Source organism: Bdellovibrionales bacterium, assembly GCA_018266295.1.
GTDB lineage: Bacteria > Bdellovibrionota > Bdellovibrionia > Bdellovibrionales > Bdellovibrionaceae > JACMRP01.
Genome location: JAFEAQ010000006.1, coordinates 113,493 through 171,163, shown reverse-complemented (window position 1 = coordinate 171,163; position 57,671 = coordinate 113,493). Strand labels below are relative to the sequence as shown.

Here is a 57,671-nt window from a genome sequence, read left to right as displayed (position 1 = left end):
AAACCGACCCGTGCGAACGATAAGTCTTAGCGTGAGTAAAGGCCCCCTCTGAATAAGGTCAACCTATAAGTTGACCCTATTCAGAGGGGGGCACTAAGAACATCTAAACTTACTTATTCCGTCACTTCCGCAGGGGCTTTGATTTATAATTCGTATGTTTTGATTTCTTCTCGGAGCTTTTAGCTTTTTTCTTAGGTCTTTAGAGAAACTCTGGAATTGCACTCTCCAGAGGCCGACGGGCTCGTGTTTTTTTGCGGTGTTGCTCTGGTTTCGAATGTTAAAAAGCACATGGTGTCATAGAAAGAATGGTCAAGCTTCGCGAAAAGCAGTAGTATTTCAGAATTCGGAGGTGTTCTATGAAACAACAATGCGACTTGGTCTGCGGCCTACCTGAAAACGATGCGGAATTAAAAAAAATGCTCACGCCTGAGCAGTATGCGATTGTTGCGAAGAATGGAACCGAACGTCCTTTTCAGAATGCATACTGGGATAATCACGAAGAAGGGCTCTACGTCGATGTTGTGTCGGGTGAACCCTTATTTGCCTCTGTTGATAAGTTTGATTCCGGTACTGGTTGGCCGAGCTTCACTCAGCCAGTAAAGCCGAATGTGGTGAAAGAACTCTCGGACTACAGTCACGGCATGACTCGAACGGAAGTACGTTCGCAGAAATCAAACTCGCACTTGGGTCACATTTTTGACGACGGCCCGGGTCCGACAGGTTTACGTTATTGTATTAACTCCGCCTCGTTGCGTTTTATTCCGGTGGAGAAACTTAAAGAAGAGGGCTACGAGGCTTATCTTCCAATGTTCAAAGACGGAGAATAAAAATGAAACAGTTTCTAGCAGTCTACATGGGCTCAGCAACAGACGACATCATGAAAAAGTGGATGGCGATGGACGAGAACACGCGCAAAGAAAAAGAGCGCGCAGGAATGCAGGCCTGGGGAAAATGGGTTGAAACCCATAAAAAGAGTATCGTCGTCGGTGGCGGTCCTTTGGGTAAAACCAAGAAAGCAGATCCAAGCGGCATCACAGATATCAAAAATCTGATGACGGGTTACACGGTTGTTCAAGCAGAAACTCACGAAGAAGCAGCCAAGATGTTCAAAGAGCATCCGCACTTTTCAATTTTCCCAGGAGCTTCTGTCGAGATCATGGAAGTGCTGCCGATCCCAGGCATGTAATTGAGAGTCGTTGAAATGAAACCGCCTGCCTCAAGCTGGCGGTTTTGTTCCCCTTCCTGAAGTGGAGCACAAAAGACAACAGATTCTTTTCTGTTCTACCCTGAACCGTTGACTCAAAACTCACCTCCTTGAGACGATTATTTTTCAAATAATTTATCCAAGGAGAGGATATGAAATCGTTCTTAGGCGTCGCTATTTTACTAGCAGCAACTTCAGTTTTTGCTTCTGATTTATCGATCAAAATGACAGGAAGTACATCTTATCTCATCAATGCAAGTGCGCAATCTTGTACGAACATTGTTGATGTCTATCAAAATCCCAGCGCACAAAGAGTTCTAGATATTGCGGCTTATTATATGAACTATCAAGGGGCCACTCTTGAATGGAACAATAAAACTGACACAGCAATTATTTCTCGTATGGATCTTGATTTTCCGGCATTGGGCTATCGCTGCACGATTGCAAGCGAAGAACTTCAGGCTCTCTTTTTTGACTTCACAAACAAAGCTAGTTGGGATGGCACTTTAGGGCCGGCATCTTACAGTAATTTGGCGACAGTGCGCGAGACAGGTTCTCTTTGCAGAATTCGGTGTGGCAGCGTTACAGTAAGCAATCCCAAAGATTCTTTCACCACTTCAGGCGAGATTACTGTCTACGGAATGCAAAGATCTTCTGGTGGCCAAGAAACACCTATTTCTGCAAAAGCTCCGCTGAACTTGATCTACCAGTAAAATCTGTTCAAGCTTCCAGCCACGTAATTATTCCCACAAAGCGGGGAGAGCAATCACTTCGACATCAAGCCCGTGAAAACGGGCTTTTATCTTTTTACCAACTACAGGGCAGATCAGATCCAGTCACTGTTCTAGTTTTATGAAGGGAGGCAACAGTTTGTTTATTCTAAATGGGACCGCCAATTGACAATTCGAACGCCGTTCGGGTCGACTCAGCAGTGCTCATCAACTTTCAAGGTAATACCGGAGCCTCGCAGTCGCGCGCTCAATATGGCACCAATGTCACGGGCAATACGGCGGCGGTTTCGCTTTTCATTCTGCGAGACATCCAAACAATCACCGGGAACACCGGAGCGCTCTGTATTAGTGCGCAGAATATTACGACCATCAATGGCTCGACCGGAACGCATCAGATTATCGCGATGAACATCGGAACTATCACTGGCAATACAGGGACGATGTATATTTACGGTGCAACGGTTAATAAGGCGCGTGCGAACACCGGAGATATATGTCTTTATAATGGTGCGAAAGTTTTAGATTACGATTCTTCGAACACGGGCCGCCTCAGAACCGACTGCCCGTAAAAAGTGAACTCCCGGCGTGTAGCCAGGAGTTCGGTTGCGGGTGTTTTGGTGTGTTCTAGCTTGAGGCTAGTGTGATTTGCTGTCGTACACGCAGGCTTGAATTTGGCCGGCATACACATTGGCCGCTTTGTAAGCCTTATCCATCACATAATGATCGTTGTTAATTGCTTCCTTCGGAAGGATCGAACCGCTTCCTGGAGGAACGCCATAGTTATCACAGAACACATACTCTGCATTGTACAATTCAATACCGAAGTATTTCTTGAACTCATCAGTGTATGGCGGCTTGTAGTACAAACCAGTGAAGATATACTTTCTGAACGCATCGCTGTTTGGATCAATCAATTTATTGATGACGTCCAATTGCGCAGCTGTTGGCGCTGTGTATGGATAAGCGTTGGCATCACAACGATCCATGTAAGAGATAATCGTTGCGCGGCTTGGAGCTCTGTAACTCGCAGGCACACTGTCACGCAGTGGGCAGCCGAGAGCCATGATCTTCGCTAAGTAACAAGCTTTCTGACTAAGACCCGCTTCAACACAGTCATCCTTCGCGACAGGCGTTGGAGTTGGCGTCGGAGGAACAGGTGTTGGAGTCGGCACAACCACAACTGGAGTTGGTGTTGGTGGCACCGGAGTTGGCGTTGCTGGTACTGGCGTAGGAGTCGCCGGTACTGGTGTTGCCGTTGGAGTCGGAACAACAACCACTGGAGTCGGTGTTGGAGGAACTGGTGTCGGCGTAGGGACAACCACAACCGGAGTTGGAGTTGCTACAGGAGTAGGAGCAGGAGTTGGGTCTACAACCGGAGTAGGATCTACAACTGGCGTTGGGTCTACTACTGGTGTTGGATCAACCACTGGAGCCGGCGTCGGCTCTTGTCCTGGAATCCAGCCATCTGCTGCTGGAGTTTCAGATTTAAGTACTTCGGAACCGTTTTGCATGAATCTCATGTTTGCATCACTGCAAGCACTTAAGAGATACACTGAACACGCAATCATTGTTGTCTTTGCAAAAATCGATTTCATAGAAGTCTCCGTTTTTGAGTTCAACCTTCTAAGAGGCAAAGTCTAGGCCAGGTGTTTTCGCAAAAAATCGAAACGAGTCTAGGTTTGCAAGTCGTGGGAACCTCGATGAAATCTCAATCGGAGAATTGGCGGAAATCTGTCCAAAGTTTTTCAATGCCAAAGATTCACGCAGAAAAATCCCGAAATTTTACGGGACCAAAGGAGCTCACCGCGATTCTTTCGGGAGCAACACGTGTTTCGGAAGAGGGGAAATCTAAAAACTTGTCGAAATTGTCAGCGAATGGGCCGCGGACACGCGCGGTGAATTTTCGGAATCTTTTTTGAACTGTCTAATCACTAATCGTTCAAAGCAAACAGTCCGTTCAGCCCCACCACTCGACGTGCGACCCAGCAGACAATAAATGTCGGCAAGAATGCTTCGAAACCAAAAAGTTCCCACGCCATCACGGCGCCGGTCCACGGAATATGTGAGGCCGAGGCGAAGACGCTGATGAGGCCTAAGCTCGCAGCGTACAGCGAGGGGAGTGCAAGCCAATAAGAAATCGTCGCCCCCAAGGTCGCCCCCACCGCCATCATCGGCGTGACTTCACCGCCCTTTAGGCCCGAAGCGGAAGAGAGAATCGTAAAGACGCTCTTCCAAGCAAAATCAAAAGTTTGAACTCCGCTGGTCATTGCCGCATCAATCAAGTTCACGCCAAGGCCGTTGTAGCGGATATCTTTCATCAGCAATGTCAGCAGCGCCACGATCACGCCGCCAATAGCAGGGCGAATCCACGCCACCGGAATACGACCGAAGACATGCTTTTCAAGATAATGCATTAAAACGATGAAAACCTTCGCACAGACTCCAAACGCGACACCCAAGCAAACCCACTTTGCTCCAAGCAGAAGGTCCCAGTGCAACGCCACGAAAACTGGATAGGCTTTGTGGTGTGCGCCCCAAGCCAGCGCCGTCCAATGGGCACCAAAAGAAGAAAGCACACAGAGAGGCAAATAGCGAAGTGTCCAACGACGAGTTGGTGTCACCTCCACCGCAAACAGGGCCCCTGCCCAGGGCACTCCGAAGACCGCGCCAAAACCAGCGGCAAGACCGCAGCGCACGTAAGCTTGACGGCTGAATTTCAAGTTCACGCGTTTTGCGAAAACATCGCGCCAGAATTCGCCAAGCGCTGCTCCGAACTGCACCGCCGTGCTTTCGCGGCCGGTGGCGGCGCCAAAAACCTGACTGAGAACCGTGAAACTAAAAATAAAAAAAGCTGTGATAAAAGGAATCAGGGCTTGTTTTTCTTCAACGCCGTGGAGGATTTTTTTCGTCGACGGAACTTTTTTGCCAAAGAACCAATAAGTCAGGCCAGTGACTAATCCAAGAATGGGTAAGATGAAAATCAAATAATCATGCTCAACGAAAAAGCGCGAAGCCAGTTCTAACAGATACAAAAAGAGCGCTGAGACGCTCCCGACCGTGAAAATCACAAAAATCAGGCTCAAAAGGCCAAACAGAATTGCCCACATAGGTTCTTCTGTTGTAGCCTTTGCTCAACAAACTTCAAGGAATTTGTATGCTGAAGTACTTCACAGGCTCATTTATCGCAACCGTCTTTGGACTCATTCTCGCTTCAGGGGTGGGCTACTATTATTCAGGCACCACTGCCGGGGCTTTGCAGGCACTTTTTATCGCGGCCGTTCTGGCGGTTCTCGAAATTTCTTTGTCGTTTGATAATGCCATCGTCAATGCAGTTGTTTTAAAAGAAATGACACCGATTTGGCGTCAGCGTTTCTTGACCTGGGGGATGCTCATCGCGGTGTTTGGCATGCGCTTGATATTCCCACTCGCGATTGTCGCGGTGGTTGCCAAGATAAACCCCTGGGAAGCTCTGATGATGGCGGCGTTCAAGCCGGATCAGTATGCTTCGCTCATGACCTCAGCGCATTTGGCAGTGGCGGCGTTTGGCGGAACCTTCTTGCTGATGGTGACACTGCGTTACTTCTACGATGAAACCAAAGACATCCACTGGATTGCGCCGATTGAAAAACCTCTCGCAGCTTTGGGTAAGATTGATGCCATTGAAATCGGTCTGACACTTCTGACGCTCATGATCCTTTCTAGCTTTATTGCCACAGACACTGAACAGCTGACTTTCATTCTTGCGGGGATGGGCGGCTTGATCACATACGTGGTGACGGATGGCATCGGTGGAGTCCTTGAGATGTCTCAGGAAAATATGAAAGACATGCACAAAGCGAGTGCTGGTATGTTCCTTTACCTTGAGGTCCTGGATGCTTCGTTTAGTTTTGACGGTGTGGTCGGGGCTTTCGCGATCACTCACAATCTGTTCATTATTATGATTGGTCTCAGTATCGGTGCGTTCTTCGTGCGATCGCTGACGATTCTTTTTGTGGAAAAAGAAACTCTTAGCAAGTTTCTTTACCTCGAGCATGGCGCGTTCTATGCGATCGGCTGTCTTGCGATGATTATGCTGATGGATCCGTTCCTGCATATTCCAGAATGGGTGACGGGTCTTTTGGGCGCGTTTGTTATCTTGATTGCTTTTTATTGGTCTGTGCGCTTTCCAGGAGCACCATCCCGAGTGCGGCACCAAGAATCAGCAGAGCCCCACAAGCCTGCCATCCATTAAGACGATCGCCCATTAAAACATAGGCAAAAAAGAAAGCATAAGGACTCTCAAGCAGAAACAGCATACTGGCTGTGGTGTCTGAGAGAACTTTTTGCGTTCGCACTTGAATATAGAATCCTAAGACACTGCAAGCGGCGGCCAAAATGAACAATCCCGCAAGTGATTGCGGATTCACCGGGCCGGTTTGAATTTTCGGCATCAAAAAAATCGCCGGCACAATGATCGCCAGCGACCACAAAGTTTGGAAGTTATTCACGCGAAAGGCGTTTTGAATGCGATGAGTGAAGCGGCCAATATAGATAATGTGTGCCGTTGCGCCAATGGCTGCCGCCAAAGTCCATAAGTCGCCAATATTAATATCTGAAACCAGTGTCTCAAACCGCGCATCCATCAGTAAGAAGGTTCCTGCGAGGGCGCAGGCGATGAGGATAAATCCAAAGAGCGGAAGTTTTTTCTTAAAGAACAGGGCGTTTGCCACCGGCACGAACACCACGTACAGAGTCGTAATGAATCCGCTCTTCGTTGCCGTGGTGTATTGCAAACCGATGGTTTGCATCAGCAAAAAAGTTCCTAGCAAGAGACCGGCAGGGATGGAGCCCTTGAAGTCGTCTTTCCATGGAGTTTTTTCTTTTTGGCGGATTTGCGAAATCAGGTAAATGATTTCGCCAATAACGAGGGCGCCCGTAAAGCGGCAGAGGAGAACACCTGCGGGATTCCAAGTAGTCAGTGCCCACTGGGTCGCGACAAAACCAAAACCCCACAGGGCACCGGCAAAGATCAGCTCAAATACGGCTTGGCGTTCTGTCGGCTGCCTGAGGCTCATGAATTAATCGAAAGCTTCTGTCCAGAGACGGGTCTTATCAAAACCATCGACCTCAAGAAGCTGGTGTTTTACTTCCTTAATCATGCCGCCATTGCCACAGAGATAGAAAGTTGTCGGAATTTCTTTGTAGTTATATTCTTTGATAAAGTGCTGAACGTAGCCTTTTTTGCCGGTCCAATGATCACTCGGACGACTCAGAACAAATTCATACTTAAAGTTCGGGAACTCCGCTGCGAGAGCATCGAGTTCCTCTTTAATGTAGATATCTTTCTCGGTACGAACACCGAAGAGCATGCGGTACTGAATGTGTGGGAAGATTTCTTTTTTTGAAACCAAGTAAGACAAGTGCTGAGACACGCCTGTGCCGGTATTCAGGAACACCACTTGATCTGTCGGCGGCTCTTGGAAGAAGACTTTTCCGAACGGGCCGGTGAATTTGAGGCTTTCTCCACCTTTCAATCCCCAGACGTATGTCGAAGCTAGACCATTTTCTACGAACTTAAAAAGCAGTCGGAAACCGTTCTTGACGCGCTCGTCAGAAGCAATGGAGTACGCGCGCAAAGCTGGCTTAGAGTCCGGGACCGGAACGTGAAGCATGACGAATTGACCTGCTCGATATTGAAAACTTTCAGGACTTTCGGTTCTCAAAACCAATTCACGCACGTTGTGGGTGTGATCAATGATTTTTTCGACCTTCATCGAATATACAGTTCTGGCTGCGGACATCTATTAACCTCGGCAAAATTAGAAGACTCAGACTGCCTTGAATAATTCAAAAAGTCTAGACAGTCCAATCATTTAACTTGTGGCAACACATATCCTTTATTACCATAAAAATGTGAATTTAATCGAGTGGTTAGAAGTATTCAGAACGACCTCAAAAAAAGCTTCCATCCGGAGGCTATTTTTACTGTTTCTTGTTTGCTTAACGACGCAAGCAGCTTACCCCCAAGACGAAGATGGAATCGTGGAAGACACTCCTGCAGAGGCGCCGATCTCGGCTCCTCAGGAGACGGCTCCTGTTGCTTCGCCAGCAACGGCCTCGCCGTCAACGAACGCTCCCCCATCTGCTCCGGTGGCGGCCCCAACTCCGGCTGTCGCAGCAACTCCGGGCGGAGCCGAAGATCTCGCAAGCCCGGCAGTGCAAGAGGCGCCGGAAGCTCCGGTCGCAACACCGACACCGAAGCCAAAAGTAGTTGAAGAAAGAAAGCTCGGCCAAAAAATGGTTTTGAAAACAGCTCGTACCGAAGAGTATTCAAAGCCTGTGTACTTCGAATCCATGGACAATCTTTTGCCGACAATGGAACTCGAGTACGACTTAAACGGCAACAGCCTTCGTGTCGGTGACACTGTTATTGATGATCAGTCTTTCTTCTTTGCGATGGTTCCGCTCTCGCGCTTCCATCCGAAAATGCAAAATGTCTTAGGCACCCGTGAGGCCCAGAAAATCGCTCTCGTTTTACGCTGGCCTGAAAATCTGCAACAGACGGGGAAGCTTGAAATCATCGCCCGCACCGGTGCGGTGTTGTGGAAGGACGAAATCACTCAAGCCAAACGCGACCAGTGGAAAACCACTTTAGACACTTGGAAAAAGGGTCTGAGTGATCGCGGTGTGAGGGGTAAATTACCTAAGACGAGCGTCTTTTCTACTCAGTACGGTATTATCGATGTTGCGGCTCAAGGGATTAAACCTTTTAGTGAGTCGTTCCGTTTCTGTTTAACTCAAGCAGAAGGCCGCGCGCAATCGCGCCTGTGCTCGCAACGTTATGTGATTCGCGGCTCGGGCAAACAGCTGTCGATGGCAAAAGTGAAAACCCCGGTTCCACCGCGCGTTCTTTTGCAGTCTCAGCCGGCTCCATTAAAGCAAAATGCTCCGGTTCCTCGTGATATGCCGACGGCGTTCTTCGCGGAACTTGCCAGCGGTGAAAGCTACGAATTCATTGCGACTCCGAACAAGCTCAACCTTATGGATTTGACTGACACCAAGAAGCCGGACCAAATCCGTATCGTCGCTTGGGGAACGCGTCCGACGATTCCTTCGGTGGTTTTAAACCCAGATGATTATTCTTCATTCACGCGGGCGATTGGTTTTCAGTCGACGATCGGGGATATGCGTAAGTTCTGGGAAGCGACCATTAGCTCTGAAGATCCCAAGCTCTACTTGCCGGGGCAGGGGGGCGGTCTCTTTACGCAGCGTTTTGAGCTGTCGGAAGTTCCGCGGGCCAACGCACGTCCTTATTTGCATGTCACGACTCCGATCGGAACTTATGTTGATGACGTGAAACTTTTTGGTAGGAAACTACCGGAAGTCAAAGTGACGAGCTTTGAAAACTCCATCGAAGTGGATGAAAAAGATCCGAGATATTTCCTGTGGCGCTTTAAGGCCGCGGACCGTGGTGAGATCAACCGCAGTTACTTGAGCATGGAGTATCAGGGCAAAGAGTACAAAGCGTTCTACGAGATCTACAAGGGCTTTCCGCGTGAGTTGAGTTTGCGCCTGTCAGGCTTGCTGTCATCTTCGGGAGAAGCTCTATTCTTGGGCGAGGCCGCTTACAATCAGTGGTTTGAAAACTTGATGGGGTGGACAAACTATTACGTCGGCCGCCAGCGCTGGGGTATCAGTGCCAAGTACTTTAAGTCTTTGACGAAGCTGACAGTGGATAAGACCAAGGGGATCAAAGCGGATTTGTCCGTTGCCAATGCGGACTTGAAATATCGATTCTCTCCAGGGATCTGGGGCCGGGACGAAACGGTTGGGGCGATGCTGGATTATCAATCCGTGGAGTTCGCGCAAATCAAGGCTCCAATGTTCGGGGTCGGCGCTTTCTGGGGCCGTTCAATGCCGAAAGTTTTCGATGACTTGATCAACTATATTCCACTGATGAGATACCAAAAGTGGGTGGATATGGAGTTCATCTTCTATCCGGTTTCATTGTCTTCGGATGTAAAATTGAATACGAACTTTGCGCTTAATTTCCACGGGAAAGTCCTGTGGACGAAACATTGGTTTGGCGAGGCCGGCTTCGGTTTGAAGCGCTACGCAATCATCGACCAAAAGCAGCAGCAGCAGGCGACACTGAATACTTTTTACGGAACCTTCGGGGTGGGCTTGAGCTTCTAGGCAAGTTTTGCTAGAAGCTCCCCATGTCTCTTCGCTTTGTTATTTTCTGTGCATTCTTACTGGTGGTTCTCACGGTGCTTAACACCGGCGGGATTGTCTTTTAGGCGTCAACTCCGCTTTAGAGTTGCGCAGACCTCTCGGTTTCTTCTTCAATGAAAAGAATTTCCCCTTTAAGGTGGGGGTCTTTTTTCTCCTTCAGCAGTTCGGCCTCTTCCCGGGTGAGGCCACTGGCTAAAATATCATATTCATTTCCTTGGGGCCACTGACTGTAATACCAAACCAAGCGGTACTTTTTGTCGGGAGTGGCGTTGGGCAGAGTTTCTTTGGTGACCATAATCTCGATCTTGGTTTCTTCTTTTTTGGAAGTAGCCGTGGCAACGGCACTCTGGATGTCCAGCGGATGCTCGGCTTGTTTTTGGTACATATTTCTGAGCTCTTCGAGTTTTTGTTCAAGCTCATCTTCTTGGAATTTATCTAAAGAAGTATAGAAAATGCGCCCGCCAAACCGAGCCAGATCTTTAAGAACAATATCAATTTCCGGGCCGCGCATTAGCATGAAGAGGGCTGAGGAGTTCGCCCTCATTTCTTTGCTGAGGTCTTTCATTTTATTATCATCGAGACCAAAATCTGTGAATTTACCAATCGCCGCGCCGAGCAGGGCTGCGGGGACCCCCAGGTAAGGCAGTAGCACAAACCATCCCAGGATCGTTCCCAGGGCGAGGCCTCCAAGTGCGCCGATGACATACAAATTGTTTTCTTGATGAAGATGAACGCGGCCATTGGCATCTTTCACGACGGCGCAGGCGTCGGTGAGCTCGATGGCTCCAGCGCGCGAAAGCTTTTCCAGAGCTTCCATTGCGGCATCAGCGGAATGTGGGTCAGGATAGAGGACCGCGAATAAGTCAGACATCGAAGCCTCCTATGGTTAGCTTCGATTATAAAACGAATTGTCATCGTCTCAGTGGATATTTTCTTCTTAAGGGGGAATGTCGTTAAAACTCGATAGGCTCTCAAATAACATTTTACTTAGAAATAATTTGAAAGACCCACTCTGAAAGCAAAACCTGTTGAGGTGATGCTCGAACTGCTGATGGTGATTTTTTGATAGTCATAGCCGAGGTCGCCGCGGATGGCTGTTGTGTTCGTAAGACCAAACCATTTGGCGCTGAACCCCGCAAAGAGGCCCAAGAGGTTGCCACCGCTGCCGCTTTTAGGTGAGTAGGTGCCGTAGGTTCCTTCGGCAGTGGCGGCATAGACAGTGGATTCGCCATTGCGGTTCGGGTTAAAGTTATAATCGAAAAAGCCGCCGGCGCCGACGCTGCTGTAGTGGAGCGCCTGATAATCCGAATCGACGCTTCTGTAGATGAGAAGCGGACCGGCCTCATAACTTCCGAGATTCCAGCCGAAGCGCGCCAGTAAATTCATGTCAGAGCTGCTCGAGCTGAGGCTCGCGCTGGCAGTGCCGCTATTGATGCTGGTTGTGTCTGTGCCTGAACGGAAGCCGAAGCTGCCGCCAATGATGTGATCACGAGTGCCGCTGACGCCGCTGGTGGAAGAGCTGCCGCCACCGAGAGAGTAGGTTCTGCCTTGCGAGAGGGTGCCGCCCGAGATTTCGATCACGGCTTTATTGCCTTTGACCTTTTGCACAGTAATTTGTTGGGCGAAGCCCATCGAAGACGTCAAAAGTGATGCCAATAAAACGGCTCTTTTCATGGGGACCTCCGTGGGCTGTCGAACTGAGTTCTGTTTAAAGTGTTTCAATCTGAGATTAGAATGTCAACAGACGTAAACAACGCCGCTCCTCCTTGGGAAATGCCTTAAGAAAACTCCTCAACAGGACGAAAAGAAAGTGTGGGGAGGGCCTCCTATGTCTTCGTCGTGGGGTGATGTTCCGAGCTGGGCTTATGATGCAGCTCAAGCGCTAATGCAATCTTTGAAAGTTGTTGATCCGGGCACGTATGCCCATTGCCTCCGCGTTGGCGAAATGGCGCGCAAACTTGCTCGCGATGCAGGCCTCAATGAGTATGAACAAAAGATGGCGGAATTCGCCGGGATCTTCCATGACATTGGTAAGATCGGTGTCGACCCGGAAATCATCGGCAAACCTGGCAAACTGGATCCCCGCGAACTCGATATCATGAAAAATCACCCTTGCATGAGTGAACAAATCGTTCGTCCTCTTGCAACTCACAGTTTCTTCCGTGAACTTCTCGCTCCGATCCGTGGTCACCACGAACGCATGGACGGCGAGGGCTACCCAGACAAACTCATTGGCGAAAAGATCAATGTGCTTTCTCGTGTCATTCTTGTTGTCGATACCTACGATGCGATGTCGCAGACTCGCGCTTATCGCAAAGGTCTTCCGGACGACATCGTTTATGCAGAATTAAAACGCTGCTCAGGAACGCAATTCGATCCGCAACTGGTGCGCATTTTCTTGCAGGCCCATCCAACGTGGAATGCCCTCGAGACGGACAAGGAAACATTCCATCACTTGATTAAAAAGATCGCTTAGGGTTCCAATCTTTCAGCGGAAAATAGCAAGGGTCTGGCGGAACGCCGGACCCTTTGTTTTTTAAAGCTCTTGTTCCAGAGTATCGACAGAGACTAAATCACAGAGGCTGCCTCGAGTCGAGTAGCCACCTTTTTGTGGTGTCATCATGAATTGGCAAGCATCATAGCCGCGCATTTTTAGCTCGGTGATCAGCATATGCAACGTACTTTCAGGCAGGCTTGGCTCGCGTGATAGAATCCAGCCGTACTTGCGATTCGGATGGCCGACAATCGCATAGCGATAGTTGGAATCAAGATAGGTAATCCAGTACTTACCACCGAAAGTGTAAAAGTAATTATCGCCGATATGAGCAAACGTGACCTTCAGTTTGGCGTTGGTTTCGGTGTCGACGACTTTAGCGCGGCCCTCGCTGGCAATCCGGCGATGATCTTCGGTTTCGCAGGAGTTGTAAACGCGCACGCGGTTTTTGCCGATGATTTCATACTCGGCCGTTGTGTCGGACACACATTTACGCTGAAAGTACTGGGGGATTGAGGCGATTTCGTACCATTTGCCGACGTAAAGGGTGAGGTCCACGTGGTCGACGGTGGTCAGAGGATCTGCAGAAGCAAAGCCACCACAAACAAGCAAAAATAGAAAAACAAGTTTTGATTTCAACATGAAAGCCCTCCTTCGCCTCGTTAAGGTATCAGGAGGATTTCGTAAATCGTTGACGATGGTGTATTACATCGAACAAAAGGTTCGTAGCGTTACATTTTGTTGGTAGATTCGAAAATCTTGTCAGCCGACTTCGCAACAAAGCCCTGATAGAGCTTGCCGTTACTCAAAGCATAACGTTTCGCGAATTCGTAGTAACATCCCGGAATATTGTGCGTACCATCACTAAATTTTACCGGAATTTCACTCGCCATCGTTGAGCTTTGCTCAAGGTAATCCGCTGGAGTGCCTTTCACTTCGCCGCCGGACTTGTTCAAAACAAAACCCTTTGCTGTGACAAACTTATTCAAAGTCAGGATGTCGTTAAATTTCTTCAAAGGATTGATGAACACTGTGAAGTGGTTCGGTCTAAAACCGTGCGCCGCAACCCACGAAGCGTATTCACTTTCCTTCGCCAGTTTCTCATAGAGCTCATAGCTCATATTCCAAGGACGGCCAGACAAAGTGAAAGTCTCAGAGTTCAAAACAGCATCCGGAATCTGATCCACCAGCTTGTTCACAGTCTCGCGAATGAACGGAGAGACTTTTTCAAGCTCGAGTTCACTGATGAAGATCTTTGGCAAAGTCTCGTCAGAGTGTTGCCAGTGACGTGCGTAGAGTTTCTTTTCAGTGAAGTGATACTCGTTGTCGGCCATTTTGTAGCCCATGGCTTCGAAGTGTTTCGCCATTTGACGGATGCCTAAACGCGGGTGATTGAAAGTGCGCAAAGCAATATGGTCGTTCAAAACCGTTTCGCCCTCAGCGACAAAAAGATCATGGATCTTCTTAGCGGCCGGGTTGAGTTCGCAATAGTCCTTCCACATCATGTCGAGAAGTTTTTGAATGGTCATGGAGGTCTCCTTTGAAAGCTGTGCCTGACTCTAGTTACTTGACTCTATAAGAGAAAACGCCCTTTAATCAAGTCATGTTGCCAGAGATACAACAAGTCGAAAAAATCATCCGTGAATTAGGGCCCTTAGTGCGATGGGAAATTTTGACCCATAGTGAAAAAGGGGAGTTGCGCCTTCCGATTCACAAACTGAGTTTTGGCAGCGAGGATCCTGCGGCACCCGTTGTTGGTCTCGTTGGCGGCATCCATGGTTTGGAGCGCATTGGCTCGCAAGTGTGCATCTCGCTTTTGCACTCGTTCTCGGAGCTTATCCTCTGGGATCAAAGCCTGCGCCATTCTCTGAAGAATCTGCGCATTTTCTTTATTCCCGTAGTGAACCCGATCGGGATTTCCCATCGCACTCGGAGCAATCCGAACGGCGTGGATCTGATGCGAAATGCGCCGGTTGAGGCGGATGCTCCACCACGACTTTTGGGTGGGCACAGGTATTCGTCACGATTGCCATGGTATCGGGGAGTCGAGGGCGCACCGATGGAGCCCGAAGCAGTAGCCCTCGTCGAGTCTGTGAAGCGCGAAGCTTTTCAGTCCAAACTTGCGATCACTATCGATTTCCACTCTGGCTTTGGTTTGCAGGATCAGATCTGGTTTCCGTACGCAAAAAGCAAGAAGCCTTACCCAGGTATTGGCGTTGCTCACGCGTTCAAAGAACTCTTCGACCGAACGTACCCAAACCACTTCTATCGTATAGAACCCCAGGCTTTGAACTATACGACCCACGGAGATTTGTGGGACTACCTCTACGACCAATACACAGAAAAAGGCCCGAAAGAGGGAGTCTACTTGCCTTTGTGTTTAGAGATGGGATCCTGGATGTGGGTGAAGAAAAATCCACTGCAACTCTTTAATCTGCAAGGCTATTTTAACCCGACGAAGTCGCATCGAATGAAGCGCACTCTCCGTCGACATAATACCTTTTTCGACTTCACCCTCAGAGCCGCACTCTCGCCCCAATCGTGGGCCTATCTCTCCGAGGAGCAGCGCCTGAAACACGAGTCCCTAGCGAACGACCTTTGGTATGCTTGAAAAATATGCAGGGACTGTGATGTTTTTTTTCACCGTGTCATACAAGAACCAATTGAGGGCTTCCGAACCCCTTAAGCGGTCGTTTACGGTTAAGAGGCGTTGACTGAATGGCTGAAATCCGATTTTCTTGCTCTCCTGTGACGATGCTGAAAAAGGCATCCCTTGAGGGGACCCAAAACCGAGCTCTTTTAGTGCTGACAGTATACCTGTTAGCTCTGATTTCTTTTGCTAAAGCCTCTGCGGCCGACAGCATTGTCCCCCTTCCCAAGCTGACCTCTGAAGTCCTTTTGAATGACAAACCAAACCACCGCGTTTACGGCCAGCTCCGCCTAGAGGGCATGAAGTACTTTACCGAGCTTCCGGATGCGCCGAATTTGACGTACAGCCAATTCCTCTCGGGGCAATTGAGCTACGTCGGTGAAACTGCGTGGCTTGAGAACGCAGCCGACTTTTCTGCCGGGACGTTCTTCTCGATGAACCAGTCGCACATTGTGGTGCATGAGCTGTACACTTCTCCGCGCACCGACGGCTACCGCTTCTACGTGGGCCGTAAGAAAAACACCTGGAGTGAAGCTGACCACGAATGGAACCTCGGCGTGTGGCAGCCGTACTTCGAGCTCGATGCTCTTCGTCCTGAGGAGCAGGGTCTGACAGGCGTGTTCTTCGACGTGAACCGCGAGAACTGGCAAGTGATGATCCTCGCAACGCCGATCTTTATTCCAAGTGTTGCCGCTGACGTGCGTGAAGAAAACGGCGGCCTTGTGGCGGACAGCCGCTGGTACCATGCGCCCAGCCGTGAAGCGGAATTGTTCAACAACAAACCGACTCCGATCATTTACCAATTGAGCATTCCTGAGACGGCAAAGCTCGCGGGACATGGTGGAACAGCGATGTTTACCCGCTTCGGGAACAAAGAAAAAGGTTTCTGGGTGGCGAGCAGTGCCGGTTACACGCCGGTGAATCAGTTGCTGTTAAAGCGGAATGTGAAATACCAAATGACCGACGACACGGGCGGCGTGATCGTGTCACCGGATGTGACTTATCACTCGGTGTTCTCCGCGGACATGGGTTACACGGTTGGAAACACGCGCGTCGTGGCTTCTTACATTCAGGACAACCCGCAAACGGTGATGCCTGAAACAGACTGGGCCATTCAGCAACTCAGCGGCATCCGCGCGTACTCCGCCGGCGTTGAGTGGACGATTCCGAAATTCTTCTCGCGCTCCATTCTCATGCAGCTTTCTTACCTACGCGTTGACGGGGGTAACATCCAGGATATTGGCAGTGATGGTAAACCGGATGATATCAACCTCTATGATCAGCGTTTGAAATTCACCAACGCGGCAAAGATCAAAGTTCAAGGGGAGCTAGCACGCTTCTACCGCCGCCCACTGGTCACGAAATTCAGCTATCTCTATGACAAAGATCAAAAAGGTTCCATGGTGAACACTGAGTTCTTGTTCTATCCAACGCAGGAGTGGGCTCTTGTGATGGGGGCGGACTTCCTCGGCACCGACGATGAGACCTTTAAGCCTTCAGGCTTCTTGAATCAGTACCGTGCAAACGACCGTGTCTACGGGGGTATGACGTATGTTTTCTAAAAAACACCTATGCTGGCTTTTGAGCTTCGTTCTTGTAACGACTTCGTGTGCTCCAAAGGTCGGCGAGGCTCCACCAGAGACCCAGCAGCAAAAACTCGGCGGCACCCAGTGCTTGTCCGGTCTTCAACCGGTGATCGAATCCTTCGTAGCGGGCACCGCTTCGGACGCCAATGTCTCGGCAGCTTGGGATTGTGCCTCGAATGCGATCGTAAAGTTTAAAAAGTACGTCTACGGCCGTAGTGCCGACCGCTTTGAAGCCACCGAGCTTGCGGACTTTTTACGGACCAATTTCCTCGAGGCCAACGCTCCGGCGATCACTCCAGAGCTTCGTAACGAAGCCATGAGAATCAAGCAGCTCTTCTTGGGCGGCAGCATTGATTACATCACACGGACAGAGCTTGATAAAATCATCGACATGCTCGGCGATCTTAAGAGCATCACTTTGCACTTAAACCCGTACATGAAATTGATCGCGCAGAAGTGGTCTGTGACCAGCTCTGCCAATGTTCAAGACGATATTCGCTACTTTGAAAAAGCCAGCGATGAGATCCAAAGTGCCGCGCGTGCTTTGGCGAACATGATCAAAGAAAACAATCAGTCTTACGAATTGGATCACTTTGTTATTTTCTTGCGTGAGTTCTCGAACTTCGCAGGTCAAGACTGGCCGGTGGCGAATCAAATCGAGCGCGGTATGCCGGTCATCAAAAAGGTGAAGAAAGCGATCTCTGGCGGCGATCCAAATTCGATCGGTCCGACAGAGTGGAAGAGCTTCGTCCTGCTCGGTGCTCGCGGTTACTTGCAGTATCTTCGTTATTACTACTTCATCAAATCTGCCTCTGAAACGGGTTCTGGCATCCGTTTGGGATATCTGGCTCGTTCTCTGGAAGACCTCTTAGGCGCTTTCCAGGATTTGCTGGATCAAAAACCGGTGGATGCTTCCTGTGGGGCTGCGAAGGTGTCTTGCATCTCAAAACAAGAGATCACGGACATCTTGATGACGTTTGCCGATGTCTGGAGTGACTTCCAGGTTTCTGAAAAACTCATCAGCGAAGCCATGAAAATCAAAAAAGTGATCTTCGGTGGAACTGACACCAACATCACAAGCCGCGACTTCGAACGCGGCAAAAACAAAGTAGCCAGCTTAAAAACCGTGGTTGAAAAGACGTTGCCCTATTACCAAGTCTACAGCACCGAATGGGACCGCTCGAACTTTGACTACAATACGGCTCAGAACTTCTTTAAGGAAGCGGCCAATAACCTGCAAAACAGCGCGGGCGATTTGGGGGCTTTGTTTGAAGACTCTTACAGTATCGATAACCTTGTCAGCTTGCTGACCGAGGTCGATCGCCTGTATCCAAGCGATGATCCTAAAAAGCATCCAGCACTCGATGTCCAGAAGTACATTCCGCTGGTGAAAGACATCAAGAATATCGTGTTCTCTGAGAACGATACGCTGATTAAGAAAGCTCAGTGGAGTGACTTCCTGAAGTTCTCTGCGCGTTTCTATAATTCGTACTTGTTTCACAACTACTTCGTGAAGCCCGAGCAGTACGGAAGCCCGCGCTTCTTAGACGCCTTCAAAAAGCTGTCAGATCAAGTTCTGACAGTGACTAAAGACGTTGTGCTGAAGAAAAAGAACCAGATCATTACAGCCGCCGAAGTGAACCTCATCGCGGCAAGACTCGTAGAACTCGATCTGATTCCGAAAGAGATCACGCCACAGTCTATCGATCAGATCGTGAAAGTGGTTTTGAATCGCATCCTGTGGCCGGCAGAGCTTCGTTTGAAAGGCTCTGTGCCGAACGGTATTACGCCGACAAGTATCGACAACGTTCGTGCCGAGCTTCAGATTTGGTACGAGACCGAAGCTTATTTATACTCGCTGACGGCGACGCCGATGAAGCCTACGGACTTGCAAGCTCAAGTGAGCAAAAAATTAAAAGACCCAAAGATCACGACTTACCTGAAAACAGGTTTGACGGAGATCTCAATGATGATCGCCGGCGATGTGGCTCAGCCGGTGGATAAAGACGGGCACTTGATCATCACGAATACTCTGAAGCTGACTTACAATAACCAGAGTGTCGCGCGTTTGAATCTGAACCGCATTCTGGGGCGCGTTCTTATTCGTGCGGCAACCACGAATGCCGGCCGTTTGCAACGCTATGAAGGCGTTGAGCAGCCAGAGGCGCAGGCGTTGTTTGATCAAGTCAAGCCAGCCGTCGTGGCGATGGGTCTTCTTGAAGAGAAAAACACCACGTTCATTGAGTCTCGCTTCCGCGAGGCGAATATTTTTACAGCTCACAGCAACGGGGATACATACGTCAATTTCCCCGAGGCAACAGACATCGTCGGGATGATTTTGTCTGGTATTGCAGTTAATAATTTGTTCCGCAAGGATGTTGAAGATACGTGCCTTTCTCCGGCGGGGAGAGCCGGCGAAGAGATCTTCGTCGCTGAGAAATGTATTCGCAGGGTCTACATTCAGCAGACGGCGACCTACCTGACAGCGACGCCGGAGTATGTGAAGTTCTTTAAGAAGCTCAGCCCGGACGATATGGATGATTTCTTGATGAATATTTTGAAAGCCGCTGGTCATGTGCCGAACGCTCAGAACACGGTGAAGTTGACGGATGCTGACCTTGCTCCTCACGTGATTCAGTACGTGGAAATGACGATGTCGAAGTACGACGCCGATCATGATGGCGTGATTAATTTGGCTGAGGCGAAGAATGCCTTCCCATCTTTTAAGGGCATCTTGAAAGAGCTCACGAAGGATCAGAAGTTGATCAAAGAAAAAGACCTCTTGGCATTGTTCACCTACATCTTGCACTACGGTCAGCCGCCGGGCGGGGTGAAGGACTTCTTGCTGAAATGGCTCCCATGGAAGAGTGATCAAAGCAAGTGGACGGTGGCCGCCGATCGTCAGGATCTTGCCGGTATTTTGGGTTACATCGCCGACCAAGTGGCGAAGGCCAAAGTGCAGAACAAGAACGCCAAAGCTTCTTTGATCACCGATGAAGAAGCAGGCTCAATCCGCCGCGACCCAGGCTTCCGCGAAGAACCGTAGTTAGGTGCCAGGCCCTGTTTCTGTAAACGGGGCGGCAGAATGAAAAAAAAGGAGACTCAAGGTCTCCTTTTTTTATGTCTTCATTTGTCAGCTAAAGCTTAGAAGCGGTTCTTCCACATCATCGACTCAACAGGGATTGCCTGCTTGTCGTTGTATTTTGCAGAGGGCTTGGAGTTGTAAGGATTGATGATGTCACCTTTGATCTCGAAATAAATCAACTGACCAATCGGCATTCCTGCGTAGACACGCACGGGTTTCTTAACTGAAATTTCGAGTGTCCAGAAGTTGCAGAAGCCAACATCGCCTTTACCGGCGGTGGCGTGGATGTCGATGCCAAGACGGCCGACACTGGATTTACCCTCCAAGAACGGAACGTGCTTGTGGGTTTCTGTGTATTCCTGAGTGACCCCTAAGTAGAAGTTTTCAGGAGTCAGGACAAAGCCTTCCTCAGGAATTTCAAAGAGTTCTATTTTGTTATGCTTCTTCGCGTCCAGCACGCTGTCTACATAGACACCGAGAGTTTTACCCAGGTGAACATCGTAAGAGTTCGTGCCTAGGCATTCACGAACATAAGGCTCAACTTTAATGAGCCCTGCGTTCATGCTCTCCAGAATCTGCTGGTCGGTCAGAATCATGGATTACTTAGTCTCTCTGTGAACAGTGTGACGTTGCAAATTTGGGTTGTACTTTTTCTTTTCCATACGACCTGGAGTTTTTTGTTTGTTCTTAGTCGTAGTGTAGCGAGAAACAGGCTTACCTTCAGCGCGAGCTTCAGTGCACTCAAGAGTAACGATGATTCTTCCAGACTTTTTTGCCATGATACTTCTCCGTAAATTAGTCACGCCCTTCAGGCGTCACTGTCTCAAATCGTGGGGCAGTGCGGCATGTTAAGATCGCAATACCCTTTCAAAGGGGCCCAAGGTAACAAAAGACCTTGTAAGATTCAACAGCCAAAATGATTATTTGCAGGTAAAAGTCCAACGAAGGAGACACCGGTGAACGCATTCATGCTTTTTGGAGTCCTTGTTATGAGCTTTCTGACGGTCCGAGCCCAGGAAATTCCTCTCCGAGACGGCAGCCAGCCGCAAACCTTCGTCAACCTCCAGCAGATAGCGTCCCAAGTTCGCCCAGGAACTATCATTGTTATGGGTGAAAATCACGGCTTTAAGACCGCCCAGCAGGGGCAAATTGAGCTGATGCAGGCTTTACGCATGCAGGGGCTGAAGGTTTCAACTGGCCTTGAGTTCTTCTATTATCCAGATCAGGACCTGGTGGACTCCTACCGTGCGGGGAGCCTTTCTGAAGCCGATTTTTTGCAAAAAATCCAATGGGGGAGCCCAGCCTACGACTTTTACCGCGATCAAGCTCTCTTTCCTCGTTATGAGATCGGCGAGCGCACCCTGGCACTCAATGCTCCTCGTTCGTTGACCGGCAGAATCTCCAAAGTGGGGATTGCAGGGCTGACTCCCGATGAGCTGCAACTCTTGCCACCGAATTTCCAGGTGGGGCGAGCGTCTTATAAGGAGCGCTTCCTTGCGATGATGCCTCATTTGCCGAGCCCGGAGGCCGGCGAGCGCTATTTTGAAGCGCAAAGCACTTGGGATGATACGATGGCGTGGAAAGCGGCGGAGTTTATTAAAGCTCATCCGGATCAAGTACTCGTCATTACGGTCGGTGATTTTCATGCAATGTACGGCGGCGGTTTGCCGGATCGTATTGCCTCTCGGACACAACAGAAACCTCTGGTGTTTTCTTATGTGAATGTTCGTGGGATGACGGCGGATGAAATAGAACAAGAGCTCGACCCATCCACAGTTTATGGTCCAAGAGCTGATTATATCTGGGTTACGGAAGAATAGCCTCCAACCAAGGTCGAGACGCTAAAGACCTGCTTGTGTAGCCCCGGGAAACTTTCTTACACTAAAAGAGTAATAAAGTTAGGAGCTTGCTATGTTCCCATTAGATACAAGAATCTTGGTCATAGATGACATGCCTTCGATCCGTGATTTGGTGAAGAACCAACTCAAGGGCATGGGCTTCAAAAACATTCAGGAAGCAAGCGATGGCGAAGAAGCACTTCGTATGCTGATTCAGCTGAATACGCCGAATAACAGCATTCAGTTGGTCATCTCTGACTGGAATATGCCTAACATGAAGGGTATCGATTTGCTGAAGCACGTTCGTGCACAAGCAGAGTGGGCGAATTTGCCCTTCGTGCTTTTGACGTCAGAAGCAGAGCGCGATCAGGTGACAGAGGCGGTGCTTGCCGGTGCCTCTCAGTACATCGTGAAGCCATTCTCTGCGAAGATCTTCGAAGATAAATTGAAGACGGCTTTCCAGAAGCACAATAAAGGTTAGTTTTGTTTTATTAAAAATAACTCTGAAAAAAGCCGCTGTCTAAGCGGCTTTTTTTGTTGGAGCCTTCGTCATGTAAGGCACTTCAACGATGAGTGTATTGCCTTTGCCGAGTTCGGATTCGACCCACACTCTACCTCCCAATGCGGTGGCTTCGTATTTGATCGCATCCATGCCGACGCCGCGGCCGGAAGTCTCGGTGACTTGTTCTTTGGTTGAGAACTGAGAGTCAAAGATATGCTGAATGACTTCTTGGTCGGATTCTTTATCCGTATTGATACCTTTACTTGCAAGCTTTGCGCGAATCTTGGCAGGATCCACACCACCACCATCATCACTGAGCGAAATTCGGAGCGTTGGAGTCGGGAGATCTTGGCGCGAGAACGCAACTATAATCTCGCCGCCTTCGGATTTGCCGAGCTTGTGGCGGACATCCGGAAGCTCAATGCCGTGGTCGACGGAGTTTCTAAACGCATGTACAAAAGTGGCAAACAGAGGTCCATAGATCTCGGGTACGACCGGAATCATGGCATTTTTAAACTCGATGTTGCGGATCATTTTGTTTTCTTTTTCGGCTACGCGGAAAGAGACTTCCTTGTAAGGCTCAAAGAAATTCTTAATCGGTTCAAAGAGCAGGTGAGCCAAAGCATTTTCTGCAATAGCTTTTGCCTGTGGAATTGTTTGCAGCTTATCCAGGAGCGTGTTGAGGTCGGTCACCGAAATTTCCAGGAGCCGTTCGCTTGAAAGAATGGATGCGCCAAGGATTTCCTTGGTCTCACTCAAGAAAGCGCCAAACTGCAATTCAACGGCTTGGCATTGGCTTTTGAGTTTATCGGCGTTTTCCTGGGTTTGTGATTCATTGTAGTTCGTCAAACGAGTCTCGGCATTGTGGCAGGCTTCAGCCACCGTATGCACTGAGAAGAGAGCTGCGCCGCCTTTGAGCGTGTGCAAAGAACGGAAGATCGCCTCGGGATCCCATTGAGGTTGCGGCTTGTTGATGGTGTTCTTAAGTTCCGTCAGCATCAATTGAGATTCACGGATAAAGCGGCCCATTTCGTTTTTGCTGCGGATCATGTTGATAATTAATTTCGCATGATGCTTTTCGTTTTCAGCCTGTTTGCGCGCCTCAACGAGAGAAGTAATATCTGAAGCCACAACCACGACGCCGTCAATTTGGTTCTCGGCATTGCGAAGCGGGAAGTACTCAAGCGAAATATTGCGGCCTTTGCTGTGCGGGAACTCCGCAGGGCCGAGGGGTGCCAGGTCTTCAAACGGCAGAAGCTCAGAGAAGCATGTCATCATCCACTTTTTGAAGCCGTCGACTTTGGCTTCGCCGAGTTTCAAAACATCCCAGATCATGCGACCAGCAGGTTGTGATTCCACCGTGTGCTCGCAGGCCTTCGAAGACACTTCTAAGCACAGACCATTTTTATCAAAGACGAAGAAGCCTTGGCTCAAGCTATCCAGCAACGCTTTCATCAAGCGGTTCAAGCTTGAAATCTGTTGCGTGCGTTCTTCGACCATTTTTTCGAGGTTTTTAGAGTATTGTTCAAGCTCGGCACGGGCTTTTTGCAAATCGAGGATCACATCTTCTTTTTGTTCAAGCTCGGCGCGGTATTTTTTCTGCAGGCGTTCTTCCAACGTCACGTCACGAACGAAGATGATCCAATGCTGGTCGCCTTGTTCGTTTTGAATTGGCTGAATAGTGACTTGCACTTTGCCTTTTTGGCCGCCTGGAGTTTCGAAGTTCACTTCTTTATAAGGTGTCGGGTCTTTGACATTCGTCAGATTGTCGAGACCGTCGATCACGTCGCTGAAAGTAAAAAGATCTTTGAACGGAATTCCGCGGCTGATTTTACGCACCGACATTTCGCAAATGATCGCAGCAGGCTCGTTGCAATAGACGACTTTACCCTCAGCGCTGAGGATGAATGTCGGTTCCAGCAGTGTATCAAATAACGGGTAGTGTGCCTTCATTAGAACCCGTCATTTCTTTGATGGATAAACATAAACTGCCTTGCGGACCAATCACTGTTGAGGCTCTCGTCTTGGTGAACCGCTCGGACGCGCCAATAAATCGCGCCATAAGGAATTTTCTCTTTCACCAGGAAGCGCGTTGAAGTCATCTCTTTAGAAATAACGACATTTGAGAAGTCCGCTTTTGTCGAGACTTCAAGAATATATTTCGTCGCATCCGGGACGGAACTCCACTCAAGCCAAATGAAAGGCTCCATGTCTTTTTGCAAGAAGATGGTGGTCTTATCGTAAGGCTCAATCAGGTCCGGTCCTTTGAGTGTGTGCTTAAAGACGTAGTCGACGGTTTGAACGTTTGAGAAGTCGCTCATGTCTTGGCTGGATTCGTTCATCGCTTTAACGCGAACGAAGTATTTGCCGGGTTCAGGCATGCTGATTGCGCCCTCGGTGGCAGGGACTTCGATCTGCGTCGGATTTGCGAACTCTTCAGACTTATCAATTTGAACGAGGTAAGTCTTGGCTTCTGGAATCGGTGACCAGGTCGCACGGGATTCTTTTGCAGGAGCTGTTGCGCGAACATCGTCATTCTTCACGAGGACAGACGGGATGGCGTTCAGCATCGGCGCATCGCCATAGACTTCGAGTGTACCGGTTTCACTGGCGTCACTGGATTGGCCAAGCGCAGTCTTTGTAAAGACGCGGAAATAGTATTTGCCTGGCTTATACTGAGTCCAAGCGACTTTTGTGTTGGGCGTTTCAGAAGCGGCGGCTCCGACAAATTTTGCGTTCTTTGCGATTTCCCAGCGATAATTTTTTGCGACATCAACACTTGTCCAAGCCACTTGTGGCGAGGTCGCCGCTGAAGGAGCACGGCCCTCGGCGAGTTTCGGCACCTGGAAACGAATGCGTTTTTCCACCAAGCGAGGAGCTGGCGGTTTTTCTTCATTTGCGACTTCGAAATTAAACGCATGAGTCTTCGACCATGGAGACGGGCGATTGTCCTTATCGATACCGCGGACGCGAGTATAGTAAGTGCCCTGAAACAGAGTCGGAGTCTCAACTGTTTTTTCTGCCAAAGTCTTTTCCGCGATGTTCTCAGTGAACTCAGCGGTTTTACTGAGCTGCCATTGATAGCGAAGGGGACGTTCATCCGCTGTCCAGACGACTTGAGTGCTGGCTTGCAGTCCTTCGCCTTTATCAAGGGCTTTGTTTTTCAAAGTCACTTTATCCTCAGGCGAAGTGATCGTCGGAGGTAACATATAACTGAGATAGAATTTTTGAACGGCCGAGGACGCAATGACTTTGCGGCGATCGTCGAGGCCTTTGACTCGCCAGAAGTAGTTGCCTTCTTTTAATGAGTCTTTAACTGCGAACTTCTGTTCAGTCGTTGTTCTGAGTGCCAGAACCTTTTTAAAGTCTTCAGTCTTTGCGATTTCGATTTGGTATTGATCCAAAGGACCTTTACCTTCCCAGGCAAATGGCAACGGCTGCTTATCTGCCGCGCGATACATGAGAGAGTCGTCTTTTGTCAGCAGAGTGATCTTGGCGTCGACTTGATTTTTCTCGGCACCTTTTTTAGAGATTTGCAGAGACTCGTTAGATTTCAAGTTCTGCTTGCCGGCCTTGCCGGAGATCTCTGCATTTCCGGAAAGGACTTTGACATCCAAGTTACCGGATTGTGAACGATTGATTTCGAACTTCGCGTCTTTACCTTCGATCGTGTACTCATCGTCGCCGGTTTTAACGTGAATTGTAGAGTTCCCGTTACCAACGAATTGACCAAAGCGCAGATCCAGCTGCATTTGACCGTTCTTTAGATTCAAATTCACCAGAGAGTTTTCTTGGATTTGGATGAGTGAGCCGTCGTTCAATTGAATTGCAGCTTGAGAACCATCCCCAGTGAAGATGCTGTCACGATTATAAATTTGATCTTTCTTATTTCCCGGAAGCCAAATGAAGTTGCCGCTATTTTTGCGGCGAACATCATTCGCGGACGTAGAGATAACACCGATCGCAGGTTCATTGTTGGTGTCAGGCGGGAAGAGGAGTGAATCGTCGTACAACAAATACGATAGCAATAAGAGGATCACAGCGGACCCGCTTAAAATCATTCTATCTGTTGTTGAAAACCTGTTAAATACACTCATCCACTAGTCATGTCGGCTACTTGCGCGAAAATATTTACGGACTTTTGACTAAGATCTAAAACCTAGACCTACACAGGGTGGTTTTGGTGGGGCATACTCATATTGGTGAAAAAGTCTGGCATATCAATAAGATATAAAATTCTGTTGTTACTGACGTTAATTCCGCTGTTAACGTTGTCTATCTATCTGTTTCTGGCCGTACAAATCTTCGAAAGTGACAAAGTTGCATACGTTTTTGACTCTTCAAGCAACGTTTCAGGAGCTATGGCTTCACAGGTCAAGGCACAACTGAACTCACTTCTGAATGAAGCTAAACCAATTTTTCAAGATTTTTTAACAAACGGTGAGTTTACCTCTCAGACAAATCTCATTTTCGCCAACGACTTTAGTCTAGAGTCCGTTGTCGCGTTCAAATACAATGTGGACGCAAAAAAGTATGAGAAAGCAAATCTCGTCGAAAAAACGGCGCGATCGACAGATGGAATTTTACTCGGTCTTGAGAAATTCTTGCCGGGATATTTCGCTGAGCTTGAGCAAACGGGTCGTATTGTTAAATCTCCGTACCACGATGATCGTTTATTTATCTTCGAAAAAGTCAAAGGTACGAATGAAAATCAGAATACTGTGTTCATGATGATCGCACGTCTTTCGGAAGTGGCTGAGATGTTCAAAGCTCAATCGTCGCAAAGACTCTTCTTGGCCTCTCAAGATGGCACAGTCTTGTTTGGTCCAGAAGGAACGGTAGGGACTCAGCTACAAACAAGCTTCCCGCTGCGTTTCTTGGATAATAAAGATAACAAAGTGGCTCAAGGGGCGGAAACAGTTAAAGACAGTAGTGGCACAGACTGGCTTGTTTCTTATTCGCGTGCCGGTTTCGGCGATCTTTTGGTGATCTCAACAGTTGAAAAGAAAAAAGCTTTGGGCGCTGTTGAAATCCTGATTCGCAAATCTTTGATCTTCTTCGGCATCCTGCTCGCAGCAACCGCGATCATCAGCTTGCTTGCATCGAGCACCATCACCAGCGCTTTGACATCATTGTTCCAGGCGACCAAGAAAGTTTCTGAAGGAGATTTCAATATCCGTGTTGATGTAAAGTCATCGGATGAAGTGGGTGCGCTAGCTGATAACTTTAATCTGATGGCAGCCGAAGTCTCACGTTTGCTCGATGAGACGGCACAAAAAGCGCGTATGGAATCCGAGCTGCAAACCGCGAAGACGGTGCAAGAGACACTGTTTCCGGAAACTGAAGCTAAAATGGGTCCTCTTTCGATTTCTGGTTTTTACGAGCCGGCGAGTGAGTGCGGCGGCGACTGGTGGCACTATTGTCAGGTCGGTAAGAAGATCTTCTTGTGGATTGGAGATGCGACGGGGCACGGAGCTCCGGCGGCGCTGATAACAAGTGCTGCGAAATCGGCTTCCACAATTATTGAGCGGTTGAATATCACTCCGGCGCAAGCGCTCGAGCTTCTGAATCGTTCCATTTATGATGTGTCTAAAGGACGTATCATGATGACATTCTTCTTGGCTTCTTTTGATCCTGAGACATCCGAATTGACCTATGCTAATGCGTCTCATGAAGCGCCATTCTTGATCAAAAAAGGTGGCAGTGCGCTGAAGAAAAAGGATTTAATTCCTTTGAATGAAGTGAATAATCCACGTTTGGGTCAAAATCGTGAGACAAAGTATAAGCAAACCACAGTCACACTAGAGCCCGAAGATATGGTATTCTTCTATACTGACGGTATCCCTGATATTCAAAATGGGGCAAAGATGAGTTGGGGAGAGCGGGAATTTATTAAAGCCCTGGTCAATGCCAACAAGGACTATCCTACGGCCAACGAATCTGTGGCACGTCTTGCTCAAATGATGCAGGACCATCGTCAAGGGCAAGCTCTCATTGATGACGTTACATTTTTTGTAGTCAAAAATGATCCGAGCGTTTAAATTTATAAGCTGTAGTATGTAGAGCAAGGAGTGCATCATGGGAAAATTTGATGTCCAAATGAATAAAGCGGGCGACAAACTCAATGTAGTTATGGGTGGGTCTATCGATGAGGATGCGGACTTTACTCAGCTGAGCCTTGCAGGTGCCGGTCAAATTGAAATTCAAATGGGAAATTTGAAGAGCATCAATTCTTGCGGCATTCGCGAGTGGATCAAGTGGATGAGTACGGCCCCTGCGGCGTCTATCACGTTTAACGAATGCCCTAAGGTGATCGTTGACCAAATCAACATGGTTGATGGCTTCTTGCCTGCCAATGCAAAAGTTCAATCTTTCTTCGTGCCTTATTACAATGACGAATCCGGCTCTGAAAAGAACGTCCTGTTTCGTCTTGGGACAGAGTTCACAGAAAACAGCGTGAATCCGCCGGCGACAGTCCAGGACGAGGAAGGTAATGCCATGGAAATGGATGTTATCGAATCTAAGTATTTCAAGTTTATCAAGAAGTAGTCGGGACCAGGACTTGTCTTAGGTCCTGTTTCCAGTTGCTCGCCAAAGTTTAAGGTCCAGTTCGGGCCTTAACTCCGTTAAATTCCAAGCATTTTCTGCCGAGAAGAAATCACGTGGAAGATGCAAAAGTAAAAATCTTAATCTTAGAAGATGACAGCACATTAGGGGAAGCTCTCAAAGAGGCCTTCTCGCGTGTTGGTCATGAGGTCTATTTGGTGACACAGCCAGATGAGGCCACGGAAGTTCTCAATAAAGAGAAGATTGATATGCTTTTCATCGACTGTCTTTTGCCGCAGATGATGGGCGTGGATTACGTCACAAAGATCCGCAAAGAGCTCGGCAATAAAGCGCGCTTTAAAACCGTTCTAATGAGCGGTATCTACTCTGATAAAGACTTTATTCAAGATGCAACAAAGAAAACTCAAGCTGTTGCATTCTTGAAAAAGCCGTTTGATTTGAATGAAGCCTTAAAGCTCGTCAAAGTCGACGAGGCCAATCGCAAAGAAGAAGCTTCGCCACGTAAAAACTTGTATCAAATTTTCGGCCGCACGATGGTTTCGACTCGCGAGAAGAGAAAACTCATCGAGTCTTTGGAAGAAGTCAGCGGCTTTGATTTGCCGTTTGTTTACAGCTTGCTGGTTGAAACTAAGAGCTCCGGGCATTTAAATATTTACGGCGCTGACGGCAATGTGTCGGGCGTTTCCTTCTCGAACGGTGTGATCGTCGGCGTTGATATTGAGGATAAGACGACTTATCTGGGCGAAATGTTGATCCAAAGCGGTTATGCGACTCCTGAAGATGTTCAGGAGGCTCTGAGTGACAAGAGCCCGCGCCGCCTTGGTCAGCGCATGATTCAAGCCAATAAGCTGAGCCCGCATGCGTTTGACTTGATTCTGACTGAACAGATGAATATCCGTTTGTCTCGCACCATCGTGGACCAAATGATCCGCATCAACTTTGCTTCAGTTGAAGTTGAGATGATCGAGCCAAGCATTGATTCCGACTCTCTGTCTTATTTCTTGCATGACTGGATTGCTTCAAAGCTGAGTGCGGCGTGGCTCAAATCTATGCATATGATGTGGGCGAGCTACCGTATTACGCGCAGCTCGACGTATCGTGAAGATCATCCGGCACTGAAAATGTCTTTGATCCAAAGCCTTGAAGGTTTCTTGGAAAACCTCGATCGTGGTGTGACTTTGATGGACCTTTTAGGACAGCCTGGTTATCACGAAGCGGCGGTTCATAAGGCGATTCATTTTTTGCTGACAAAAGGTCTGATTTCGTTCTCGAAATCTCAGGCCGTTGTGAATCCACAAGAGCAGTTAAAAGCTCTTCGTAAAATCTATGCTGATTTGCAGGGTAAAAATCATCTGCAAGTGGTGGAATACTTCGGTCTCGGTCAAGAGACCGTGGCAACTGTCAGCGGCATGGTCGATGAGTTCTTGCCGATGCTCGGTGAACAGCCGCGCGATCAAAAAGGTGAGGCTTACAGACTCTGGGGGCAAATCCGTACTCGCGTGACGGAAGCTTGTACCTCGTACCTCGATGCGGGCCAACGTCAGCAGTTTAAGCAATCGAATTTGAAATCAGAAGCTGAAAAGAAATTACGTGCGACTTCCTTGCTGGAAGAAGCAAAGAACGCTTTGCAGCTCAATCAGTACGCAAAAGCAGCCAACTTTATGACTCAAGTAATGGATTTGAATCCAAGCTTGCAGCAGGCCCATCTATACAACGCATGGGCGAAGGTTGGTATCTTGGATCCGCAAAAGAAAATCCAGCAGCTCAAAGATATTGAGTTCGAACTCATGCAGGTGCCGCCGGATGAAAAGTACGATGCCTTGTTCCCATTCGTGACGGGCCTGTTGCAAAAAGCGAAGGGCGATGTCAGTGGTGCACGCAAATCTTTCGAGAAGTGTTTGGCTTTGAACTCTTCCATGATTGTGGCGCGACGTGAGCTCAATCAATTGGCTTCTGCCGGCAAGCAGGAAGATCTTCTGAACATGGACCTTAAGAAGATGGTTTCCGGTTTCTTCAAAAAGAAATAGCCCCCCTTTGCATTCATATAAAATCTAAAGACAGGTTCCTGCATCCGTCTCATTTTGAGATCGGACCTGCTTGGCACTTCGGTTGCTTATTAGCTTGTATAAGAGTCCTTCTCCGTCATTAGCACTTGAGGTGCAGATGCCGGAGGTGGATGACATTTTTTGCTAACGACTGTTAATGAATTGAAAGAGGTTCCTTTGAAAACCTTGCTGTTAATACTTTTGGCTTTACCACTTTTCCAGAGCTTTGCCCAAGCTCAGGAAATCTGCGCCCAAGTATTTGAGCAGGATCATTCTATGGCCCGTAGATTTTTGAATCAGGAGCTCGATACAATTCAAACCCTCTTTGCCGACAGTAAGCATCTTTCTGATGACCAAAAACTCAAGCTTTTAATGAATGAAGAAGTCCGTAAGAACTTTTTTAGACTTCAAGGCCTTTCACAAATGGTGATGGCTCAGAATACAAAATTCTTCGCGAAAAAGACCTCGAACTTTAAAGATTGGCAGGGTGTCTTTGGTGATTATGACCTTGCGGTTTCTCTGCGAAAAGTTGCCGTCAAAATCGACGAGCCTGTTTTAGAGCCCTATTTCAGAGCAAAAGAGCTGCAGGCCAAAGAGGTTCTTTTGCAAACAATGAAAGAATCGGGCCTCTGGGAATCCCCAGAGCAAACCATTCGCCTGCTCAAGGCTGAACTCGATAAAAAAGGCCGCTGGAGCGAGGATAAAAAAGAGCGCAAGTTTCTGATCGAAAATCTTCGGGACCGGGCTGAGGAAGTTCAAAAAGGTATCAAAGCGGGTGCTTTCGATAGCCCTGATATTGAAAAAGGACTTCATAGACTGCGACGTCAATTGCGTTCTCTTCTTATTCAAGTCAACGCCCTTAAGGGGCTTGTCGAGTTGCAGCCAGAAACGGATTTGCCGACGGGTATTAACGGATGGTTTAACGAGCTCTTAGCGCAAAATCCCAAACTGATGAATTCGAAATACACAAAATCCAGTGAGATCCTGGTTGAGCAGCCGATCAAGGTGCCCCAGTATGAGTTTTCGATTATCAGTGAGCTTGCGGGAACTATTGGCGACTATAAAGATGTCGCTGAAACACAGATTTATTTTAAAGAAGCTCTTGAAAGTATCGGAGCGTCGCCTGTTTACATTCAACAGGTGCAAAGCAAGATTCAGAGACATTTCAAAATCGAGCCTTTCGATCATCAAGAGATGTCTCGCGGAATTCAAAATAGATTGGCTCAAACAAAACTGCTTAAGCATTACATCAAAGGTTTAAAAACGATGAATGAGCCTAAAAAGCTTTAGAGGATTTTATGCGTAAGGTATTGTCGTCATTTCTAACATTCGTAAGCATCCTTGGGTTTATGCCTTCTGCCGGCCTGGCGCATGGAATGTCTTGCGAAGACGCTTTTGGGACGATACCGGGTCTTATTCTCTCAACCGGAATATTCACCTACCAAGGAAATGAAAATCCGACGAACCAGGCCGAGGCCGTTTTAGGTCTTCTGAAGATGACAACGACCACTCTTGGGGAATCCTTTAGTAAGAAGCTCACCCTAGAAAAAGGAGAGCTATATCTAGGGCAGCCTCTGAAGTTCGGCTGGAGCTTAGAGTATGAATACGCTTCAGATAATCGCTCAATGTTTCCGGCCTTCAGGCTTGCTAAGATCAGTATCATCAAGCCGAACGGTGAAAAAAATGTCTTTGAGAAAAAGCCAACCTCACTAGATGGCCTTTCGTTGACTAAAACGCGCTACAGTCCCGAAGAGATGGGCATCAAAGATATCGGTAGCGAAAATCCATTTGATGGCGTTCAGCGTGTGGAAGCCCCTGTTGTGATCGAGGGAAAACTGCTCAAGGACTTCTTAAAGTTTGCGCCGCTTGCCCGTTATCTTAAAAAAGATGAAGTTAATTCTGCAGAGAGTATGAGAATGCTTTTCTTGAAAGCACTGGGCCGCTCGAATGCGGATTTCATGAAGGGCGTTATCAAGAAGCAAGCGTTCAAATATGTTCTGCTCGGTGTTGTTTTGTACGGTTACTACAGCGAGCAGGATCTCGTGAAGAGTTTATTACATCATAAAAACTCTGACTCCTGGAGCGCCATTAAAGAAAAAACAGACACGGCAGCGATGATGGATATTATCTCGAGATATCTGAGGATCGGGAAAAAATCCGTGGCAGCTCCACCGAGTGCGCCGGCGAAAATCGCAGGCAGCCAGGCATCTATGGATGAGACTTTCCAGTTGGTTGCTGGAGTTATGAAATCTGAGACCTCTGCCGGCGGAAAAGTGAAGATGTATGTATTAAATGAAAATGGCGCCAAGTCCGTGAGCTTAGAGCAGCTTCTGAGCGGAAAAGATATTTCAGCAAGTGGCGAGAGCGCACTTCTTGTTTCGCTTCCTTCAAGTCATCGGTTGATGTTGATTCAAGCTGGAGACGGCAAACAAGTCATCACCTATGGTTTGGATAACGTTACAAGTCCGAACGAGTACGGCGCGGTGAAATGGGCTATTGATCATACTGCGGAGTAGTTGTGAAAACCACTTTAGAAGCGGTAGTTCGCACCACCGCGAAGAATAAACTGCATTTTTGAAGTGCCTGGATCAAAACTGTACTGACTGACACCGAGGCCGTAACTCCAGCTCATGCGTTTATCCGTGTGATAGTAAGCTGTTCCAAGCAAATTCATGGCGCTCTTAAGTTTCACATCGCCACTCCCCATGCCGGTCAGGTAATCGAACTTAACATCATACCAATGCATATAGCGCTGATAGCGTTTCTGCGCTTTATCGCTATAGAACGCGCCCAAACCAAAGCCACTCACACTGATGCCGTTGCCTTGAATCACTTCATAAGGAATAGATAAACCCCAGGTTTTGTCTTGGAAGTGAAATCCGGGATTTGCACGCCATAAAAGCTCTAGATGAGTGATGTTCACATTGGCTTCGCCGTCTTTCTTGGTGAGCATCAGAGATTCTTTGAAATTAAGCCCCCAGTGCAGGCGCGACCAATTGGCGTCGCTCCCCATGAAGTTTTCCATCCACCAAGTAACAAATAAATCCCCATAAAATTGCGCAGCCGGTGTCCAGTAAGAAATAAAGCCGCCGGCTTCAAACGGAAAGTCACGATACACATCGTAAGCGGCGAGGTAAGAATTTTGCTCGTGACTGACGCGCAGGTAGTGGCGTGAGGTTTCGCCGGCAGGAATTTCCGTTAGGCGCCAGCGGAAGCGGTTGTCTTCAAGTTTATCAACTTTTTCATTCGGGGCATTGGAGCTCACAGATGTGCCGGCAACGTAAGTACCACGCAGAGTGAGTTCCGGTTTGTAAATACGATCGAAAGAGTTTTGCTCAACAAAAGGGCGTGCGGCATCGATAGGGACATCGCCTTTAATGTAGAACTCTTGGCGCATCGGAATGTTGCCTTCGCCCTTGAGGTACAAAATCGGGCGTTCGGCGTCGATATTGAATTGCCACTCGTCATCGGAAATGCGTTTTACTTTATCTTCGTTGACGGGTTCAGTTCCTGAAGCGGTGATCACGAGTTCTTTTTTGTCGGGAGTCAAAACCACGTCTTTGAAATCCACCGGCTTCATGCGGGTTTCAACTTCCAGCACGGCTCCCGATTGAGTCATCGCGCGGAAACCAATATTTTCGCTGTCATTATTCAGGAAGATGCTGCCTTGATTGCCGACACTCTTACCGTTGATTTCCACAAACGGCGTGCGCTTACCTTGGGAGCGAGCTCGAACCGTCATGCGATTGTCTTTAGTCGTCAGATATAATTCTTTTGAGCAAAGATAAATGCGCGTGTCCTGATTAGTCCGTGAAATACAGAAGTTCATGAACGGAAAGTACTTCATGTCTTCAATCAGTGCCGGATTCAGCTGATCTACGATCAGCTCTGCAAGCTGGGTGCGCAGCGCCTTGTCTTCGGCCTTTTCCGCTTCATTGTTTTCGCGATTGACGAGTTTAATTGTTTTACGATTGAAGTTCGTGGTCCAAACCGCTTTTCCGGTATTGTCTTTTAGCAAAAGAGAACCTTCTTTCAAAAGACCAGCAGGCCAAATGAAACGCGCGCGGTATTTTCCCGGAAAGTTCACAGACGGAGCAATTTGAAAACCAAATGTCGTACCGTCAATGACGATGTCACCGATTTTGATATGATCTTCATCCACGAGGTTGTATTCAAACCGCTGCGGAAGAACTTGAATATTGTTTTTGTCAGCCTGGAAAAAGAGAGGGATGGAGTCGGCTGCATGGGCCGTTGTTACGGCGGCCCCGAATGCCATTGTCGAAAAAAGAAATCGAAGTGCTCTCATATGAGATCATTGTGACCGACGGGAGCCCCCCGATGCAAACAATTATCTCGAATTATTCGAAAGTTTTGCGAATCTGTTCGACACTTTCGCCATTCATAATTGCTTGGATCACTCCATGAGCTGCGGCCATTTTCGAAAGGAAGTCTTTTCGTTGATTAATGCGGATACGGCGTGGGTGTTGCGCCCAAGCATCCAAAATTCTTTGGTTCAGGGCAATCGCCTCCGTCGGCGACTCAGTGCGAATGGGATTCATGCTATCGTAATTCTCAGTCGCCGCCGTGTCCAAGTGTACCACCCAATCGTAACGTGCGTATTCTCGCTCGGGAGTAGATTGAATCAACTCGAAAAAACTTTGAGGATCTTCGGGCCAGTATGCCAATGCGTCCATCGAGCCGCGGTCGCAGACCATGAGTTTTGGTTTGTGCTCCACGAAAATCAGGTCTTCGAGTTCTTTTTGAGTATAGTAAATCGCTTTTTGTCCGTGAATAAGGCCGTTGCGAGATTTAATGCGCGGAAATCCGCCACGATAAAGAATACTAGCTGATTCTGGCACGACCGAAACGGTTTTTCCCATTTCTTTTTGAAGTGCTTCAATCAAAGTGGTTTTTCCGCCAGATGGGCCACCGGTAACGGCGATCTTGATCGTATTCATTGAGTTCCCCAAGTATTCAGACTGCTAGAACCAATATCGCAGTTTGAACAGAGTTTTGGCAAGCCAATGGAACCAAAGGGAGCCTTTCTCGTAATATTTAGGCTCGAGGGGCTGAGAAGCTTGAATATCTTTCGCAAATTGCTGAGTGATGTTGCTTAGACTTTCAGCATCCGTGATGACGGCTTCGACCTCTAGGTCGTGTAAAATACTTCGATGATTAAGGTTGAAGGAGCCGATGGTGCTCCAGTCATCAATAACCATGTATTTAGCGTGTAGAACCCGCTTTTGGTATTCGTAAAGTTTTACTCCCTCTTTTTGCAGCTTGTGTGGGAGTTCATAAGCCGCCCATTTCACTAGCGGGACATCGCTTGGTCCCGGGATAATTATTTTTACATCCACGCCTCGTTTGGCAGCCTTCGCAAGAGCTCGCAGAACGGCTCGCTTTGGCAAGAAGTAAGCTGTGACAACATAGACGCGGGTTTTGGCGTGAAGAATGCGGCGGCAAAGATCTTTATAAAGGTGTCGGCGGATTTTATCGTTCACATTCAAACGCAGCATTTCGTGACCGCGCAGGACGAGGGTGATTTTCTCGCGTAGAAAAGCCATGTGGGTCGGTGAGAGTGGAGTTTTTCGCGCAAAGGCCCACGCGATATCAAATGCCGCAATGAGGCTTTCAATCGCTTCGCCTTTGATTTTAACGGCGGAGTCGCGCCAGGCTTGAACACCTACCATTTTTTCAAAATGAACCCGGGTCATATTGAAGCTGCCGACAAAAGCAATTTCGCCGTCGATCACAACGGTTTTTCGATGGTTGCGACGATTCGCGCGGCGGAAAAATCCCGGAGTTTTTGAAAACAGCTCTTGAGGCAATCGAGCCAGCCAATGCAAAAAGCTCGGCAGTGGATGATAAATGCGAAAATGCACACCTTCGCGAACACAGCGTTTTTGTAGAGCATCCAAATAGAATAAACTGCCGACGCCATCGGCCAGTAAACGCACTTCGCAACCACGTAAGACGGCGAGCTGAAGCTCTTTCAGGAGAATATCGGTCAAGGCATCGATTTCAAAAATATAGAACTCCAGCGTGATCGTCTTTTCTGCGCGCCGGATGCTGGAGATTAATTCAGTAAAGAACTCATCACCGCTATGAAAAATTTGAATTTGTTCCCAAGTCTTAGTCATGATGCAACGTTGAATCATATTTTGGTCGACATCGCTAAAAAGTCGAGTTCATAATATTTTCTATGCAAAATATCGCTCTGCGTTTGATCGCTTTTTCGCTCTTATTTTCTGTCGCTACGACGGTTTCTGTAAATGCTTTAGCCGCTGATGACGGTAAAGTGGTGATCGGTTATTTCTCTACCGAGAAACAAGAAGATTTTGAAAAGAAAATCACGCCTGTGTTTGATTCCTTCAAGGGAAGCTGTAAAAACTGTGAGTTAGTGAATTTGACTCCTTATGACGATAAGGGGAACTATTCTGAGAAAGATCTTTTAGAGAAAGTTAAAAATCCTCCGCCAGAGGTGTCTTTCTACTTCTTTTCGTGGAACAAAAAGGCCAGTGATCAAACAAAAGACTTGATTCAAATCCTTGGTGAAAAGGTTGATAGCGGAAAGCTCGTGATTGCGCCGACAGGGCATGCGGCAGAAGGTGAGCCCGGACTTGCATTAAGTCGCACGGTGATGGGGCAGGCGAAAGATGTGATCATTATCGGTGAGATTATCGGCAATGAGCGCATGATGCCACAAAGCTATTTTGGTCCTGAGATGCTAACAGCCATCAAGGCTCCAAAAGAATATCAAGGTCAGGGATACAGCCCGCTGTATTTTGCAACCCGTTTGGCAGCGGTTTGGAACAAGCGCAAGCCGACGGAATGGTTACAGCACTTCAAAACAAAGAAAATCAAAAGCCGCAAAATCATGCTCGATGAGAACGACCTCCTGGGTCGCTAGGAATTTCTTAAAATGTTTGTTTCGGTCTTCGCTCGCCCAGTCGCGGAATTCGCGATGGCCGTCCGTCCTTGGGAACGGGGCCAGACGACCATCGTGGTCGTCTGGGAATGAACTCCAAATACAAGTACTTAATTCGAAGTTTTGATTGGAGGGAGTCTTCCGCAATAAAGCGCGATCCGCTCTTCGCAGAAGAGGGGCTTAAGTGAAATGGTATATTATACGATTAGGTCGTCTATTATACCATTTCACTGAAACGCTCTTTAAGTCTAACGAGAACCCCTAAGAACAACTCGTCTATAAGACGACCCGGTCGTATAATAGACGATTCGCAGGGAACGATCTTCGTATCAAAGTACAAAACAAGATCGAAGAGTGTCCCAAGGTACAGAAACCTGACGGCCCGGACGGCCGGCAGGAAGCGGGGTGAGCTTCGCTGCTCTTCGAGTCGGGGCAGGCGCCCCGATTATCAGGATGCAGAAAGAAGTGCGGAGCCACCACCAAAATCCCGAGCAGCTTACCGTCCCGGAAACAACTCCACCCGGTCGCGATGCCGCGCCGGTACTTTCTCGCGCAGAATTTTCAGCGCTTCGTCCCACGTATAGCGGCTCGAGGTGTGAATTAGAACAATCTTTTCACTCTTAATTTCGTCCAAGTGAGGCAGGATCTCGTCGAGGTGTGTGTGTCCCCATTGGCGAGCCTGCTCGATGGGTTTGCGGTCATCGAGGTAAGTGGCCTCCATCATCAAGATCCGCGATTCTCGGACCCAGGGGCGGCTTTCTAGAAACTCAATCTGCGTGTCGCCGGTAAAGCTCACGATGGGTGTGTGGATCGTTTCATTCAGAATGTGGCCTTCGTGCTTGAGTTTCACGAGTTCCTGCTGGTCGAGGCCGTGATACTTTTTTGCAAGCTTCTTGGTGGTCTCAAACAGTGTATAGCCAAAGGACTCCACCCGGTGCAGGGTCGGGAAGGCTTTCACAAAGAATGGCCCCTTCACCGGAATTTCGGAATCGGTCTCGACAGGGTGGAACTCGTACTTGTACTCATGCTTTTCGATCTCTTGCCAGGTCTTCATGATGCGATCCATGGGCTCCACCAGGCTTGGTGGCATGTAAAACTTCGGCGCATCCTGGCGGTTCATCGCTTTCTGCGAGATGATGTAAGGAATCCCAGCCGCATGATCTAGATGGCCGTGACTTATAAAGTATTGCTTGAGGTTTAAAAGATAGGGATAGCCCTGAGCCACATCGAAAGAAAGTGAGAGCTCAGGCATTGAAATGGCAGTGCGGATGCCCGAGAGGGAAACTCCCCTCAGGTGAATTCCGTCGTAGCTGTAGTCCGCACCGTTCGTTAATCCCATCAGTGAATACAGCGTGCCACAAGATCGTGGCCGATCCAAGCCACAGGGACCTGAGGTTTCCACGAATCATGTAACATAACATAGCCGCAGGATTTAAATACAACTTCGCTGAGTTCAAAAGTGATGAGCTTTTTTTCGTCCTTGTGGAGGGCGATGAGGTCATCCGAAGCTTTCAACATAATCTCAAGCTGTTGCTTGCTGCTGTGTTGAGGCCATTTCGCAAAGACACAATGCTCTTTGATTTCAGGGCGATTGAAGTAAGTGTCGGCGATATGGATGATGTCATCGAGGCTCGAGCCATCTTTCAAAAGAGCTTTGCAGTCGGCGATGATTTTTTGTCCAGCGGCATTGTTTTTACACTCTTTTTCAATAGCTTCCGTCAGAGGGTAAAGTGATACTTCAACTCCTTGGAAGATCGAACTTGAGTTCGTGAGGATCTCTGGGCAGTTGTAAACGCAGACATTGATGCCTTTTGCGTGAGCATCGGTTGCGATCTTTTCAAGATCCAATTTCGCCCAGCCTTGAATGTAAGGGGTGTAGGTTTGCCAGCGGTATTCGCCGTCGATCATGATTTCAGTGCCATGATAACCGTAGGCCGTGTAGGCCACGCGGCCACCTTTGCCTTCGACTTTTTGGCGAAGAGGTGCTGAAAGTTCAAGCAAGTGACGCAAAGTTTCTGCTGTGACTTCGCGGAAATTCATTGCGCAGAATTTGCCGATGTCGGAGCTCCACAAAGTCTCAGATGCCAAATAACGGTCGCCGGTGCCTTTGCAAGTACGGTTCATCAAAGGCATCACGATTTTAGTGCGCGGAACGCCACCAGCCATCAAGTGAGCAAAGAGAACATTCGCTCCAGCAGGGATGTGGGCTTCGAGCTCATGCATGAATGTTTCGACGTTTTTACGAAAACGAGCGATTGCTTTTTGGCGACTGTCTTCCAGTGAAGCAAAGTTTACTTTCGCACTTTCCCAATCAGAAAGTTTGATCTCCTTCAGTTGATCAATCGGCGCGTGGCCCTCGGAATCCGGCTCGAGATCAAAACCGGCCTCAAGCGGAACATTGATGAATGGCTTTGGAATATTTGCGGACTCTTCCGCTGTCAGAGGGCGAAGTTTGCCGTCTTCACGGCGGCCCACGGTGGCGCGGACAATGGTCATACCACGGGCTTCTGCTTCTTCAACGAGACCGTTGGCATAACCACGCTGAAAAAGTTCACCGAAAAGGACGAGGACATCGCCTTTTTTGTAGGGACTGAGTTCAGGTTTTTTCTTTAAAAATGCAGCCGAGTTCATGAATGTGCTCTCCGTCAAAAATAAACCTCAGTTTTCCCTTAGACGGGCGGAAAGGGTCAAGTGACAATACAGCAATCTTGACTCATTAAGTAATAATTGGTGGTATCAAAGGATGCGAATTGTCTCGATGGTACCCTCTTGGACTGAAACATTATTGCGCGCAGGAATCCCTGTGGTGGGAAGAACACGTTTCTGTATTCACCCGGCTGACAAAGTAAAAAATATTCCTGTTGTCGGTGGCACCAAAGAGGCCAACTGGGAAATGATTCATGACCTCAAGCCGGATCTGATTCTGATGGATCAAGAGGAAAATCCTCTCGAGATGGCGGAGGAAAGTCCGTTCCCAATTCTGGCGACAAATGTTCATTCTTTGGCAACACTCCAATTTGAACTTCAGCGCCTCGGGACAGAGTTTAAAAATCAGCAGCTCATCACGTGGTCGCTGCAGTTGCAGGCCATCATCGACAAAGGCCCTTTGCACTGGAGCGAAGAAAATATTCCAGGCTTAATTGAGTGGGTGATTTCGCCGATGCGCCCCGGGCCGCGCCCCGTTTTGTATGTGATCTGGAAAAAGCCGTGGATGGCGATTAGCCGTGATACTTATATTGGCTCTGTCCTCGCACAATTGGGCGCGCAGGTTGTTGAGTTCCCAGAAGAAAAATATCCCGTCATCGAGATCCAGGATTTCCAAGAAGCTCTCGTGTTGTTTTCTTCGGAACCATATCCGTTTCATAAAAAGATCGAAGACCTCCGCAGCGACGGCCTTGCCGGGGCCATCGTCGACGGAGAGTCCTATTCATGGTTTGGGATTCGCAGTCTTGAGTTTTTACGTAAGTGCTACGGACACTGAGATAGCGCACTCAGCTTTATGCTTAGTGCGTGTCGTTGTAGCTGCCGGGAATATTGGCGTGTCCTGAGTTAAACAGCTTATCCAAGTTTGCATTGATCGTTTTATGATCATCCGTTTCGCGGGTTGCCGACTGAGGTGTTTTGATTTCACCTTTCATAAAATACATCAAGCGCTGGAATTCTTTTTCGCCGCGAAGGGCGATGAAGAAGTTACGATTTCTATCGTCACCGTTATCCTGGTCCTGTGCACTCGTCGTTTCTTGATTTAAAATATAATAATTTTCTTCACGCGTTTTTGGCGTTGTGCTGTCGACGCCCGTGCAGATCATCAAACCACGAGTTGCCACTTCCAGTTTTTGATCAGGCTTTAAACGTGGGCTTAATGCGGATTCAAAGAGACCGTCTTTCATGAAAAGCTTCGGATTCACTTTGACGATGGCGCATTCTTGATAACGTTTAAAGTTCAACTCGAAGACGTTTTGCTTCAGCAAAAGCGTGATGTTGGTATTTACGGAAGTGCTGTTTGCTGTCGCTTCCGCGTTCGCATCCGACTGTGAGATCGCATAGCTGCCGCTCATGCCGATGGTGAAGATATCAGCGAATTTCTGTGACAAACCCATATTGAAAGTCAAAGTCTTCGTTCTGTAGTTCGAGTGTGTTTGTGACTTCGTTAAAGTGATGTTGTTACCAATGGTCACACCGGCGTTGTAGCCTTTTTTATACTTATAACCACCGAGCTCTTTTACGAAAATGCGTTTTTCAACCGTAAAGATCAGCTCCGGCTTGCCGGCGCGAGTGCCGCAGTTGATCAGGGCATGGTTGCCATAGAAGTCCCAGAGGTCTTTAGCGATAAAGCTGCGGAACCAATAAGAGCAAAGGCCTTTTGTTAGTTCGCGGTCGAGTTTGCCGGTGGTGATGAGTTGATTCATCGACGCCTGCATTTTTTGGTCATCCATTTGAGTCGGGCGGCCACTTAGGATTGTGCGCAGGTCTTCGTAGGATTTTGGATTGTTCACGAGAACCGCTTTCAGGCCGTTGTCTTTCACAAATGCATTCATGTCAGACTGCTTGAGCTGATTTTGCACGCGCTCCGCTTCCACTTTTTTACCGTAGTTGATGTATTCTCGCACGAGGGACTTACGAACAGATTCTACCTTTGGCAGATCCGCCATCGTCATGTATTGGTTCACAAGGCTGGCGTTCAAAGACGTCAGGTCCTGAGCGTCTTTTTCCATGTTGATATTTGTTGCGGCACCAAAGGTGCGATTATAAAGGCCAGTGCTTGAATCAATAATGTCATCCAAAGAACTGACTTTGTCTTTCACGGTGACGTTACCGTCTTTATCGACGGTCACTTTGTCTTCTTTTACTGGATCCAACTCGAGTAAAAGAGTATTGCGGTTGCCAAGGGCTTTGAGGTCAGCCGTTTTAAACTCGATATCTGTTTTGATATCACCGTCAATGGAAGTCACGAGCTTCTCGAAAGAAGCAACGTAGGATTTCTGGTTGTAGTAGTCGCGGTTTTTAATCAAGGCGCCTTTTAAGAGATAAACTCCTGGACGAAGCTTCTGCGCATTTTCCATGCGGCCTTTTGCCATATCGCTAAAGATGCTGACAACGGCGTCGACTTTAAAGCGCACTTTCTTTTTCGCGATCATGTTGAGCTGATGATCGATTTCATAGTTCAAAGACTGCGTCGTAAAGTTGAAAGAGCGCAGGGTTAATGTTGATGGAAGGACATTTTCCTTCTTGCAATCTGTCAGGAGCTGTTCTTGCGCGTCCACATAGCGAAGGTCGCGGGCGAATGTGCCCCAGGATTCCCACGGGTTGATGGCGATATCAATACGTTGTTTCAGAGCAAGTTCTTTGTTTTCGATTTCGATGAAGCCCTTCATGAATTTCTGGCACTCGTAGTATTTGAACGTCAGAGTGTCGTCCCAGTTAATGCACGAAGAATTGTCCGTCGTGATTTTGACACTCTTTGCAGCGTCGCCTTCGCTTTGGCGGAAGCCCGTCACGTTGAATGTAAAACCACGGGTGGTTTTTTGCTCAAGACCGTTGCGGAGGCAGGCCTTGACGTTATAGACAATTTCACGCTCAGACGTCGTCTCTTTACCGACGCGAACGTATTTGAACTCTAGCGGCATGATCTCAATGCGTGGCTTGATATACGCATCCGGATGCTGAGCGAGGCGCTCAGAAAGTTTCGCATTCACGAAGTTGGCGATCTGGAAGTTTTTAGTGTCGGTGACCACCGCCATCAGCTTCAGCATGCCAGAGCCTTTGAGTTGATCATATTCGCCGATGCTGTACACGCCTTGGAAGTTTCCGATGTTGGCAGGATCATCAACAGATGTTAGATCCAAGGCCAAAATCAATTGGCCGCGAGTTGGAATAACCGGCAGGCTCATCGGGACTTTAATGAACAGGCTTTTACCGCGAATCGCCGCGGTTTGAACTTCAGATTCGCCGATGGCAACACGGACTTCTTTGTTGTTTTCAGTCAAAGAGTGCAAAAGATAGACTTTGGCTTTGAAAGTTCCTTGGTTGAAATCGCGTAAAGTCTTTTCACCACTGAGAGTAGACACCATCAGCTGGGGGGTGATCGCCAGATCAAAGTTCAAATTCACAGACTCAGGTGTGAACTTTTGCTCTGTGCTTTGCATACGGATATCGTTCACCCAAAGGTTGTTTTTGGCAGCGGGGTTTTCTTTTTCGCCGCGAGCAGCTGACGGGTCTTTATTGTCTATCAGATCAGCGCCTTGGAGAGCGGCTTTAACGTCTTCTTTATCGCTTACAAGAGTTGCCGGGCGGTGTTCTTCGATATTTACGACCGCGGCTGAGTTGTCATTTTCATTCCAAGGATTAATGGCAAACTCCGCCGTGCGCGTGCCTCTGTGCAGGCCGGTGGCTGTGATTTTGCGGCTCCACTCGAGATATCTCGGAGTTGAAGAGAAGTTAAATGGAACTTCCTCGCTCCAGTTCAAGCAGCCTTTTTCATCCGTTTTAAGCTCTTTGTTGATCTCTTCAACGCGGAACGGGTGGCCGATCAAAGCCTTCGATTGAGCACGGTCTTTCAAACACACAGTAAAGTTAAATGTCTTGCTCTGTGGGAGGGCCGAGCCTTTGTCCACGGTGGCCTTCAAGGCGTCACCTTTGACTTCCGAAATAAAGAAAGTTGCGACACCTTGTTTGTTGGTTTCTTCAGAATCCGTGCGTGACTGAGGCGCCGGAATATTACAGGCAGCCAGAGTTAGCAGGCTTAAGCTCAAAAGTGATTTCAACAACAGCTTAGATGTTTGCATAAGCGGTCTCCAGGATGAGCATCAGGCTTTTTTCGCGGCTTTGAGTCGGATTCAAGAAAATCACTTCGGCTTCCGTGTAACGGGCGCCGAGTCTGAAATTATAACGTTTAAAGTTCATGAAGGATTCATAGCTATAACCAACGCGGTTGGTATTATAGAACTTATTGCTGTTAAAAAACGCGACGGCGGCATCCGGTTCAATACGGAAGCTCGTCAGTTTCATCTCAAGGCTCTTACGGCCGATGAAGTAGAACTCAGACCCGATGGACGCTGCATAGGCACGACTTAATTCCGCACGGGCTTTGTTATTTTGCAAATAAGACGCATCAGCCAGCACATCCCAGCCGCGCATCACAGGTGTGCGCAAAGAGGTCAGGGCTTCCACGCCTTGATATTCATAGACGAACTTAGATTCAGCCTCGGTCAAAGAAATCACCGTGTTGCCGCGGAAGCCGCTCTCTGTTGCAACCGTTGATGGCAAATTATCATAGCTAAAAGTACCGAGACGCGTGCGCCAGTGGCCCAGCGAAGCTTCGTAGTTCAGCGCCAGTGAAGCACTTAAAAAACGCGGCGTGGACTCAACACCGGTGGTGTTCGTACTCAGCGAGCTGGAGGTTGGAATGGCTTGTTCTGCTGTGACGAGCGTCTGGAAATTGCCGATTTTAAAGACCTGCACATCGGCGCGAACCGCCGGAAAGGCCTGATCGCCGACAAGAAGTTCTGAGTGAACTTTTGTCTGATTCAGTGCGCCCGCAGAAAGATCTGAACCCTGCAGGAACTGCCAGTGGGCAGCGGCCTCTTTCAAGTAAAGACCGCTTTCATTTTTGCGAGTGCCGTCGATGGTTTGATAGCTGCCGTTTTCAAAACGAATCAATGGATCTAAAGCGAAGTAGAGGTCGGGAAGCAGGTGGTATTTTGAGCGAGCCTCAAGGCCCACGCCTACGTATTTGCTGGAGGACTGCGAATCCTGCGCATCGACGCCCGAAAGGGCCATGCGCCAAGAAGCTTCCAGCGGACTTGCGGCAAAAGACAGAGAGGCGCCGATCAGGTGGAACACACCTAATAACAAAACAAAGCGCAATGGAGTCAGCTTCAGCTTTTTCATAGCATCCTTCTCTGAACCTCTAATGTTCAAAGACCGTGCTATGCCGGCGGCGCCTAAGTGTGCGTCAGGACGAGGCCTTTATGCTCGCTAGAAAGGCAGGGTGACGTTTTGGGCTGTACAGTTCTTAGGGAACGGGACAGTCAGAGCATCTGTCTCATTTTGAGACTAGAAATTTACGCCGAGACCCAAGGTCCCGTAGAAGGTGTTAAGGGTGGCGCCCTGTTCAGTAGTTTGTTGAAGGAAGTAGTACTTCTTTATGCCGAAGCCGGCTTCGCCGTAGAACCGCGGAGTCCATAGAATTTTGCCGTGGAAGTTAATGGCGTAGTCATCGCCGAGTTTGTAGTTGGAATCCACCGATGTACTGTACTTGACGATGTCGAGATCAACCCATTTTGGATAACGGAAGATCTTGAGAGTGTTAAAGATGTCGTCGAAAAATTTTGGCATCGAGCGGGCCCAGAAAATTCCGTAACCGAGTTTTGGAACTTTGTAGTCGCCATAAGACAGGTTTTCATAAGAAATGAGAGCTCCCCAGCTTTCGTCTCTTTCCCAGAGGCCTGGAGTAAAACGGTACTTGAGGTCGACGATGGTGGATTGGATTTTTACGTCTTCGACAGTGCCGTCGTCAGCCGTGGCGGGGATGGTTGACAGCAAACTCACGTACTTCGCACTGAGGCCCCAGCGCTGGCGTGACAGGTAATAATTGTCCCAGCCTGCAATCGAGTTGAACCAATATCCCAAATGTACTTCGGCCATGCCCGCTGTTTTTCCGCCACTCGCAGCGAGGCCTGTCAGACGTAAGCTCGCTTCGCCGGCGTAACCGCGATAGATATCCAAATAGGACTTGTATTCGTATTTTTCATCCTTTGTCGCAAGATAACTGCGGTTCCATTTTTCTTTTTGTGGATTGAGTGTCGTCCACGTCTCCGGCTCTTTTTTGCCGTTGCGAGTGATCTTGAGGTTGTCTTCGCTAGAGTAGGTGACATTCAGGTTTCGTTCGTCGGCATAAGGGCGGAGGTTTTCCGCTGGCAGGTGCTCAATGGCAATATCGTACTGGAAAAATCCACCGGCCACTCCCGGCAAGAAAATGCTTTTGTCGACGGATTTGCTTGAAGCTTTCCAAAGCTTGTTTTTCGGATCAAGTGGATCTTTGCTTTGAAGGGCTTCGGATTTAATAAAGACAGGAGCCGGATTTTCGCCGACGATCTGCTCGGTACTCATGTCGTAGACTTTCAAAGCCGGAACCGTGCTTGTGAATTCTACGAGGGCGCCAGATTTCAGCTGTGCAAAGAAGCTGACGGGCTTTTCAGCCTCCACAGCGATGCGGCCTGCGAGAGCTTGTTCTTTGTTTTCAAATTTTACTGTGGGACTAACACCTTTGGCTTTATGTTCAATTTGCATTTCAATTTGCGTTCCCACGGTTTTCATCGTGTAGAAGGGCGTGCAGATTCTGACCGAAGCTTCCGGAGAAAGAGCATTTTGCAAACAAAATTTATAAGCTTCGTTGATCTTAAGCTCAGGACCGGGTTCGCTCTTTGAGCGGAAGAAGGCATAGGTCTTTTTCAAAAGATTGTTGTTTTCAATGTCGGTATCGCTCTTGCCTTGCTTGTGAAGCTGCTCTTTGACTTGCACGATCTTCTCATGCCAGCCTTGAATTTCCGCCTCGCCGAGCTGTTTGCTCCAGACCGAGTTTCCGTTCGCGTCGGTGACGTCGAGTTTACCATAGGGCAGGATTTCACTCGGCCAATCGAAGAAGAGCACCATGTCCTCTTGATTGTAGAACGCCATCTTCGAGCCTTCGGCATCGAGTTTCTGACGGGAGGTCAGGTTAATAGAAAAGAAGTCCTCTTTGAGATTCAGTGGGCCCCATTTCAAAGTATCTTTTGAGCTAAGGTCGTACTGAATGACAGGATCACGGAGTTTGACCCCGTTGTTGACAACATCAAACCAGAGAGGTTTTTTGAAGTGGCCCTCCTGAGCAAATGCGGTAGAGGCGGTCAGTAAAAATCCGGCTATATACGCTAAGGCTTTGTGCTCCATAGTGTTTTTATCGGAGCTTCCGTGGCCAGCTAAAGCGAATACGAATATAAGTTGCAAATGGCCCAAACAAACTAAGGACTAGTGAGCTTTTTGGACACACCAATTTACAACACTCTGACTCGAATGCAGATAGGGTGAAAGTTCTTTTTGCAAAGCCTGAGGAAAAACGGCGCGGCTCAAAATGAGAAGAGAAAGCGTTGCTGCGCATGTTTCGGAATCAAGCACTTCCGTCACTGCTGGATGTCCACCGACTGATTTATTTTTAAAAACCAGCGCCTCGCGATTGTTGTGATGATAGGGACCAACAAGGACCGGAAGGCCTGCGGCGAGGGGCTCCATCACGCTGTGCACTTGCTTACGGAACGATCCGCCGACAAAAGCGACACTGCCCCACGTATAGACCTCGGCAAGGATGCCCACCTGGTCAACAATCAGGACGTCTTCACTCTTCCATTGGCTGGCTGTTGAGTACTTGCAGTAGGTAAGGCTCAGATCTTTCAGCTGGCGTTCTAAATCCTGCATATGACTTTCATGAATCTCATGCGGGGCGAGAATCATTTTGCAGTTTTTCTTAATCGTCGCAAAAGCCGGCAGAACAACTTTTTCATCTTCAGGCCAAGTAGAGCCTGCAACAAAAACCGGGCTGCCCACCGTCGGGCGAAGCTCGTTCTTGATCGCTTTTGGGTGTTGCAGACGATAGAAAACCTGATCAAAGCGGGTGTCGCCATGAACATGAACGGGCACTTGCAGTTTAAGTTTCTCGAGCTGTTGGACGTCGTCGAGGGACACGCAGTGAACTTCAGACAACTGATTCAGAGCCCATTCGGTGATTTTTGCCGAAGCCCCACGAAGACGGGAGCTATTTTCCGCAAAGGTCGCGGCAAAAAGAAGGCTTGGAATATTTTTTTCCCGACAGACTGTCGCCATCACGGGCCACACATCTGTGCGGGCGATGAGCCATGCGCGCGGTTGCCACTTTTCAACAAATTCTGCGCAGTCACCGTGGAAATCCCAAGGCAGGCTTCCCCAGGCATCAACATCGGCGAGGCTCTTGATGATCTTTTTCGCAGACGGGGAAGAGAAGGTCACAATCACCGGGATATTTGGAAACTTATTTTTAAGTTCACGGATCACCGGGCGAGCATACTCAATTTCACCGCTCGCGGCGTGGATCCAAAACGGGCGGTGCGCAGCGATCCACTCCGCCGTTTTATTTTTCACTTCGAAAAAATGATTGTTTTTGTCGATCACCATCTGCTTGGCTTTTTTTCCTAAGAGTGGGCGGAGGATCTGTAAAATCCCAAAGGCGAGGGGGTAAAGAAAAAAGCGATATAACGCCGGCATCATCAGAGGCTCACTCCCAGCTTGCTGCGAACTTCGGTCGCAACCTGAGCTGGAGTAATATCGACGAGGCATTGATGATAGATTTGATTTACACAGGGTCCCTGGCCATGTTTGCTGCACGGGCGGCAAGGCAGATTTAGTTCCATGATCTTTGTGCTCGGGCGCGAAGGAAAGCCAAACGGAGCCGGGCCCATCAACGCGATGGACGGCTTACCGAGCTGCTCGCCCACATGTAAGAGTCCTGTATCGTTCGCAACCAGTACCTGAGATTTTTTAACCAGGGCCGCACTCACAGTCAGTGGCGCTTTGCCGGCTGTATTCAGCGTACGCTCTGGAGCGACGTTAAGAAGTTCTTCGATAAAGCGGTCTTCAGGGCCGCCGAGAAGGACAAAATTCAAATCTGGCATCAGCTGAATCAGCTGCTTAAAGTGCGAAACCGGCCAACGCTTTAGGAAGTAAGCCGCTGACGGGGCGAGGGCGACATACTTTTTATCTTTCCACTCACCCAAAAGGGCATCGGCTTTTTCAAGATCTGTCGGATCGATAAAAATCTGCGGAGCCGGCGGCAAGGATTTTTCAATCCCCCACGGAGCCAGTGGCTCGAGCAGATCACGCTGTCCAGAAAACGGCATCTCGTAAGTATTTTTATGCAGCTTAAACAGCAAGAATCTTTTCCAGCGCTTTTGTGAACGGCGGATAAACTTTGTTGAGCGGAGCAAGCCCAGACGCCAGTAAACCATGCGCGAACGCAGGTTGTTGTGGGCATCGTAAATATGGCTGAAGTGCAGAGTGCTCATGGTTTTTAACAAAGCAAACAGTCCCTTGAGACCTGTCTTGCGATCGTACTCCCAGATTTGATCGATGGCCGGATGATGGCGCAAGAGCGGCGCCATATCCTTGCGCGTGATCCAATGAACTTCAGCCTCCGGATAGGCTTTTTTTATAGCCGACGGAATGCTGAGACTCTGAGTCACATCACCAAATGCGGAGAAGCGAATGATTAAAAAACGGGCTTTTTCTGCCATGTTGGGACTCTAGCAAAGATCCTTGGCGGTGGCAAAAGCCTTGCGCCAAAAAACGTCGCCTGTCCAATATTTGACACCTCAAAAAGGGAGGGTTGGCCCTCGCCCCCAGTTTTCCGGGCATAGGATTTGATGAATAAGGCCCTGGCAGGAGAATTCATGCTGAATTGGAACGTATTATCGAAAGCCATTACCTTTATCCTGGGACTGACCCTTTTCAGTGGTCAGGCTATGGCGCAATTGCGTTCTGATTTCCGCCTGTTCTCGGACTCTTTTATTAGTCCGTCTTTTGAAGCCAATCAAAAATCTAATTATCAATTCGTGGGCTTAGGCTTAAAAAGTTCGCCGTTTACCGATGATATGGTGAAGATGGATATCGAGGGCGCGGTGGCTTTCGGTGCACCGTTATTAAATTATTTAAATATTACAGAAATTTATTTCCAAACAAAACCGTCTGAGAACGAAAAGCTCGTTATCGGCCGCAAGCTGATGAACTGGAATGAGCTCGATCGCCGTTGGAACTTCGGTTTGTGGCAGCCGCTTTTTCAATGGAACCCTCTGAGTCCGCAACAACAAGGTCTTTCAGGTCTCTTCTGGCAGGCCGACCGCGAGTTTTACTCTGTGACGATGTTTGCGTCGCCGCTCTTCATTCCTAATCAAGGGCCGACGTTTGAGATTTCTAACGGTACTTTCGTGCGCGGCAATCCGTGGTTCCGTCGTCCGCCGGAGTCTGTGCGTATTTTCCAAGAAGTCACGGATGTCGATTACAACTTCGAGCGCCCGGATGAAACCCAAGTCGTTTTCCAGACAAGCTATGGTGCGAAGCTGACTTTCGGGAATCCTGATGAGGCGCTGGCGCAGATGTCTTATATGTATAAGCCCTCCAATGAGTTGGCGCTTGGCTACAGCGGTTTGCTGGACACAAGCAAGCTCCGCGGTGTTGTGGATTTGAAGCCGCAGGTTTTCTTCCATTCGTTGAGTGGTCTGGATCTGTCTCATAAAATAGGCTACTTCCGCTATGGAATCAGCGGTGTTTATGATCGTCCACAAAAAGATCTCGAGTTTGATGAAAAGTGGACTCATCCTGAGTTTCAAGATGCGACCCTCGTGAGCCCTTTTGTCGAGCTGATTTTTAAATCAACGACGATCTCGTTACAAAGTATCAATATCTATGGTGGCGAAGTGCGCGAGGTCGGAGATATGGCCAGTGCCGACCGTGCGCCATTAACAATGCGCTATCCTTTCCAGCAGGCGGTGAAGATCTCTATGGATAACCGCTTCTTGCTCAAGAGCAACCGCCGCCTCACATCGCACGCAAGCTATACCATGAGCACGCAGAATGACTTTGAATATATTCAGTGGATGCTGAACTATCGCTTTAGTTCTCTGTGGAGTGGCTTCAGCGAGCTTGAGCTCGTTCGTGCGGGCGAGTTGACAGCGCAAAATCAGAATGAAATCGCCCAGTATAGAAACCTAGACCGGTTCATGGTGGGAGCTGCTTATGTTTTCTAAAAACACGCTCCTATCTTTCAGTCTGCTTTTGGCCGTCACCCTGACTGGAGCGGTGTCATGCACTAATTTCCTCGATGAAAAACGCGAAACTCCGCAGACGATTGAAATGTCCAATGCGCGTTTTGCCTGTTTGCAGGCTCTGCCTGAAGAAATCAATAAGTTCCTTCAAGGAACGGTGAGTGACAGCGATATTCATAGTGGTTTTGATTGTGCCAAAGATGCCTTGGTATATTTTAAAAGTAAAACCAAGGGAACTTATCCAGACGCCTATACAATGGAAGACCTGCGTAATTTCTTTGGTAAGTACTTCCTTAAAAAGAATAACGTGAGCTCCGAGTTTGGCGGTGAGCTGTTTAAATTAAAACAAGTCCTGCTCGGTGGGTCCGATAAATACATTACAAAGACCGAAATCCAGCGCTTGGTTGAGCTTTTAGATGTGGTTCGCGATCAGGCTAAAAAAGTGGCGCCGTATATGCCGACTCTTTTGGCTGCGAATAAACAGCCAACGTGGATTCAGGTGGATAATGCGACTGATTTGTTCGCCGATGGCATCTGGCAGATCTTTAAGCAAGTCGATGTCGTGAACTCAAACTATGCCTTTGATGATCTTAAGAAGTTCATGGATGGCCTTGAAAAGTTCATCAATGCGGCGGAGCCCTTCTATTTGACTGAGAAACTCAGCAGCAACTTTGCTCTGGTCGAAGCGGCGAAGAACGTTTTGATCGGGGACCGCAATAATCTCAGTGACATTCACGACTGGCACGTGGCTTTAAACACGGTCATGGGTGTTTACCGCGAAGCTCTTCGTTACGTCTATTTTATTAAGACCGACGATCCGACAAAACAGCTCCCGCTTGATCTCATCAAGCAGAAGCAAGTTAGCTCGCTTGAGAGAGAAAAAGCCATGGTGCTTGTCTTAAAAGACGCGCTGGATCTGCTTGAAAAGAGTTTGCCAGTTCAGCGTGACGGCGCAATTTCTTTTGCAAGCATCGACAGTCTTTTAGATATTATGGGAAGCCGCGGTTTTATTCCGATGGGTCTCAGTTCTGCTGCGATTAAAGAAACTTATAAAAAAATTATTTTAAGAATGCTGGATCCTCAGCGCCGAGGGGACTCGCGCGGTCTCTTGGGGCTTGAACGCAACCACATCGTGGCCCTCCGACACGAAGTTAAGATTTTTCAGCTCCATCAGGAATTTATTGATGGCCTGAAGTTCGATGCTCAAAACACCATCAGTTTTGCTGAAATCGATGCTGCTTTAAAAGATTTTAACGCGGACAAAACTATTGCTGATAATTATTCCGTTGAAAGCTTGGAACAAGAAGCTCTTCGCGAGGCTTGGAGTGAAGGCACGGGACTTCTCATTCGTAAATTCCCGGTGTTCTTCAATCAAGACGGCCGCCAAGTTGTTATGGGAAGCCCGAGTCTGTATCGTCAGACATGGGGTTCGCTCACTCGTTGGAACGTGATGCGTGCTTTGAGCCGCGCCATGCTTTTGGGATACGGCAATACTCACAATCCGGTTCTTTCGCAGGAAACCATCATCGAGTCTGGGCTTGAACAGTGGTACACGGACTTCAATCAGCTCGGTGTTGAACTAAAAGCGTTCGACCCGCGCAGTAAGAACTCCGGAGCCCGCAGCTTTAAAGAAGCCAACTTCTTTACATCGGGCGGTAACGGTAACAACGTGATGGATGCGAACGAGACTTTTGATTTTGTCAGTCTTTTGATCTCCGGAGGAATGTCTTCGGCCGAGTCTATTCGTCAGGATCTGCTAAAAACATGCGCGCTCAAAGAGCTGGACATCTTTGGCTATCCTTGGATGGACGAGGCGTGCTTTAGCCGTGTTCTGCGCCAAAACTTCCCAAGGTATTTTAACAACCTTCCGGGGATGGTTCTTGAAGTCATGCATATGAAAGACGATCAGTGGAAAGCCTTCTATGGCAACTTGATGGCGTCAGCTCGGGTATCCGCAGCCAATGGTGGCAAAGTCGAGACCGCCGATCTCCGTACGGCGGTTATGATCTTGCATTACACTGAAAGTCTCATGAGCGTTTATGATGAAAACCATGATGGTAAGTTGAATAAGGAAGAACTCAAAAAAGCCGCTCCGCGCTTCTTGGAATTTATGAAAAACGAGTCGCCGATCAAGGCCGACTTTATGGTGACGGACTTCTTCTTATTCCTCGTCTATAAAGGCAAGAAGCCGACAATCGGTGAATACACTTTATTCCAAGCGCAGAAGGCTTTTGGTAGCCTTGATGATGTTGGCCGTGATAAGATTCTCCAAGTTTTCAATGTTTTGAAGAATCAGGCGGCCACGAAGTGATTTGGGGATACATCATTTTAGCGTACTTAAGTCTCTTTGCTTTAGGGATTAGCGATAATATTCGTGGTCCTTTATTTCCCGAGATTATTCAGGCCTTTCACGTTAGCGATACAAAGGGTGCAGTCTACTACGCGATCAGTTCTTTCTGCGGTTTCCTCGGGAGCCTCTTTGTGCGTGTATTGTTCCTACGTTGGAGTCGCGTTCGCACTTTGCAGTTTTCACTCTTGTTAATGGCAGTGGGCCTTGTCGGTATGGGCTCTGTTCAAGATTTTGGCTGGATGCTTTTTTTCGCCGCAATCTTTGGAGCCAGCCTCGGGATCGTCGGCGTCGTTCAGAATGTGCTTGTCAGTGTGGGATCGTTGCCGAATAAGCGTCAGCAGATGCTCGCAGGACTGCATTCGAATTATGGTCTAGCGTCGGTTTTAGCTCCTCTCGTGGTGGCAGTTTTTAGCTCCTGGCTCGGCTCATGGCGCTATGTTTTCTATGTCGTGGCTATTGTGCCTGTGGCATTGCTCGCGGGCTCTTTTTTGTGGCGTGATCGTGGGACGGCGGACCGCAAATCCTCGGTCTCTGCGCTGACTCCGCCGGTGCCACAAACCCGCAAAGATCACTTTGGGCAGATTTATCTGGCGGTGACTTTGGCGTTTTATGTTTTAGCAGAAATCATGGTGTCGTCGCGTTTGCCGCTCTTTGTGCGCCGTGAGCTGGGAATGGATCTTCAGCAGTCGAGCTATTACTTAACTGGTTTTTTCTTTTTCCTGCTGGCGGGCCGGTTGTTGTTTACGTTTGTGCATTTTAAATGGCCGCTTCGCCAGATGCTCGGCTTCTTTTTGTTGAGCTCAATGCTTTCTTGTGCGGTAGGCCTGCAGGGCTTTCCATTCTTCCTGGCACTTTCCGGGCTGTTTATGGCTCCCTTCTATCCGCTCGCAGTCTTGTACACGGCTGGCCACTACGAAAAGAACATGGACTCGGCGGTTTCATACAGCATGGCGATACAGTCATTTTTTACTGTGTGCATGCACGGTCTTGTGGGATATTTGACGGATCGCTACGGAATTAGTATGGCTTTATGGGTGGGGCCAATGGCTCTGGCGATTTCTTTTGCGATGCTTATTAGCTTTGAGAAGGTTTTTAAAAAGACGGCATGAAGTACATTGTGTGTTTAATCCTGAGTTTTTTTTCGTTGCAGGCCTTGGCTTTAGATAAAAGCCTGGCTTTCGACAACGATTGGGCGCGGGGTTATGTACAGTCTATTGATACAGCAACGACCCTCACGGTGCTAACGGCTTATTCAGAATTCAAAGTCGGCGAGATCCTCGTCGTGCAAAGCCGTGACACCTCTCAAGGCATTATTGGTTTTGTGCAGGTCGAAAGTGTGATGACGGAAGGGGACGGGCAGTTTCATCTGCGCACGCGCCTTATTCGACATTCAAAGTTTGCGATGATCCAGCTCGGCGATGTTCTCTATCGCATGGACTTTAATACCTTCCATCAAGAATACCGAGGCACGACGGAGTTGATTATGAAGAATGAGGATCCCGCGTCCTCATCGAGCTACAAAGCGCTCGTATTCATGGGTTTGAGTGTCGGTGAAACAGCGCAGACACTTCGTGCGGGAGAGTATCTCATTAATATCGTCGGCTACTTCGACTATGGCGTGACTTCAAAATTCACCGTCGGCAGCGTTTTGCCGGGGAACTTTCTTGAGGCGCCGAACATACAAGGGAAATACAAATTCATCGACTCGGATTCCAATGTCGTTTCTCTCGGGATGAATGCCTATCAGTCGCCGGATACCAAAGAGGGCGCCGTCAATGCGACGATTTATTGGGACTCTGTTTCTTCTGAAAACGTGATTTCGCACACCAATTTAACTTTGGCACTGGCGACCTACGATAGCGCTAAAAATCAAACGGCTTTAAAAATCGCGGGTACAAGTTCCTTACAGTCCGGTTATGAGTTTATCATGAGCGACTGGAATCGCGTCTTGCTCGGTCCTTCGTATCACTTCCAAAATAAAACCGTCGGTGGTTACGTATCGTACATGTGGATCTGGGATCACATGCATTTGCTCACCGGCGTAAGCACGACAGACATTTCGAATCTGATCTATAATGTGAAAGACGGTTATTACTTCAATGCCGACCTCTACTGGAGGTTTTAGTGGCTGCTGAAACTGTTTCGTCATTCTATATTTCGTGCGCACTCGGCTTTGAAGAAACCGTTGCTGCTGAGATCCGTCGTGCGTGGCCTCTGATGATTGAAATCAACGGGCAGCCGAACCAGTCACCGTTGCCGGAGATGACTCTCGGAACCGGGGGAGTGCTGGTGCAGGCACCAATGGCTTTGGGACTTCAGCTGAATTTCTTTCTGAAAACCGCTCATCGAGTGCTGTGGCGCCTGGCTGAATTTAAGGTCCGTGATTTTCCAAAGCTCTTTGAGAAAATTCAGAAAATCCCCTGGGGCAATTTCTTAAACGGTCCCGGGATCGATTGGCAGATTGCTGCCAGTAAATCGCGCTTGAACAACGAAAAACGTATCGAAGAAGTTTGCACTGAAGCCTTTGCGAAGGTCGCAAGCAAAATCCAGGGGGCGGCGAAGACGAAGCAAACGGTCTACGTGCGTATTCACGACGATCTTTGTAGTGTAAGCCTCGATAGCAGTGGAGAGCACCTCCATAAGCGTGGCTGGGGCCTATTAAAGGGCGAAGCTCCTTTGCGTGAGACGCTGGCGGCATACATGATCATGGAGATGATGGAAGGCGCACCGGCGACGAAGACCCAGCAGGTGACTTTCGTGGACCCAATGTGCGGCTCTGGAACCTTGGTGCTGGAGGCTGCAAGCCTGTGGCAACCGGTTTTTGATCGTGCGTATGCATTTCTCGAGTGGAAAAACGCGCCGAAGATTTTCAAAAGTCCGTTGCTAAAGAAAAACTACAAGCTGATTCCGGAGACGGCTCCGTTTAAAACCTATTGGGGCTTTGATATCGATGGTGCAGTTGTGAAAGCAGCTCGCGAGAATCTGGCCACATTCGAATCAAAGCTCGAGGTCAAAAACCTCAAAGTGCGTTTTGAAAACGAAAATCTTTTCGACGGAGAAAAGAAAACTCTAGGCCCCGTATGGTGTTTAGCGAACCCACCGTACGGAGAGCGTTTGCACGTCGAGGGCCAAGAGGAATTCTCGTATCAAGCTTTGATCCAAAAAATGGCTGATAAATTTTCAGCAGAAAAAATCGGCGTTTTGCTGCCGAACAAAAATATCGTAAAAAACCTCAAAGCCCCAGAAGGTTACAAAAAACAAAAAGACCTCGCCTTCAGTAACGGCGGCTTAGAGGTCCTTTTCCTCCTCTTCATCCGCAAATAACTTTCCGCCGTGTTAGACTGTCTCTTGGAAATTCAATCTAAAAACTCGTGGTATATGAGCTAAACGATATGGAAGCCCCTGCGAAAGTGACGGAATAAGTAAGTTTATATGTTCTTAGTGCCTCCCTCTGAATAGGGTCAACTTATAGGTTGACCTTATTCAGAGGGGGCCGTTACCTCACGTTAAGACTTACCGCTCGCAGGCTCACTTGGGCGGAGCCAGTACAAAACGAAGGCTCCGCAGCCACTCCCGTTACATACGAAGCTCAGCGAATTTGCGCCAAGCCGGGCGGCTAGAAATCTCTGCCATCCAGGACTTGATATTCGG

Annotated in this window: 47 protein-coding genes (1 of these 47 only partly in view); 24 read left to right on the top strand and 23 right to left on the bottom strand. The window is 48.4% G+C overall.

Going from position 1 to position 57,671, the window contains the following annotated elements; genetic code table 11:
• The first annotated feature begins 356 nt into the window (after nucleotides 1-356).
• From msrB to JSU04_04995, 4 genes are all read left to right on the top strand, one after another.
• On the top strand, nucleotides 357-827 hold the full coding sequence (msrB, locus tag JSU04_05010) for a peptide-methionine (R)-S-oxide reductase MsrB (protein ID MBS1969640.1): 471 nt from the start codon (nucleotides 357-359) through the stop codon (nucleotides 825-827).
• Nucleotides 828-829: 2 nt separating this feature from the next.
• On the top strand, nucleotides 830-1,186 hold the full coding sequence (locus JSU04_05005) for a hypothetical protein (protein ID MBS1969639.1): 357 nt from the start codon (nucleotides 830-832) through the stop codon (nucleotides 1,184-1,186).
• A gap of 170 nt (nucleotides 1,187-1,356) precedes the next feature.
• Nucleotides 1,357-1,917 carry a hypothetical protein gene (locus JSU04_05000; protein ID MBS1969638.1) on the top strand — a complete coding sequence of 187 codons (561 nt, stop codon included), beginning with the start codon at nucleotides 1,357-1,359 and terminating at the stop codon, nucleotides 1,915-1,917.
• 170 nt (nucleotides 1,918-2,087) lie between these two features.
• Nucleotides 2,088-2,504: a hypothetical protein gene (locus JSU04_04995; protein ID MBS1969637.1), complete on the top strand. Its 417-nt coding sequence runs from the start codon at nucleotides 2,088-2,090 to the stop codon at nucleotides 2,502-2,504.
• A 66-nt stretch (nucleotides 2,505-2,570) separates the two neighbouring features.
• Here the strand turns inward: JSU04_04995 and JSU04_04990 are convergent, their stop codons facing one another.
• Entirely contained in the window at nucleotides 2,571-3,530 is a 960-nt protein-coding gene (locus JSU04_04990) for a hypothetical protein (protein MBS1969636.1), read from the bottom strand.
• Between the two features lie 336 nt (nucleotides 3,531-3,866).
• Nucleotides 3,867-5,042, bottom strand: coding sequence for a chloride channel protein (locus tag JSU04_04985; GenBank protein MBS1969635.1), 1,176 nt, complete (start codon nucleotides 5,040-5,042; stop codon nucleotides 3,867-3,869).
• Nucleotides 5,043-5,089: 47 nt separating this feature from the next.
• Between JSU04_04985 and JSU04_04980 the strand changes: the two genes are divergently transcribed.
• A complete protein-coding gene (locus tag JSU04_04980; GenBank protein ID MBS1969634.1) occupies nucleotides 5,090-6,166 on the top strand; it encodes a DUF475 domain-containing protein in 1,077 nt (358 codons plus the stop codon).
• Here the strand turns inward: JSU04_04980 and JSU04_04975 are convergent.
• Both JSU04_04975 and JSU04_04970 read right to left on the bottom strand, forming a co-directional pair.
• Nucleotides 6,066-6,989, bottom strand: coding sequence for a DMT family transporter (locus JSU04_04975; GenBank protein MBS1969633.1), 924 nt, complete (start codon nucleotides 6,987-6,989; stop codon nucleotides 6,066-6,068). The two genes, JSU04_04980 and JSU04_04975, sit on opposite strands and share 101 nt — an antisense overlap.
• A gap of 3 nt (nucleotides 6,990-6,992) precedes the next feature.
• Nucleotides 6,993-7,715: a phenol 2-monooxygenase gene (locus tag JSU04_04970; GenBank protein ID MBS1969632.1), complete on the bottom strand. Its 723-nt coding sequence runs from the start codon at nucleotides 7,713-7,715 to the stop codon at nucleotides 6,993-6,995.
• Nucleotides 7,716-7,956: 241 nt separating this feature from the next.
• Between JSU04_04970 and JSU04_04965 the strand changes: the two genes are divergently transcribed.
• Nucleotides 7,957-10,110: a hypothetical protein gene (locus JSU04_04965; protein MBS1969631.1), complete on the top strand. Its 2,154-nt coding sequence runs from the start codon at nucleotides 7,957-7,959 to the stop codon at nucleotides 10,108-10,110.
• Nucleotides 10,111-10,228: 118 nt separating this feature from the next.
• On the opposite strand, the gene JSU04_04960 is transcribed toward JSU04_04965, so the two are convergent.
• On the bottom strand, nucleotides 10,229-11,020 hold the full coding sequence (locus JSU04_04960; GenBank protein MBS1969630.1) for a DUF1269 domain-containing protein: 792 nt from the start codon (nucleotides 11,018-11,020) through the stop codon (nucleotides 10,229-10,231).
• 116 nt (nucleotides 11,021-11,136) lie between these two features.
• Entirely contained in the window at nucleotides 11,137-11,823 is a 687-nt protein-coding gene (locus tag JSU04_04955) for a hypothetical protein (GenBank protein ID MBS1969629.1), read from the bottom strand.
• Nucleotides 11,824-11,977: 154 nt separating this feature from the next.
• Here JSU04_04955 and JSU04_04950 point away from each other — a divergent pair, with 154 nt between their 5' ends.
• On the top strand, nucleotides 11,978-12,625 hold the full coding sequence (locus JSU04_04950) for an HD domain-containing protein (GenBank protein MBS1969628.1): 648 nt from the start codon (nucleotides 11,978-11,980) through the stop codon (nucleotides 12,623-12,625).
• Nucleotides 12,626-12,685: 60 nt separating this feature from the next.
• On the opposite strand, the gene JSU04_04945 is transcribed toward JSU04_04950, so the two are convergent.
• A complete protein-coding gene (locus JSU04_04945) occupies nucleotides 12,686-13,285 on the bottom strand; it encodes a lipocalin family protein (GenBank protein ID MBS1969627.1) in 600 nt (199 codons plus the stop codon).
• 89 nt (nucleotides 13,286-13,374) lie between these two features.
• Nucleotides 13,375-14,172, bottom strand: a complete 798-nt coding sequence (locus JSU04_04940) for a DUF1338 domain-containing protein (GenBank protein MBS1969626.1) — start codon at nucleotides 14,170-14,172, stop codon at nucleotides 13,375-13,377.
• Between the two features lie 74 nt (nucleotides 14,173-14,246).
• Between JSU04_04940 and JSU04_04935 the strand changes: the two genes are divergently transcribed.
• The 3 genes from JSU04_04935 (at nucleotide 14,247) to JSU04_04925 (ending at nucleotide 19,925) form a co-directional block, all read left to right on the top strand.
• A complete protein-coding gene (locus JSU04_04935; protein ID MBS1969625.1) occupies nucleotides 14,247-15,254 on the top strand; it encodes a DUF2817 domain-containing protein in 1,008 nt (335 codons plus the stop codon).
• Between the two features lie 107 nt (nucleotides 15,255-15,361).
• On the top strand, nucleotides 15,362-16,855 hold the full coding sequence (locus tag JSU04_04930) for a transposase (protein ID MBS1969624.1): 1,494 nt from the start codon (nucleotides 15,362-15,364) through the stop codon (nucleotides 16,853-16,855).
• On the top strand, nucleotides 16,845-19,925 hold the full coding sequence (locus JSU04_04925; protein MBS1969623.1) for a hypothetical protein: 3,081 nt from the start codon (nucleotides 16,845-16,847) through the stop codon (nucleotides 19,923-19,925). Before JSU04_04930 ends, JSU04_04925 begins: the two co-directional genes overlap by 11 nt.
• A gap of 98 nt (nucleotides 19,926-20,023) precedes the next feature.
• Here JSU04_04925 and JSU04_04920 read toward each other — a convergent pair whose 3' ends face one another.
• Both JSU04_04920 and rpmG read right to left on the bottom strand, forming a co-directional pair.
• Nucleotides 20,024-20,560: a dCTP deaminase gene (locus JSU04_04920; protein ID MBS1969622.1), complete on the bottom strand. Its 537-nt coding sequence runs from the start codon at nucleotides 20,558-20,560 to the stop codon at nucleotides 20,024-20,026.
• A 3-nt stretch (nucleotides 20,561-20,563) separates the two neighbouring features.
• Nucleotides 20,564-20,743, bottom strand: a complete 180-nt coding sequence (gene rpmG, locus JSU04_04915) for a 50S ribosomal protein L33 (protein ID MBS1969621.1) — start codon at nucleotides 20,741-20,743, stop codon at nucleotides 20,564-20,566.
• Nucleotides 20,744-20,932: 189 nt separating this feature from the next.
• Between rpmG and JSU04_04910 the strand changes: the two genes are divergently transcribed.
• Together JSU04_04910 and JSU04_04905 are read left to right on the top strand one after the other, a co-directional pair.
• Nucleotides 20,933-21,784 carry a ChaN family lipoprotein gene (locus JSU04_04910; GenBank protein MBS1969620.1) on the top strand — a complete coding sequence of 284 codons (852 nt, stop codon included), beginning with the start codon at nucleotides 20,933-20,935 and terminating at the stop codon, nucleotides 21,782-21,784.
• Nucleotides 21,785-21,875: 91 nt separating this feature from the next.
• Entirely contained in the window at nucleotides 21,876-22,283 is a 408-nt protein-coding gene (locus JSU04_04905) for a response regulator (GenBank protein MBS1969619.1), read from the top strand.
• A gap of 39 nt (nucleotides 22,284-22,322) precedes the next feature.
• On the opposite strand, the gene JSU04_04900 is transcribed toward JSU04_04905, so the two are convergent.
• Both JSU04_04900 and JSU04_04895 read right to left on the bottom strand, forming a co-directional pair.
• Nucleotides 22,323-24,257, bottom strand: coding sequence for an Hpt domain-containing protein (locus tag JSU04_04900; protein ID MBS1969618.1), 1,935 nt, complete (start codon nucleotides 24,255-24,257; stop codon nucleotides 22,323-22,325).
• Nucleotides 24,257-26,344 (bottom strand): FecR domain-containing protein, encoded by a 2,088-nt coding sequence (locus tag JSU04_04895; protein MBS1969617.1) that lies wholly within the window; start codon nucleotides 26,342-26,344, stop codon nucleotides 24,257-24,259. The genes JSU04_04900 and JSU04_04895 overlap by 1 nt, the downstream gene beginning before the upstream one ends.
• Nucleotides 26,345-26,581: 237 nt before the next feature.
• Here JSU04_04895 and JSU04_04890 point away from each other — a divergent pair, with 237 nt between their 5' ends.
• The 5 genes from JSU04_04890 (at nucleotide 26,582) to JSU04_04870 (ending at nucleotide 33,432) form a co-directional block, all read left to right on the top strand.
• On the top strand, nucleotides 26,582-28,345 hold the full coding sequence (locus JSU04_04890) for a SpoIIE family protein phosphatase (protein MBS1969616.1): 1,764 nt from the start codon (nucleotides 26,582-26,584) through the stop codon (nucleotides 28,343-28,345).
• A 37-nt stretch (nucleotides 28,346-28,382) separates the two neighbouring features.
• A complete protein-coding gene (locus JSU04_04885; GenBank protein MBS1969615.1) occupies nucleotides 28,383-28,853 on the top strand; it encodes a hypothetical protein in 471 nt (156 codons plus the stop codon).
• A gap of 113 nt (nucleotides 28,854-28,966) precedes the next feature.
• Complete coding sequence (locus JSU04_04880; GenBank protein MBS1969614.1) at nucleotides 28,967-30,898, top strand: response regulator; 1,932 nt, start codon at nucleotides 28,967-28,969, stop codon at nucleotides 30,896-30,898.
• A 195-nt stretch (nucleotides 30,899-31,093) separates the two neighbouring features.
• Entirely contained in the window at nucleotides 31,094-32,206 is a 1,113-nt protein-coding gene (locus tag JSU04_04875; protein ID MBS1969613.1) for a hypothetical protein, read from the top strand.
• 8 nt (nucleotides 32,207-32,214) lie between these two features.
• Nucleotides 32,215-33,432, top strand: a complete 1,218-nt coding sequence (locus tag JSU04_04870; protein ID MBS1969612.1) for a hypothetical protein — start codon at nucleotides 32,215-32,217, stop codon at nucleotides 33,430-33,432.
• Between the two features lie 14 nt (nucleotides 33,433-33,446).
• Here the strand turns inward: JSU04_04870 and JSU04_04865 are convergent, their stop codons facing one another.
• The 3 genes from JSU04_04865 to JSU04_04855 are packed head-to-tail and all read right to left on the bottom strand — an operon-like array spanning nucleotide 33,447 to nucleotide 37,056.
• Nucleotides 33,447-35,222 carry a hypothetical protein gene (locus JSU04_04865; GenBank protein ID MBS1969611.1) on the bottom strand — a complete coding sequence of 592 codons (1,776 nt, stop codon included), beginning with the start codon at nucleotides 35,220-35,222 and terminating at the stop codon, nucleotides 33,447-33,449.
• A gap of 52 nt (nucleotides 35,223-35,274) precedes the next feature.
• Entirely contained in the window at nucleotides 35,275-35,874 is a 600-nt protein-coding gene (locus tag JSU04_04860) for an ATP-binding protein (GenBank protein ID MBS1969610.1), read from the bottom strand.
• 24 nt (nucleotides 35,875-35,898) lie between these two features.
• A complete protein-coding gene (locus JSU04_04855) occupies nucleotides 35,899-37,056 on the bottom strand; it encodes a phosphatidylserine/phosphatidylglycerophosphate/cardiolipin synthase family protein (GenBank protein ID MBS1969609.1) in 1,158 nt (385 codons plus the stop codon).
• 62 nt (nucleotides 37,057-37,118) lie between these two features.
• Here JSU04_04855 and JSU04_04850 point away from each other — a divergent pair, with 62 nt between their 5' ends.
• Nucleotides 37,119-37,826: a hypothetical protein gene (locus JSU04_04850; GenBank protein ID MBS1969608.1), complete on the top strand. Its 708-nt coding sequence runs from the start codon at nucleotides 37,119-37,121 to the stop codon at nucleotides 37,824-37,826.
• Between the two features lie 514 nt (nucleotides 37,827-38,340).
• Here JSU04_04850 and JSU04_04845 read toward each other — a convergent pair.
• Together JSU04_04845 and JSU04_04840 are read right to left on the bottom strand one after the other, a co-directional pair.
• Nucleotides 38,341-39,183, bottom strand: coding sequence for an MBL fold metallo-hydrolase (locus JSU04_04845; GenBank protein MBS1969607.1), 843 nt, complete (start codon nucleotides 39,181-39,183; stop codon nucleotides 38,341-38,343).
• The gene (locus JSU04_04840; GenBank protein MBS1969606.1) at nucleotides 39,183-40,475 is read right to left on the bottom strand and encodes a hypothetical protein; all 1,293 of its coding nucleotides are present in this window, start codon (nucleotides 40,473-40,475) and stop codon (nucleotides 39,183-39,185) included. Before JSU04_04840 ends, JSU04_04845 begins: the two co-directional genes overlap by 1 nt.
• 127 nt (nucleotides 40,476-40,602) lie before the next feature.
• Here JSU04_04840 and JSU04_04835 point away from each other — a divergent pair, with 127 nt between their 5' ends.
• Complete coding sequence (locus tag JSU04_04835; protein MBS1969605.1) at nucleotides 40,603-41,325, top strand: ABC transporter substrate-binding protein; 723 nt, start codon at nucleotides 40,603-40,605, stop codon at nucleotides 41,323-41,325.
• 22 nt (nucleotides 41,326-41,347) lie between these two features.
• Here JSU04_04835 and JSU04_04830 read toward each other — a convergent pair whose 3' ends face one another.
• The 5 genes from JSU04_04830 to JSU04_04810 all read right to left on the bottom strand — a co-directional run bounded on the left by JSU04_04830 (nucleotide 41,348) and on the right by JSU04_04810 (nucleotide 50,143).
• Nucleotides 41,348-44,629, bottom strand: a complete 3,282-nt coding sequence (locus JSU04_04830) for a hypothetical protein (GenBank protein ID MBS1969604.1) — start codon at nucleotides 44,627-44,629, stop codon at nucleotides 41,348-41,350.
• Nucleotides 44,616-45,734 (bottom strand): hypothetical protein, encoded by a 1,119-nt coding sequence (locus JSU04_04825; protein MBS1969603.1) that lies wholly within the window; start codon nucleotides 45,732-45,734, stop codon nucleotides 44,616-44,618. Before JSU04_04825 ends, JSU04_04830 begins: the two co-directional genes overlap by 14 nt.
• Nucleotides 45,735-45,899: 165 nt before the next feature.
• Nucleotides 45,900-47,774: a hypothetical protein gene (locus JSU04_04820; protein MBS1969602.1), complete on the bottom strand. Its 1,875-nt coding sequence runs from the start codon at nucleotides 47,772-47,774 to the stop codon at nucleotides 45,900-45,902.
• A 78-nt stretch (nucleotides 47,775-47,852) separates the two neighbouring features.
• Nucleotides 47,853-49,121 carry a hypothetical protein gene (locus JSU04_04815; GenBank protein MBS1969601.1) on the bottom strand — a complete coding sequence of 423 codons (1,269 nt, stop codon included), beginning with the start codon at nucleotides 49,119-49,121 and terminating at the stop codon, nucleotides 47,853-47,855.
• Nucleotides 49,121-50,143, bottom strand: a complete 1,023-nt coding sequence (locus JSU04_04810) for a glycosyltransferase family 9 protein (protein ID MBS1969600.1) — start codon at nucleotides 50,141-50,143, stop codon at nucleotides 49,121-49,123. The genes JSU04_04815 and JSU04_04810 overlap by 1 nt, the downstream gene beginning before the upstream one ends.
• Nucleotides 50,144-50,299: 156 nt before the next feature.
• Here JSU04_04810 and JSU04_04805 point away from each other — a divergent pair, with 156 nt between their 5' ends.
• From JSU04_04805 to JSU04_04785, 5 genes are read left to right on the top strand one after another with little or no spacing between them, the layout of a single operon-like run.
• On the top strand, nucleotides 50,300-51,652 hold the full coding sequence (locus JSU04_04805; GenBank protein MBS1969599.1) for a hypothetical protein: 1,353 nt from the start codon (nucleotides 50,300-50,302) through the stop codon (nucleotides 51,650-51,652).
• Nucleotides 51,642-53,981: a hypothetical protein gene (locus tag JSU04_04800; GenBank protein ID MBS1969598.1), complete on the top strand. Its 2,340-nt coding sequence runs from the start codon at nucleotides 51,642-51,644 to the stop codon at nucleotides 53,979-53,981. The genes JSU04_04805 and JSU04_04800 overlap by 11 nt, the downstream gene beginning before the upstream one ends.
• The gene (locus JSU04_04795; protein ID MBS1969597.1) at nucleotides 53,978-55,129 is read left to right on the top strand and encodes an MFS transporter; all 1,152 of its coding nucleotides are present in this window, start codon (nucleotides 53,978-53,980) and stop codon (nucleotides 55,127-55,129) included. Before JSU04_04800 ends, JSU04_04795 begins: the two co-directional genes overlap by 4 nt.
• The gene (locus JSU04_04790; GenBank protein ID MBS1969596.1) at nucleotides 55,126-56,145 is read left to right on the top strand and encodes a hypothetical protein; all 1,020 of its coding nucleotides are present in this window, start codon (nucleotides 55,126-55,128) and stop codon (nucleotides 56,143-56,145) included. Before JSU04_04795 ends, JSU04_04790 begins: the two co-directional genes overlap by 4 nt.
• Nucleotides 56,145-57,344 (top strand): RNA methyltransferase, encoded by a 1,200-nt coding sequence (locus JSU04_04785; protein MBS1969595.1) that lies wholly within the window; start codon nucleotides 56,145-56,147, stop codon nucleotides 57,342-57,344. The genes JSU04_04790 and JSU04_04785 overlap by 1 nt, the downstream gene beginning before the upstream one ends.
• Before the next feature lie 252 nt (nucleotides 57,345-57,596).
• On the opposite strand, the gene JSU04_04780 is transcribed toward JSU04_04785, so the two are convergent.
• Nucleotides 57,597-57,671: the end of a glutathione S-transferase family protein gene (locus JSU04_04780; GenBank protein ID MBS1969594.1), read on the bottom strand. The gene runs 537 nt beyond the window's last position; the window shows 75 of its 612 coding nt (coding positions 538-612); its start codon lies beyond the right edge, outside the window — the gene reads right to left on this strand; its stop codon occupies nucleotides 57,597-57,599.

Excerpts from the sequence above, each read along its gene's own strand:
- msrB (MBS1969640.1), top strand. The coding sequence starts at position 357 with ATGAAACAACAATGCGACTTGGTCTGCGGCCTACCTGAAAACGATGCG.
- JSU04_05005 (MBS1969639.1), top strand. The coding sequence starts at position 830 with ATGAAACAGTTTCTAGCAGTCTACATGGGCTCAGCAACAGACGACATC.
- JSU04_05000 (MBS1969638.1), top strand. The coding sequence starts at position 1,357 with ATGAAATCGTTCTTAGGCGTCGCTATTTTACTAGCAGCAACTTCAGTT.
- JSU04_04995 (MBS1969637.1), top strand. The coding sequence starts at position 2,088 with ATGGGACCGCCAATTGACAATTCGAACGCCGTTCGGGTCGACTCAGCA.
- JSU04_04990 (MBS1969636.1), bottom strand. The coding sequence starts at position 3,530 with ATGAAATCGATTTTTGCAAAGACAACAATGATTGCGTGTTCAGTGTAT.
- JSU04_04985 (MBS1969635.1), bottom strand. The coding sequence starts at position 5,042 with ATGTGGGCAATTCTGTTTGGCCTTTTGAGCCTGATTTTTGTGATTTTC.
- JSU04_04980 (MBS1969634.1), top strand. The coding sequence starts at position 5,090 with ATGCTGAAGTACTTCACAGGCTCATTTATCGCAACCGTCTTTGGACTC.
- JSU04_04975 (MBS1969633.1), bottom strand. The coding sequence starts at position 6,989 with ATGAGCCTCAGGCAGCCGACAGAACGCCAAGCCGTATTTGAGCTGATC.
- JSU04_04970 (MBS1969632.1), bottom strand. The coding sequence starts at position 7,715 with ATGTCCGCAGCCAGAACTGTATATTCGATGAAGGTCGAAAAAATCATT.
- JSU04_04960 (MBS1969630.1), bottom strand. The coding sequence starts at position 11,020 with ATGTCTGACTTATTCGCGGTCCTCTATCCTGACCCACATTCCGCTGAT.
- JSU04_04955 (MBS1969629.1), bottom strand. The coding sequence starts at position 11,823 with ATGAAAAGAGCCGTTTTATTGGCATCACTTTTGACGTCTTCGATGGGC.
- JSU04_04950 (MBS1969628.1), top strand. The coding sequence starts at position 11,978 with ATGTCTTCGTCGTGGGGTGATGTTCCGAGCTGGGCTTATGATGCAGCT.
- JSU04_04945 (MBS1969627.1), bottom strand. The coding sequence starts at position 13,285 with ATGTTGAAATCAAAACTTGTTTTTCTATTTTTGCTTGTTTGTGGTGGC.
- JSU04_04940 (MBS1969626.1), bottom strand. The coding sequence starts at position 14,172 with ATGACCATTCAAAAACTTCTCGACATGATGTGGAAGGACTATTGCGAA.
- JSU04_04935 (MBS1969625.1), top strand. The coding sequence starts at position 14,247 with ATGTTGCCAGAGATACAACAAGTCGAAAAAATCATCCGTGAATTAGGG.
- JSU04_04930 (MBS1969624.1), top strand. The coding sequence starts at position 15,362 with ATGGCTGAAATCCGATTTTCTTGCTCTCCTGTGACGATGCTGAAAAAG.
- JSU04_04925 (MBS1969623.1), top strand. The coding sequence starts at position 16,845 with ATGTTTTCTAAAAAACACCTATGCTGGCTTTTGAGCTTCGTTCTTGTA.
- JSU04_04920 (MBS1969622.1), bottom strand. The coding sequence starts at position 20,560 with ATGATTCTGACCGACCAGCAGATTCTGGAGAGCATGAACGCAGGGCTC.
- rpmG (MBS1969621.1), bottom strand. The coding sequence starts at position 20,743 with ATGGCAAAAAAGTCTGGAAGAATCATCGTTACTCTTGAGTGCACTGAA.
- JSU04_04910 (MBS1969620.1), top strand. The coding sequence starts at position 20,933 with ATGCTTTTTGGAGTCCTTGTTATGAGCTTTCTGACGGTCCGAGCCCAG.
- JSU04_04905 (MBS1969619.1), top strand. The coding sequence starts at position 21,876 with ATGTTCCCATTAGATACAAGAATCTTGGTCATAGATGACATGCCTTCG.
- JSU04_04900 (MBS1969618.1), bottom strand. The coding sequence starts at position 24,257 with ATGAAGGCACACTACCCGTTATTTGATACACTGCTGGAACCGACATTC.
- JSU04_04885 (MBS1969615.1), top strand. The coding sequence starts at position 28,383 with ATGGGAAAATTTGATGTCCAAATGAATAAAGCGGGCGACAAACTCAAT.
- JSU04_04870 (MBS1969612.1), top strand. The coding sequence starts at position 32,215 with ATGCGTAAGGTATTGTCGTCATTTCTAACATTCGTAAGCATCCTTGGG.
- JSU04_04865 (MBS1969611.1), bottom strand. The coding sequence starts at position 35,222 with ATGAGAGCACTTCGATTTCTTTTTTCGACAATGGCATTCGGGGCCGCC.
- JSU04_04860 (MBS1969610.1), bottom strand. The coding sequence starts at position 35,874 with ATGAATACGATCAAGATCGCCGTTACCGGTGGCCCATCTGGCGGAAAA.
- JSU04_04855 (MBS1969609.1), bottom strand. The coding sequence starts at position 37,056 with ATGACTAAGACTTGGGAACAAATTCAAATTTTTCATAGCGGTGATGAG.
- JSU04_04850 (MBS1969608.1), top strand. The coding sequence starts at position 37,119 with ATGCAAAATATCGCTCTGCGTTTGATCGCTTTTTCGCTCTTATTTTCT.
- JSU04_04845 (MBS1969607.1), bottom strand. The coding sequence starts at position 39,183 with ATGGGATTAACGAACGGTGCGGACTACAGCTACGACGGAATTCACCTG.
- JSU04_04840 (MBS1969606.1), bottom strand. The coding sequence starts at position 40,475 with ATGAACTCGGCTGCATTTTTAAAGAAAAAACCTGAACTCAGTCCCTAC.
- JSU04_04835 (MBS1969605.1), top strand. The coding sequence starts at position 40,603 with ATGGTACCCTCTTGGACTGAAACATTATTGCGCGCAGGAATCCCTGTG.
- JSU04_04830 (MBS1969604.1), bottom strand. The coding sequence starts at position 44,629 with ATGCAAACATCTAAGCTGTTGTTGAAATCACTTTTGAGCTTAAGCCTG.
- JSU04_04825 (MBS1969603.1), bottom strand. The coding sequence starts at position 45,734 with ATGAAAAAGCTGAAGCTGACTCCATTGCGCTTTGTTTTGTTATTAGGT.
- JSU04_04820 (MBS1969602.1), bottom strand. The coding sequence starts at position 47,774 with ATGGAGCACAAAGCCTTAGCGTATATAGCCGGATTTTTACTGACCGCC.
- JSU04_04815 (MBS1969601.1), bottom strand. The coding sequence starts at position 49,121 with ATGATGCCGGCGTTATATCGCTTTTTTCTTTACCCCCTCGCCTTTGGG.
- JSU04_04810 (MBS1969600.1), bottom strand. The coding sequence starts at position 50,143 with ATGGCAGAAAAAGCCCGTTTTTTAATCATTCGCTTCTCCGCATTTGGT.
- JSU04_04805 (MBS1969599.1), top strand. The coding sequence starts at position 50,300 with ATGCTGAATTGGAACGTATTATCGAAAGCCATTACCTTTATCCTGGGA.
- JSU04_04800 (MBS1969598.1), top strand. The coding sequence starts at position 51,642 with ATGTTTTCTAAAAACACGCTCCTATCTTTCAGTCTGCTTTTGGCCGTC.
- JSU04_04790 (MBS1969596.1), top strand. The coding sequence starts at position 55,126 with ATGAAGTACATTGTGTGTTTAATCCTGAGTTTTTTTTCGTTGCAGGCC.